This window comes from Pseudomonas sp. 3HC3 (assembly GCF_044904505.1).
In the GTDB taxonomy this organism is placed as follows: domain Bacteria; phylum Pseudomonadota; class Gammaproteobacteria; order Pseudomonadales; family Pseudomonadaceae; genus Aquipseudomonas; species Aquipseudomonas putida_Y.
This window is the reverse complement of sequence record NZ_JADDRH010000013.1, coordinates 57,672-115,342: the sequence shown is the minus strand read 5'-3', so window position 1 is coordinate 115,342 and position 57,671 is coordinate 57,672. Positions and strand designations below refer to the sequence as shown.

Sequence of the window (57,671 nt, the reverse complement as noted above, 5' to 3'; positions counted from 1 at the left end):
TCGATGGAAGGCCGCATGACCATCTGCAACATGTCCATCGAAGCCGGTGCCCGCGTGGGCCTGGTGGCGACCGATGCCACCACCGTTGCCTACGTCGAAGGCCGCCCGTACGCGCCGAAGGGCGAGCAGTGGAAGCAAGCGGTCGAATCGTGGAAAGACCTGGTGTCGGATGACGACGCCGTATTTGACACTGTGGTCGAACTGGATGCCAGCCAGATCAAGCCACAGGTCAGCTGGGGCACTTCGCCCGAAATGGTTCTGGCTGTCGACCAGCGTGTGCCAGACCCGGCAGCCGAAGCCGACCTGGTCAAGCGTGGTTCGATCGAGCGTGCCTTGAAGTACATGGGGCTGACCGCCAACCAGGCGATCACCGATATCAAGCTCGACCGTGTGTTCATCGGCTCGTGCACCAACTCGCGAATCGAGGACCTGCGCGCAGCGGCGGAAATCGCCAAGGGCCGCAAGGTGGCCGCCAGCGTCAAGCAAGCCATCGTCGTGCCGGGCTCGGGGCTGGTCAAAGCCCAGGCCGAGCGTGAAGGCCTGGACAAGATCTTCCTCGAAGCCGGTTTTGAATGGCGTGAGCCAGGCTGCTCGATGTGCCTGGCGATGAACCCGGACCGCCTGGAAAGCGGCGAGCACTGCGCGTCCACCTCCAACCGCAACTTCGAAGGCCGTCAGGGCGCCGGTGGTCGTACCCACCTGGTCAGTCCGGCCATGGCCGCCGCTGCTGCTGTAGCTGGCCACTTCATCGATGTCCGCGAGTTGATCCAAGGGAGCGCAGCATGAAAGCCTTTACCCAGCACACTGGCCTCGTCGCCCCGTTGGACCGTGCCAACGTCGACACCGACCAGATCATCCCCAAGCAGTTCTTGAAGTCGATCAAGCGCACCGGCTTTGGCCCGAACCTGTTCGACGAGTGGCGTTACCTGGATGTGGGGCAGCCCTACCAGGACAATAGCAAGCGCCCGGTCAATGAGGAGTTCGTGCTCAACCACGCGCGCTACCAGGGTGCCAGCGTGTTACTGGCGCGGGAGAACTTTGGTTGCGGCTCCAGCCGTGAGCATGCCCCTTGGGCGCTGGACGAGTACGGCTTCCGCAGCATCATTGCGCCGAGCTTTGCCGACATTTTCTTCAACAACAGCTTCAAGAACGGCTTGCTGCCGATCATTCTGAGCGATGAGGAAGTTGACGAGCTGTTCAAGCAGGTCGAAGCCAACCCGGGCTACCAGCTGACCATCGACCTGCAGGCGCAGGCGGTGACTCGCCCGGATGGCAAGGTGCTGCACTTCGAGATCGATGCGTTCCGCAAGCACTGCCTGCTCAACGGCCTGGACGATATCGGCCTGACCCTGCAGGACAGCGATGCGATCAAGGCCTTCGAAGCCAAGCACCGTGCCAGCCAGCCCTGGCTGTTCCGTGATGCCTGAAGTTCGTAGGTGAAAGTGCCGGCCTCTTCGCGGGTAAACCCGCTCCTACAGAGCGTTACGCGGTCGCTGTAGGAGCGGGTTTACCCGCGAAGAGGCCGGCACAGGCAACAAAACTCTAAAGGAACGAGACATGACCAGCACCCAGCACACCGATGTGGTCCAACGCCAGTTCGGCGAACAGGCCAGCGCCTACCTCAGCAGCACCGTGCACGCCCAAGGCAGTGAATTCGCCCTGCTGCAGGCTGAGCTGGCAGGGCAGGCCCATGCCCGCGTGCTGGACCTGGGCTGCGGTGCCGGTCATGTCAGCTTTCACGTCGCCCCGCTGGTTACCGAAGTGGTCGCCTACGACCTCTCTCAATCCATGCTCGACGTGGTCGCCAGCGCCGCCGCCGAACGCGGCCTGGGCAATATCATTACCGAACGCGGCGCTGCCGAACGCCTGCCGTTCGCCGATGCTTCGTTCGACTTCGTCTTCAGCCGTTATTCGGCCCACCACTGGAGCGACCTGGGCCTGGCCCTGCGCGAAGTGCGCCGGGTCCTCAAGCCAGGTGGTGTGGCGGCGTTCATCGACGTGATGTCGCCGGGCAGCCCGCTGCTCGACACTTACCTGCAAACGGTCGAAGTGCTGCGCGACACCAGCCATGTGCGCGACTATTCCGCCGCCGAGTGGCAGCGGCAGGTCAGCGAGGCCGGCCTGCACGTGCGCAGCCACACCCGCCAACCGCTGCGCCTGGAGTGGAGCACCTGGGTTGAGCGTATGCGCACCCCCGAGCCGATGCGCGCGGCCATCCGCCAGTTGCAGCAAGCCATGGGCGAAGAAGTACGGCAGTATTACCAGATCGAGGCCGACGGCTCATTCAGCACGGATGTGCTGGTGTTGTGGGCCGAGCGTTAAGCACTTTTCGGTGGGGCCCGCTTGGCCGCACCGCGTGAATGGATAGAGGAAAGCATGAGCAAGCAGATTCTGATTCTCCCAGGTGACGGTATCGGCCCGGAAATCATGGCCGAAGCGGTCAAGGTACTGGAGCTGGCCAACGACAAGTTCCAGCTCGGCTTCAGCCTGGCGCACGACGTGATTGGTGGCGCCGCCATCGACAAGCACGGTGTGCCGCTGGCCGATGAAACCCTGGAGCGTGCGCGCAAGGCCGATGCGGTGCTGCTGGGGGCTGTGGGCGGGCCGAAGTGGGACAAGATCGAGCGAGACATTCGCCCGGAGCGCGGCCTGCTGAAGATCCGTTCGCAACTGGGCCTGTTCGCCAACCTGCGCCCTGCCATCCTTTACCCGCAACTGGCCGATGCCTCGTCGCTGAAGCCGGAAATCGTGTCGGGCCTGGACATTCTCATCGTCCGTGAGCTGACCGGCGGCATCTATTTCGGTGCCCCGCGCGGCCAGCGCGAGCTGGAAGGCGGCGAACGCCAGGCCTACGACACCCTGCCGTACAGCGAAAGCGAAGTGCGCCGCATTGCCCGTGTCGGCTTCGACATGGCCCGCGTGCGCGGCAAGAAGCTGTGCTCGGTGGACAAGGCCAACGTTCTGGCCTCCAGCCAGCTGTGGCGTGAAGTGGTCGAAGACGTGGCCAAGGACTACCCGGACGTGGAACTGAGCCACATGTACGTCGACAACGCTGCCATGCAGCTGGTGCGTGCACCCAAGCAGTTCGACGTGATGGTGACCGACAACATGTTCGGTGACATTCTGTCGGATGAAGCTTCCATGTTGACCGGTTCCATCGGCATGCTGCCTTCGGCGTCTCTGGATGCCGACAACAAGGGCATGTACGAGCCGTGCCACGGCTCGGCACCGGACATCGCAGGTCTTGGCATCGCCAACCCATTGGCGACCATTTTGTCGGTGTCGATGATGTTGCGTTACAGCTTCAATCAGTCGGCTGCCGCCGAGGCGATCGAGAAGGCCGTGAGCCTGGTTCTGGACCAGGGTCTGCGCACCGGCGACATCTTCTCGGAAGGCTGCCGCAAAGTTGGTACGCAGGAAATGGGCGACGCAGTAGTCGCAGCGCTGCGGAATCTGTAATCTCTCTGGCCCGCCCCCCAAAATTCCCGGTGGCGGCCCACTTTTAGCAAAGGTGTAGTTGCGATGAAACGTGTAGGTCTGATCGGTTGGCGCGGTATGGTCGGTTCCGTGCTCATGCAGCGGATGCTGGAGGAGCAGGATTTCGACCTTATCGAGCCGGTGTTCTTCACTACCTCCAATGTTGGTGGCCAGGGTCCGAACGTGGGCAAGGATACAGCGCCCCTCAAGGACGCTTATTCGATTGAAGAACTCAAGACCCTCGACGTGATCCTGACCTGCCAGGGCGGCGACTACACCAACGAGGTCTTCCCCAAGCTGCGTGAAGCCGGCTGGCAGGGTTACTGGATCGACGCCGCTTCGTCCCTGCGCATGCAGGATGACGCGGTGATCATCCTTGACCCGGTCAACCGCAAGGTCATCGACCAGCAGCTGGACGCCGGTACCAAGAACTACATCGGTGGCAACTGCACCGTCAGCCTGATGCTGATGGGCCTGGGTGGCCTGTTCGAGGCCGGTCTGGTCGAGTGGATGAGCGCCATGACCTACCAGGCGGCTTCGGGTGCCGGTGCGCAGAACATGCGCGAGCTGATCAAGCAGATGGGCGCTACCCACGCGGCAGTGGCCGATGACCTGGCCAACCCGGCCAGCGCCATCCTCGATATCGACCGCAAGGTTGCCGAGACCATGCGCAGCGAAGCGTTCCCGACCGAGAACTTCGGCGTGCCGCTGGCAGGCAGCCTGATCCCGTGGATCGACAAGGAACTGCCGAACGGTCAGAGCCGCGAAGAGTGGAAGGCCCAGGCCGAAACCAACAAGATCCTTGGCCGCTTCAAGAGCCCGATCCCGGTAGACGGCATCTGCGTGCGCATCGGCGCCATGCGCTGCCACAGCCAGGCGCTGACCATCAAGCTGAACAAGGACGTGCCGATCGCCGACATCGAAGGCATGATCAGCCAGCACAACCCTTGGGTGAAGCTGGTGCCGAACCAGCGTGAAATCAGCATGCAGGAGCTGAGCCCGACCAAGGTCACCGGCACCCTGAACATCCCGGTTGGCCGCCTGCGCAAGCTGAACATGGGTTCGCAGTACCTGGGCGCGTTCACCGTGGGTGACCAGCTACTGTGGGGCGCAGCCGAACCGCTTCGCCGCATGTTGCGGATTCTGCTGGAGCGTTGATCGTTCAGGCTTCACCTGAAAAATACCGCCCTGGTGACAGTGCGGTATTTTTTTATGCCTGAAGGTATGCATTTGGGTCGCGGGCCTAATCGCCGGATAAGTCATGCCGCTGTTTAATGGCGAAATGTCTGCTCTGACAGAGCCGTGCCGTTGCCGTTGCCGTTGCTTTTGCTTTTGCTTCTAAGTGCGCGGTAGTTCAGGCGACGCAGATTGCGACTTCAGGAGGCCGAGCGCAGGGCTTGCGGAGGGAGGTGACGGGCATGGATGCCCGTCAAGCGCTGGGCCCCAGGATGGGGCCTGCAGCGCGGTCCTCCCGGGAGCAAGCCCGGAGCGAGGGGACCCCGGAGCGCAGCGTAGGGGCCGGATGATGGGAGCCGACGGTTTTGGTTACTTTGGCCACGACCAAAGTAACCCGCCGTAAGGGCGGAAAGGTGACGATGCGCCACCTGCGCGAATGAATACCTACTCGGTGTGAGTGCCCACATCCAAGAAGCAATAGTCAACGCCGGGTGGGCACAGACAAAACCCTACAATCCGAGTAAAGTGCCGCCCCCGCCGTCTACAGCAAAAGGATCCCTTCCATGACACACCCTTTGGATATCGCCGTCGTCGGCGCCACCGGCAGCGTCGGTGAAGCCTTGGTGCAGATCCTCGAGGAACTGGCATTCCCGGTTGCCACCCTGCACCTGCTGGCCAGCATGGAATCGGCGGGCAGCAGCGTGATGTTCGCTGGCAAGAAACTGAAGGTGCGTGAAGTCGACAGCTTCGACTTCGCCCAGGTCAAGCTGGCCTTCTTCGCCACCGGCGCCGCCGTCAGCCGCAGCTTTGCCGGTAAGGCGCTACAGGCGGGCTGCACGGTGATCGATCTGTCCGGCGGCCTGGACGATGCCCTGGCCCTGGTGCCGGAAGCCAACGCCGAACGCCTGGCCAGCCTGTCGTTGCCAGCGCGCATCGTCAGCCCATGCTCGGCCGCAGTAGCCCTGGCCGTCGCGCTGGCGCCGCTCAAGAGCCTGCTCGACATCGAGCGGGTACAGGTGATGGCCGCGCTGGCGGTATCTGCGCAGGGCCGTGAAGCGGTCAGCGAACTGGCACGGCAAACCGCCGAACTGCTCAATGCCCGCCCGCTGGAGCCGCGCTTCTTCGACCGTCAGGTGGCGTTCAACCTGCTGGCCCAGGTCGGTGCTGCCGACGAGCAGGGCCATACCGCCCTGGAGCGCCGCCTGGTCAATGAACTGCGCGTGCTGCTGGGCCTGCCTGACATGAAGATTTCCGTGAGCTGTGTTCAAGTCCCGGTGTTTTTCGGCGATAGCTTCAGTGTGGCCGTGCAAAGCCGTCGCCCAGTAGACCTGGCAGCGGTCAACCAGGCTCTGGAGGCAGCTGACAGCGTCGAACGGGTGGAAAACGATGATTATCCGACCCCGGTAGGTGACGCAGTAGGCCAAGACGTGGTCTATGTTGGACGTATACGTCACGGTGTTGATGAAGACCAGCAACTCAACCTCTGGCTGACCACCGACAACGTGCGCAAAGGCGCCGCGCTCAATGCCGTGCAAGTGGCGCAATTGTTGATTAAACACATGCCGTAAAAGATACTGGCGAGCACTTTTGTCCTGCTCCGCATGCAGGTTTCGGGACGATTCATACAAGGGAAGAGGTCATGCTTCGAATTCGCAAACTGGTTCTGGCCATGGCTGCAGCATCCGCGCTGTCGTCTGGCATGGCGAATGCGCTGGGCCTGGGGGAGCTGACCCTGAAGTCGGCACAGAATCAGCCGCTGGACGCCGAGATCGAATTGCTCGACGTGCGCGACCTCAAAGCCACCGAAGTGGCGCCGAGCCTGGCGCCACCGGAAGAGTTCAGCAAGGCCGGGGTGGCGTTTCCGACCTACCTCGAAGACCTGACCTTCACACCGGTGATCAACCCCAACGGCAAAAGTGTGCTGCGCGTGACGTCCAGTCAGCCGCTGCCAGGTCCGGTGGTCAAGTTCCTGGTTCAGGTGATGTGGCCGCAGGGCCGCCTGCTGCGTGACTATAGCGTGCTGCTCGACCAGGCCAAGGCACAGGGCGACAAACCGGCAGCTGGCAATGTCACACCGGCCATGACCGGTGCCAGCAGCTACACCACCCAGCGTCGTGACACCTTGTGGCAGATTGCCGCGCGTAACACCCAGGGTGGTTCGATCCAGCAGACCATGATCGCGATCCAGGCTTTGAACCCGGACGCCTTCATCGGCAACAACATCAACCTGCTGAAGGTTGGCCAGGTACTGCGCTTGCCCGATCAGCAGCAGATCCAGAGCATCGCCCAAGGCGAGGCGAACCGCGAGGTGGCCGAGCAGTATGCCGCCTGGCGTGAAGGCCGTCGCCTGGGTCCACGTGCCCGCCAGCTGGATGCCACCCGTCGTGGCGCCGCCGAGGCTGCACCGTCGCGTATCGCCCAGGGCGACAACCTGCGTCTGGTCAGCCCGGGCAGCCAGGCCGATGCCGGCCAGGCCAAGGCGTTGAGTGACAAGCTGGCCATGGCCCAGGAAAGTCTGGACACCAGCCGTCGCGACAACGAAGAACTGAAAAGCCGCATGGCCGACCTGCAGAGCCAGCTGGACAAGCTGCAGCGCCTGATCGAGTTGAAGAACAGCCAGTTGGCACGCCTGGAAGGCCAGGGCTCAGCCACGTCGGCAGCGGCTGCCGCTACACCGGACCAGCCAGCGGACAAGCCGGCGCCTGCTGCTGCCGATACCGCACCCAAGCCTGTGCCGGCCGCTCAGCCTGCACCCGTCAGCCAGCCGAAGGGTACGCTCGACTCGGTCCTGGGCAACCCGTGGCTTTTGGGGGTGATTGCCGGTTCCAGCATCCTGGTGCTGGCACTGCTGCTGTGGCTGCTGGCGCGCAAGCGCAAAGCCCAGCAAGAAGCTGAGAAGCACCTGCGCATGGCGCGGGCGCTGGAAGAAGAGCAGGGCACAGGTTTCGACAGCGATACCGAGAGCTTCGACGGCGTCGAAGCCCCGGAGCCTGGCGTAACCCTGTCGCCGGCTGTGGTCGCCGCTTCGGCTGCAGCTGCCGTCGCTGCGGAAAAAGTGGCGGAACCGGTCGCCGAGCCCGAGCCTGAACCGCAAGCAGACCCGCACGCCGCGCTGCTGGCGCAAGTCGATCAATGCCTGGCCGAAGGCCGCCTGAATCGTGCCACCGACCTGCTGGAGCCCGCCGTGGCCGCCGCACCGGAGCGTGACGACCTGCGCCTTAAACTGATGGACATATACGCCCGTCAGGGTGATCAGAGCGCGTTTGCCGAACAGGAGCGCCAGTTGCCAGCCAGCGAGCAGAACGTTGCCGAAGTCGCCGGGCTGAAAGAGCGTTATCCAGCCATGCTCGGCCTGGCTGCTGCCGGCCTGGGTGCGGCGGCGCTGGCTGCCGAAATGGATGAGCAGTACGTGCAAGAGTTGCTGCACGATGAGCCCGAAGCGCCGGTGGTTGCCGATGTGGCGCCTGACGAGGTATCTGGGTTTGAGCAGCAAGTGGAGGCTGAGCCAGAGGCTGTCGCGCAAGCAGAGCCTGATGCAGAGCTGGATGCCTTCGATGAAGTGCCAACGCTCGATGCATCCGGCCTGGATGAGCAGGATCTGGACAGCACCTTCGACCTGAGCCTGGGTGAAGACCTGGCCGGTGAAGACCCGCTGGCCGCGTCCGTGCTGGACGAGCCGGTGGCACAGGTGGGGGTACCCGATGAGCTGGTAATCGCTGAACCTGTGCTGGATGAGCCCGGACAGGAAGAGGCTCAGCCAGAAGAGCCACCGTTTGCCGTGGATGCCGAGCTGCAAGCCGACGCCGACGCTGATTTCGAGGCCATGCTGGCGCAAGCCGAGCCTCAGCCTGCCGTGGACCTGTCTGATTTCGACCTCGACATCAGTGAACCTGTGGCTCCAGCCACTCCGGACACGGTGGAGCAGGGCCCGGTCGATGTCGCCGCCGAACTGGCTGCCTTCGACAGCGAGCCTGAGTTTGACCCGGTCTCCGAGTTTGACCTGCCATCGGACTTCGACTTGTCCCTGTCGCTGGACGACGATTCGCCGGCAGCCAAGAGCTTCGCCTCGGAGCTCAGTGACGTCAACGCCGAGCTGGACAAGCTGTCGCAGAGCCTCGAAACGCCTTCGTTGGAGCCGCACTTCACCAGCGAAGACGCGGTTGCGCAGCCAGAGCCCGAGCCCTTGGACGACTTGGACTTCGACTTTTTCTCCGGCAGTGACGAAGTCGCCACCAAGCTCGACCTGGCCCGTGCCTATATCGACATGGGCGATAGCCAGGGCGCGCGCGACATCCTCGATGAAGTGGTCAAGGATGGCGACGATAGCCAGCGTCAGGAAGCCGAGGACATGCTCTCCCGGCTGGTCTGATGCAAGCAGGGCAGGCCTCTTCGCGGGCTTGCCCGCTCCCACGGGATCCCCACAAATTTCGACCTTGTGAGTGACCTGTGTGGGCGGGCGCGCCCGCGAAGAGGCCCGCAAATGCAGTGCGCATCCACCGGCAGCCCTACAAGGCTGCCGTTGTCGTTATAATCCCCGCCATTCCGTACACCCCACAGGTTTCATGCTCTTGGACATCATCGACACCGCTACCGCCGAATCCGCGGCCGAAGGCTACTCCCGCATCGCCCTGGGCGTAGAATACAAAGGTGCGCGCTACCGCGGCTGGCAGCGCCAGGCCAGCGGCGTGCCGAGTGTCCAGCAAGCCCTGGAGCAAGCGCTGTCCAAGGTCGCCAACGAGCCGATTTCGGTGGTTTGCGCCGGGCGTACCGACGCCGGCGTTCACGGCTGCGGGCAGGTCGTGCACTTCGATACCCGTGCCGTGCGTGACGAGCGCGCCTGGACCATGGGCACCAACTTCAACCTGCCGCACGACATCAGCGTGGTCTGGTCGCGGCCAATGCCGGCCGACTTTCATGCCCGCTTCAAGGCCTGCGCGCGGCGCTACCGCTACGTGATCTACAACGACCCGATTCGCCCGGCGCACCTGGCCGAGGAAGTGACCTGGAACCATCGTCCGCTGGACGTCGATCGCATGGCCGAGGCCGCGCAGTTCCTGCTCGGTACCCACGACTTCAGCGCCTTCCGCGCCAGCCAGTGTCAGGCCAAATCACCCATCAAGCACATCTACCACCTGCGTGTTACCCGCCATGGCCAGATGATCGTGCTGGACGTGCGTGCCACCGCCTTCCTGCACCATATGGTGCGTAACATTGCCGGTGTGTTGATGGCCATCGGCGCCGGCGAGCGTCCGGTTACCTGGGCCCGCGAGGTGCTGGAAGGGCGCAACCGCCGTGAAGGTGGGGTAACGGCCCACCCATACGGGCTTTACCTGGTGCAGGTGGAGTACCCCGAAGCGTTTGCGTTGCCCAAGCGTTACATCGGCCCACACTTTTTGAGTGGTTACGAGGCGTTGGCAGACTGACGGGCGAAAAGCCATTTGCTAACATCCGCCCTTTCGCCGCAACAATCAGGGTTCGTGTTCCATGAGCAATGTTCGCAGCAAGATCTGCGGGATTACCCGCATCGAAGACGCACTGGCTGCTGCCGAAGCGGGTGCCGATGCCATCGGCTTCGTCTTCTATGCCAAGAGCCCGCGGGCAGTGGACGTGCGCCAGGCGCGGGCGATCATCGCCGAGTTGCCGCCATTCGTGACCACGGTCGGGTTGTTCGTCAATGCCTCACGTTGCGAGCTGAACGAGATCCTCGAAGTGGTTCCGCTGGACCTGCTACAGTTTCACGGCGATGAAACCCCGCAGGACTGTGAAGGCTACCACCGCCCCTGGATCAAGGCCCTGCGTGTGCGCCCTGGCGACGACCTGGAGGCCGCCTGCCGGCTTTACGCGGGTGCCCGCGGCATTTTGCTGGACACCTATGTGCCGGGCGTACCCGGGGGAACCGGTGAGGCGTTCGACTGGTCATTGGTACCGGCGCGTCTTGGCAAGCCGATCATCCTCGCGGGTGGGCTGTCGGCCGATAACGTTGGCCAGGCCATTGCACAGGTAAAGCCTTACGCGGTGGATGTCAGCGGTGGCGTCGAGCAGGCCAAGGGCATCAAGGATGCGGCGAAGATCGAGGCCTTCATGAAGGCGGTGAAACAGGCTTGATGGCAGATGTGACGGCTGGCTGCGCGCCATCGTCCATAGCTTTCGCAGCCCTGCTGGGCCGCCGCCAGTACCTGTGGCGGCAAGAAAATACATTAGCGGTGGAGTGGCGCGCTGGAAGCCCCGGTGGCCGGTCCACCATCGTTTCATAAAAGATTTTGAGCTCAAGGGCAGGGCAGGGACGGTGACGCTGTCCCCCCGCCTGCCAATACTGGAGAAAGAAAGCATGAGCAACTGGTTAGTCGACAAACTGATCCCTTCGATCATGCGCTCCGAGGTGAAGAAGAGCTCGGTGCCCGAGGGCCTGTGGCACAAGTGCCCGTCCTGCGAGGCCGTGCTGTATCGTCCGGAGCTGGAAAAGTCCCTGGATGTTTGCACCAAGTGCAATCACCACATGCGTATCGGCGCACGTGCGCGCATCGACATTTTCCTTGACGCTGAAGGCCGGGCCGAACTGGGTGCTGACCTGGAGCCGGTTGACCGCCTGAAGTTCCGTGATGGCAAGAAGTACAAGGACCGCCTGACCGCTGCGCAGAAGCAGACCGGCGAAAAGGACGCGCTGATCTCCATGAGCGGCACCCTGATGGGCATGCCGATCGTGGTGAGCGCCTTCGAGTTCTCGTTCATGGGCGGCTCCATGGGTGCCATTGTCGGCGAGCGCTTCGTACGCGCGGCCAACTATGCTCTGGAAAACCGCTGCCCAATGGTTTGCTTCTCCGCTTCGGGCGGTGCGCGCATGCAGGAGGCGCTGATTTCGCTGATGCAGATGGCCAAGACCTCGGCCGTGCTGGCGCGCCTGCGCGAAGAAGGCATCCCGTTCATCTCGGTCCTGACCGACCCGGTGTATGGCGGTGTTTCCGCCAGCCTGGCGATGCTCGGCGACGTCATCGTCGGTGAGCCGAAGGCCCTGATCGGCTTCGCCGGCCCACGCGTGATCGAGCAGACCGTACGCGAGAAGCTGCCTGAAGGCTTCCAGCGCAGCGAGTTCCTGCTGGAGCACGGTGCCATCGACCTGATCATCTCCCGTGGCGAATTGCGCCCGCGTCTGGCCCGCCTGCTGGCGCAGATGACCGGTCAGCAAACCCCGCAAGAAGCGCGTGAGGCGGCTGCCGTCGCGTGATGAAACAACGATCCCTGGGCGAATGGCTCGCCTACCTCGAGCAATTGCACCCCTCGGCCATCGACATGGGCCTGGAGCGGTCGCAGAAGGTGCTTGCCCGCTTGTCGCTGGGCAAGCTGGCGCCGCGCGTGGTGACGGTAACTGGCACCAACGGCAAGGGTTCGACCTGTGCCTTCGTGGCTTCGTTGCTGCGTGCCCAGGGGCTCAAGGTCGGTGTATACAGTTCGCCGCACCTGTTGCGTTACAACGAGCGGGTGATGATCGATGGCCAGGAGGCCAGCGATGAGCGCCTGTGCGAAGCCTTCGCCGCCGTCGAGGCGGCACGGGGCGATATTTCCCTGACCTACTTCGAGATGGGTACGTTGGCCGCGTTCTGGCTGTTCTACCAGTCGCAGCTGGATGCCGTGGTGCTCGAGGTGGGCCTTGGTGGCCGCCTGGATACCGTGAACGTAGTGGATGCCGACTTCGCCCTGGTGACCAGCATCGGTGTCGACCATGTTGATTACCTGGGGGATACCCGCGAACTGGTGGCCTTCGAGAAGGCTGGCATCTTCCGCCCGGGCAAGCCGGCCTTGTGCGGCGACCTGGATCCGCCCTGGCCGTTGCTGGACAAGGCCGCCGAACTGGCTGCGCCACTGTTCCTGCGCGGTCGGGAATTCGACCTGGCCAGCACCGATGGCTGCTGGAGCTGGCGTGGTACTGCGGCTGATGGCGCGCAGGTAGAGCTGCATGACCTGCCTTTGCTTGACCTGCCCATGGAAAACGCCACGCTGGCCTTGCAGGCTTACCTGCTGATGGGGCTGCCGTGGGACGCGGAGCAAGTTCGCCAGGCGCTGCTGGATACCCGTATCACTGGGCGTCTCGACCTCCGTAATTTGAACTGGCAGGGCAAACCGGTAGCGTTGCTGCTGGATGTCGGGCACAACCCGCATGCGGCGCAGTATCTGGCCAGGCGCCTGGCTGCCCGGCCGCTGAAGGGGCGCCGCCTCGCGGTATTTGGCCTGCTCGCCGACAAGGATCTGGAGGGCGTTATCGCGCCGCTGCAGGGCCTCATCGACGACTGGGCGGTGGCGCCACTGGATACCCCGCGCAGTCGCCCGGCCGCTGAGCTGGTCACGTCCTTGGCGAACCTCGGTGCCGCGGTGAAGTCTTATGCCAGCGTCGACGCCGCCCTTGAAGGGCAATGTGCGCAGGCGACGGCGGATGATCAGATCCTGCTGTTCGGTTCGTTTTTCTGTGTCGCCCAGGCGCTGGAATGGCTGGAGCGGCACGCCCAGGAGGGTGGAATAGATGGCTGTGCTGGATAAAGGGATGAAACAGCGCATGGTGGGTGCGCTGGTGCTGGTGGCGCTGGCGGTTATTTTCCTGCCGATGCTGTTTACCCGCGAGGACGAGATGCGCCAGGTGCACGTCGAAGCCCCGCAGGCACCGGCCATGCCCAGCCTGCCGGAAGTGAAGGTGGAGCCGGTTGCCGTGCCGGAGCCGCAGGTTATTCCGGAGGCGCCGCAGCAGGCGCCCGTGGTGATCGACGAGTCGACTGCCCCGGCCAGTACACCGAGCCAGCCAATCACTCCGTCGCCGCAGACCCAGGCGCAGGTCCAGCCGCCCAAGCCGCAGGCGTCCGCGCCCAAGGTAGAGGCCAAAACTGCTGCAACACCAGCGCCTGCCGCGCCATCGAAGATCGACGTCAATGGCCTGCCTGTCAGTTGGTCAATCCAGCTGGCCAGTCTGTCCAACCGCGCCGGTGCCGAGAAGCTGCAGCAAACCTTGCGTAGCCAGGGTTATAACGCCTATATCCGTACGGCGGGTGGCATGAACCGCGTGTACGTGGGGCCGTTGATCGAGCGCGCCGAGGCCGAGCGCGTGCGTGACGCGGTCAACCGTCAGAACAGCCTCAAGGGCTTTGTGGTGCGCTTCCAGCCCGAGCGCAGCTGATTCCCCGGGGCGGCCATGCCGCCCATTTGCGAGTTGGACCCGCTCTTACAGGTACCGCGTCGCTGCAAGGCGCACACAGAACCTGTGGGAGCGGGCTTAGCCGCGAATCGCCCAACACCAATCCAGCTGACATTCCGCTTACTCCCGGCCCGCCGCTCTGGTAAAATGCGCCGCCTCAAACGTCTGCAGGCAGCACCGTGGCATTTACCTTGGTTGATTGGGCGATCATCGCGATCATCGCCGTCTCCACATTGATCAGTCTCAAGCGCGGCTTCGTCAAGGAGGCCTTGTCCTTGCTCATCTGGATCATTGCCGGTGCGGTTGCCTGGATGTTCGGCGGTTCACTCTCGGTGTATCTTGAGAGCTATATCCAGACGCCATCGATGCGCGTCATCGCTGGCTGCGCCATTCTTTTCGTCGCCACCTTGCTGGTGGGGGCCATGGTCAACTTCCTTGTCGGTGAGCTGATCCGCGTGACCGGGCTGTCCGGCACCGATCGTTTCCTGGGCATGGCCTTCGGCGCAGCGCGCGGGGCCTTGCTGGTAGTGGTGGCCATAGGCCTGATCAGCCTGGGGCCGGTTCAACAAGACACCTGGTGGCAGGAATCACGCCTGATACCACAGTTTCTCTTGGTCGCCGACTGGTCGAAAAACCTGATTCTGGGTTTCACCGACCAATGGACGCCCAGTGGCCTGATCAGCACTCCGGCTGATCTTCCGTTCAAGGAACAGTTGCTCGGGCCGTCCAAGCCCTGAGCGCTATTCACTCAAGTTTCATCAAAGTAGGGGTTGCGTCGCATGTGTGGCATCGTCGGTATCGTCGGTAAGTCGAACGTCAATCAGGCGCTGTATGACGCGCTTACGGTCCTCCAGCACCGCGGCCAGGACGCTGCCGGTATCGTGACCAGCCATGACGGCCGGTTGTTCCTGCGCAAGGATAATGGCCTGGTGCGCGACGTGTTCCAGCAGCGCCACATGCAGCGCCTGGTAGGCAACATCGGCATCGGCCACGTGCGCTACCCGACTGCGGGCAGCTCGACCTCGGCCGAGGCCCAGCCGTTCTACGTCAACTCGCCTTACGGCATCACCCTGGCTCACAACGGCAACCTGACCAACGTCGAGCAGTTGGCCAAGGAGATCTACGAGTCCGACCTGCGTCACGTCAACACCAACTCCGACTCGGAAGTGCTGCTGAACGTGTTCGCCCATGAGCTGGCGGTGCGCGGCAAGCTGCAGCCGACCGAAGAAGACGTGTTCGCTGCGGTCTCCCATGTGCACAGCCGCTGCGTTGGCGGTTACGCCGTGGTGGCCATGATCACCGGCTACGGCATCGTCGGTTTCCGCGACCCCCATGGCATTCGCCCGGTGGTGTTCGGTCAGCGTCACACCGACGAAGGCGTGGAATACATGATCGCCTCGGAAAGTGTCGCCCTGGACGTGCTCGGCTTCACCCTGATCCGCGACCTGGCACCGGGCGAAGCGGTGTACATCACCGAAGAAGGCCAGCTGTTCACCAAGCAGTGCGCCGAAGCGCCAACGTTGCAGCCGTGCATCTTCGAGCACGTCTACCTGGCTCGCCCGGACTCGATCATCGATGGGGTTTCGGTGTACAAGGCGCGTCTGCGCATGGGTGAAAAGCTGGCCGACAAGATCATGCGCGAGCGCCCCGATCATGATATCGACGTGGTCATCCCGATCCCGGATACCAGTCGCACTGCCGCGCTGGAACTGGCCAACCGGCTGGGCGTCAAGTTCCGCGAGGGTTTCGTCAAAAACCGTTACATCGGCCGTACCTTCATCATGCCCGGTCAGGCCGCGCGCAAGAAGTCGGTGCGTCAGAAGCTCAACGCCATCGAGCTGGAGTTCCGCGGCAAGAATGTGATGCTGGTGGACGACTCGATCGTGCGCGGCACCACCTGCAAGCAGATCATCCAGATGGCCCGCGAAGCCGGCGCCAAGAATGTCTACTTCTGCTCCGCGGCCCCCGCAGTGCGCTACCCGAACGTCTACGGCATCGACATGCCGAGTGTTCACGAACTGATCGCCCACAACCGCACCACCGAACAGGTGGGTGAGTTGATTGGTGCCGATTGGCTGGTCTATCAGGACCTGCCAGACCTGATCGATTCGGTCGGCGGCGGCAAGATCAAGATCGAGCAGTTCGATTGCGCGGTATTCAACGGTGAGTACGTCACTGGCGATATCGACGAAGCCTACCTCGACCGCATCGAGCAGGCCCGTAATGACCTGGCCAAGGTCAAGAACCAGGCCGTCAGCGCGATCATCGACCTTTACAACAACTGATTTTGGGAGCGACGGCATGACGGATCAATGGGATGCCGGGCGACTGGACAGTGACCTCGAGGGTGTCGGTTTCGACACCCTGGCGGTACGCGCTGGCCAAAACCGTACCCCGGAAGGCGAGCACAGCGAAGCGCTGTTCCTGACCTCCAGCTATGTGTTCCGCACGGCAGCCGATGCTGCTGCGCGCTTTGCCGGTGAAACACCGGGCAACGTCTACTCGCGCTACACCAACCCGTCGGTGCGTGCCTTCGAGGAGCGCCTGGCGGCCATGGAAGGGGCCGAGCAGGCCGTGGGTACGTCCACCGGCATGGCGGCGCTCCTGGCCGTGGTCATGTCGCTGTGCAGCGCCGGTGACCATGTGCTGGTGTCGCAGAGCGTATTCGGCTCCACCATCAGCCTGTTCGAGAAGTACTTCAAACGCTTTGGCGTACAAGTGGACTACGTGCCACTGGTCGACCTCACCGGTTGGGAAAAGGCCATCAAGGCCAACACCAAACTGCTGATCGTCGAGTCGCCATCCAACCCGCTGGCCGAGTTGGTCGATATCACTGCGCTCAGCGAAATCGCCCATGCCCATGGTGCCATGCTGGTGGTGGACAACTGTTTCAGTACCCCGGCGTTGCAGCAGCCGCTGAAGCTGGGTGCCGACATTGTGTTCCACTCGGCCACCAAGTTCATCGACGGCCAGGGCCGCTGCATGGGCGGTGTGGTGGCCGGCCGTACCGAGCAAATGAAAGAAGTGGTCGGTTTCCTGCGTACCGCAGGTCCAACCCTCAGCCCGTTCAACGCCTGGATCTTCACCAAGGGCCTGGAAACGCTGCGCCTGCGTATGCGTGCACACTGCGAAAGCGCTCAGGCCCTGGCCGAATGGCTGGAGCAGCAGGACGGCGTGGAGAAGGTGCATTACGCCGGCCTGCCTAGCCACCCGCAGCACGAACTGGCCAAGCGCCAGATGAGCGGTTTTGGTGCAGTGGTCAGCTTTGAGGTCAAGGGTGGCAAAGAGGGCGCGTGGCGTTTCATCGACGCTACCCGAGTGATTTCCATCACGACCAACCTGGGTGACAGCAAAACCACCATCGCTCATCCGGCGACCACCTCACACGGTCGTCTGTCGCCGCAGGAGCGTGAAGCGGCGGGTATCCGCGATAGCCTGATCCGCGTTGCCGTGGGCCTGGAAGACGTGGCCGACCTGCAGGCTGACCTGGCGCGTGGGCTGGCAGCATTGTGATCGAAATCAGCGGCAGTACCCCGGGCCACAATGGCCGGGTAGCCTTGGTCACAGGTGCCGCTCGCGGCATCGGTCTGGGCATTGCCGCATGGCTGATCTGCGAAGGCTGGCAGGTGGTGCTGAGTGATCTGGACCGCCAGCGTGGCACCAAAGTGGCCAAGGCGCTGGGCGACAACGCCTGGTTCATCACCATGGACGTTGCCGACGAGGCCCAGGTCAGTGCCGGAGTGTCCGAAGTGCTGGGGCAGTTCGGCCGGCTGGACGCGCTGGTGTGCAATGCGGCCATTGCCAACCCGCACAACCAGACGCTGGAAAGCCTGAGCCTGGCACAATGGAACCGGGTGCTGGCGGTCAACCTCAGTGGGCCCATGCTACTGGCCAAGCATTGTGCGCCGTATCTGCGTGCGCACAACGGGGCGATCGTCAACCTGACCTCTACCCGTGCTCGGCAGTCCGAACCGGACACCGAGGCTTACGCGGCAAGCAAGGGCGGCCTGGTGGCTTTGACCCATGCCCTGGCCATGAGCCTGGGCCCGGAGATTCGCGTCAATGCGGTGAGCCCGGGCTGGATCGATGCCCGTGATTCGTCGCAGCGCCGTGCCGAGCCACTGAGCGAAGCTGACCATGCCCAACACCCAACGGGCAGGGTAGGGACTGTGGAAGATGTAGCGGCCATGGTTGCCTGGTTGCTGTCACGCCAGGCGGCATTTGTCACCGGCCAGGAGTTTGTGGTCGATGGCGGCATGACCCGCAAGATGATCTATACCTGAGCACCTTGTTTAATCTGCGTCTGTCTCTTCGCGGGTACAGGCAATCACAGCACGTTGCCTTTTTGAAAAAAATTCAATGGGGCTATTGACTTAGCTTCGCCACCTGCGTAAATTTCGCGGCCTCAGCGAAGCAAACGCAACAAGCAACATCGCGAGGGTGATTAGCTCAGCCGGGAGAGCATCTGCCTTACAAGCAGAGGGTCGGCGGTTCGATCCCGTCATCACCCACCACTTCCTGAGATGTTCCTGGAGCATCGGATTCGCAAGAAGCCGATAGCCAGAGAGGAACGCACTGCGCAGCGGTAGTTCAGTCGGTTAGAATACCGGCCTGTCACGCCGGGGGTCGCGGGTTCGAGTCCCGTCCGCTGCGCCATTTTTCAGTAACAGATGGGTGAATTGCACCGGTCTGAAGCCACAAGGCGAACGCCTTGGGCTGATCCCAGTTTCAATCGGGCGCAAGCCTGAACGATACGCAGCGGTAGTTCAGTCGGTTAGAATACCGGCCTGTCACGCCGGGGGTCGCGGGTTCGAGTCCCGTCCGCTGCGCCATCTTCGTTTCAAGGTCCCTAGAACGCCTTGAAGCAAACACAAAAGAAGCGATCACGTTATCGCTTTTTTTGTGCCTGCCCTGAGGCCATTGCGCCGGAAGGGTAGACCCAGTTTTCAAACGGGCGAAAGCCTGAATGATACGCAGCGGTAGTTCAGTCGGTTAGAATACCGGCCTGTCACGCCGGGGGTCGCGGGTTCGAGTCCCGTCCGCTGCGCCATCTTCGCTTCAAGGCCCCATGAACGCCTTGAAGCAACGTTAAAGCGACCTTCGGGTCGCTTTTTTCGTTGGTGCACCTGGCAAATGCCGGCCTTTGCCAGGCTTTACACCAACCTGACAGATTCTTCACCGACCAGCGGTTCCTGTGCCTGCCTGCTGTGTTGCACAATAGGCACTTTCCATATACCCGGAATTCGCAATGACCAGATCTTCCGTCTTTGGTGCGCTCGGGCTGGCCCTGGTGCTGGCGGGCGTGACCGGTTGTTCCTCGAAAAAAGCGGCCGTCTACGAGCACGAGAACTTCGATGACTCGGGCACCTTCTCGCGCAGCTTCCCGGTGAGCGATGCCGGCTCTTGCGAAGCCGCCCGGCGTGCTTTGCTCAGCCAGGGGTACATCATCACCAGCAGCGGCGCCAACCAGGTGGTGGGTAACAAGAGCTTTCAGCAAAACAGCGAGAACCACCTGCAGATCAGCTTCAATGTCACCTGTGCACCGGACGTGAGCGACGACCAGCACTCGACCATGTTCGCCAACGCCCTGCAGGACCGCTATGCGCTGAAAAAGTCCAACACCTCGGCCAGCCTGGGCGTGGGGGTGCTGGGTTCGGTGTCGATGCCGATCGGCTCCAGTGACGACTCGATGGTCAAGGTAGCCAGTGAGACGGTGACTGCGGCGCAGTTCTATGACCGCTATTTCGCCTTGGTGGAGAGTTACCTGCCCAAGCCGAAAAAAGTGAGCAAGGCCAAAGTTGAAGAGCCAGCGCCGAAGCTTGAAAAACCGGCGGTTGACCTCGGGCTTCCGGAGCAGGCGGCGGCGAACCCGGTGGCCCCGGCCCCGGCAGCTGCACCGTTGGTTGAGGCGACGCCTGCACCTGCGGGGGTAGCCCCGGCCAGCGAGGCGGCAGCGGCGCCGGTGGTGGATGACAGCCAGGGTTCGCAGCCGGTGGCCCCGCCGGCCGAAGCTGCACCCATTCAGGTGCAGCAGGATGCCCAGCCGGCCGAGGCCGCCGCCCCCTCCCTTTGATGGGTCGCCTGAACCGGCCTTTTCGCCGGCAGCCCGCGAAAGGGCCGGTTCAGGCTGTAAACATCCCCTGTTACAGACGCCCCGCGATAACTTCCTGAACACCTGCTACGTTTACCTCTTATAAGCTTGTCATCATCCCTTCATCCCACCTGCTTAGGCTGAAGGCGATACCTACAAAGGCAAAATGAGCAAAGAGGACGCAGGGCAATGGACGAATACCAGGAAGAACTACTCGAAACCCAAGCTTACGAACTGGACACCCCGGAACCGGCCGACGACGCCACCGAACTCTAGCCCGGCTGCCGCTGGCTGCGGCGGAACTCCCCCGGCGTGAGGCCCGTCCAGCGCTTGAATGCGCGCTGGAAGGCCTCGGCCGAAGCAAACCCCAACAGATAGGCAATCTCGCCAAAGGCCAGCGCCGTGTCACGGATGTAGGTCTCGGCCAGGTCGCGCCGGGTTTCGTTGAGCAGGTCGCGAAAACGCGTGCCTTCCTCGGCGAGCTTGCGGCGCAAGGTCCAGCTTGGCAGCTGCAAGTGCAGCGCCACTTCTTCCAGGTTCGGTTCACGGCCGCCATTGAGCAGCGGGCCCAGCAGGTGAGTAATGCGCTCACCCAGGCTGCGCACCCGCGTGCGCTGCAGCAACTCTGCTTCGCACAGCTGCAACAGGTGCTGCCAGGTACTCGGGCAATGCCCGGGGTTGGCCAGTTGCAAGGTGGCGCGGCTCAGGCGCAGCTGATTGCCGTCGGTGGCGAACTGCACAGGTGTGCTGCAGAGCGGTTGATAGCGCGCGGCATAGGAGGGCGCGGCAAACTCGATCTCCAGGCGTTCGGCCTGCACCGGGGTGCCGGCAAGCTCGGCCAATTGGGCCAGCCACCCGGCCAGCAGTGAGTCGACCACAAAGCGGTTGTAGTCGTTATACGGGCTGATGGAGTAGAAACGCAGCCAGGCGCCCTGGTCATCTTCCTGAAAGCTGGAATGGCCACGGTAGTTGGCCGCGTAAAGCGGCTCGAAACGCAGCAGGGTGCGCGCGGCCTCGCCGAGAGTGGGGGCCTGGGCCGCAGTGACCCCGGCCAGACCTGTATGTGCCAACCGGCTCAGGCGCCCTATGCGCAGACCTAAAGCGGCCTCACCGCTCATTTCGATAGCGGCGTGGCCCAGGTGCATGTAGCGGGGGATGGACAGGCGTGCGCCGGCCTCGCTCAGGCGTGTCGTGTCCAGGCCGTAGCGCCGCAGCAATGGTTCAGGGTCGTGGCCCAGTTCGCGCAGGGCTTCGCTCAAAGGCTGGACAAAACCAACCGACAGTTCGCCCAGGCGCACGCGGGGGCGGGCCATGGGCTTACAGCCACACATTCAGCAGGCGGGCACCCGGGCTGGGGGGGGCGGCGAGCAACGCTCCCGACTGGTGAGCAAAGCCTTGGCCATCGCTGCCCTGTTCCCAGAACTGCCCGCGCATGAACACGCTCATGCTGCTGATGCCGGCTCCAGCCACTTCGGTCAGGCGTTGCCAGGCCGCCTGTTCACTGACTTCGCCGCGCTGCAAGGCCAGCCCGGCGCTGGCATCCTGGTGGCGATTTCCCCGCCAGGGTGCTTGCCAGCTGCCCTTGCCACTGAGAAACGCCGGGTTGGCGACCAGTTGTACGGCTTGTTCAGTCAGTTGCTGGTGGTTGTCCGGGTACCAGCTGTCACTGCCCACCAGCACCCCCAGGCGCCCGGCCGGGGTCTGCACGACCTGCAGCGGGTGCTGGCGGCCGTCGTGGATGTAGCGGCGCATTTCACTGTCGGGATATTGCTGACGCTGCGGCTCGCCCAGCAGCGAGCCATCGCCGGCAAACACCACACTGCTGTTGAACAGTGGGCCACGGCCGGCATGCAGCACGCCCTGTTTCACATAGGGTTCGGGCAGCACGATCGAGCCGGCCACCAGGGTGACGCCAAATTCCTTTGCCAGGCTGCCAAACAGTTGCTGGTAGTCTGTGGCCATCTGTTCGGCCTTCATGCGCAAGTGCGCATCGGCACGCCAGTCGTCGCCCTCAGCGCCAAGAACCGCGAGGCCATAGCGAAGCGGGTTGCTCAGTTCCAGCCATTGCAGGGCCTCGCGGCTGTGGCTGACCTGGTACAGCTCGTTCTTCTCACCACGCGCCCACAGCCAGGTACCGATATGCTCCGGCAGTACCACCACGGTGCGCGGCCCCACCAGCCCCTGGGCACGGGCTTGCTCCAGATAAGCGGCGAGCTTGCGGTGCAAGCGCTGCAAGTTCTGATAGTCGCCTGGGAACAGCAGTGGTTCGACACCGAGCAGGTTGCCGTGCTCGCCCGGTACGCCATGGTTAAGCGCCAGTTCGATGCGCAGGTCGGACAGGTAGTGGCCTTCCGGGCGCTGTTGGGTCCAGAAACCGTAGCCGCAGACGGCGGCGATCATCACCAGCGCCAGGGCGCTTGCCAGGAGTTTTCGCATCAAGCGTGGGTATTCGCTAAAAGTGGAGTGGCCATGCGGAGCGATGAAGCCGCAATCTCGCGCCTTTTGATCGGTCTGAGCAGCGCACTGCATTGATCCATGCACAATCGACTTTTGATCATACCAAAGGAATGGCGATGGGCGTGCAACGAACCCCGGGCGTTGAGGCCCGGGGTTGTGTAGGCAAGGTCAGGCGGCCAGCGTCGCCAGGGCGAGGCGTTTGTCCTGGATGCAGAACTTTTCGAGCAACTTGAGCGAGCCACCGAATATCAGCGCACCGGAGTAGGTGATGTCGGTCAGGACAAAGGCATCCGGTTCACTGAATGGCCATTTGACCTGGTTCGCCGCCACTTTGACCATGGGCGCTATGGACGGAATGTTGTTGGTTACCCCACCCGCCACCACGCGCTCGATGATCACGTGGATGACGATGCTGACAATGGCCACCACCAACGCTGCGATGATGCCGACGATCAACGCCATCACCTTGCCGCCCACACCACCAGCCACCGCAGTGGCCACGGCGGCAATCGCGCCTAGAATGGCTTCGGTGACGACCACCCAGGTGGCGATGTCTGTCGTGTTTTGGACATCCGGGTCTCCGACCATGGCATATACCATCACCTGTTCGCCCTTGTCGTTGACGCCCAGTTGTAGCGTCTGCTTGGTGACGATGCGGGTATAGGCCACGATACCGGGTGAGATGTCGGTGCGTACCTTGCATTCGGTACGGATATAAGACTCGTCGAAGTTGATATCGAACTTTTCGGCCACGGGATGATAGGTGATGGCCCCAAACTTGACGCTGTCGAGCTTCAGGTCGTTGGCAGTGATGGATGTGCCCGCCGCATCCAGGGTGAAGTTGGCCTCGGTGGTACCCTCGAAGATGAACGGCAATGCCGCCAGCAACTGGTACTTGACGAAGATCTCCCGGCTGATGAGGAAGTTGGCATTGTTGTCCGCAGCCAGCATCACGGCAGGCAACTGGTTCGGCAACCCCGTGGAGTCACGCTCGTTGGTCATGGCCAGCACCCCGAAGATGCTGCTTTCCTCACTGTTCTTGTCGGTATAGGCATAGCTCATGGAGGTGGCCCGCAGCCATTTGAATTCCTCGCTTTCCTTGCCCATGTTGTTGATCAGTACGGTACTGAACAGGGTGTCGAACTTCTTCAGGTTCTCGGGCTGGTTCAGCCAGTCTTCGAGTACGCCGCGCATCACGCTCTGGTCAATGCCGCTCAAGACGTTGTTCGGGTCCCTCAGGGCAATCACCGCAGCGATCGGGTCATCCGGGTCCGTTGCCTGGGTGTTGACTTGCAGTTCATACGTGCCGTCTGAAGCCGATACTGGATTGGGCGCCGGGAAGTAGCTGAGCTTGACGTAGACATCCGCAGACATCCCCTGGACCTGGTAGGTTTTGCCGTTCAGGCCTTTGTATGTCCCTGAGCCGAAGGGGATGCGTACCTTGACGTTGCGTCCGTCGCCGCCGGTGGTAATCGACCAGGCGTCGAAGTCTGCCTTGAGCGAGAAGCTGTCGACCCCGGCGTCGATGTTGGCGGGGTAGGTTTTTTCCAGGGCGATGCGCTGGTTGAGCGCAGAGACCCGGCAGATGCTCACGGTATCCCAGCCATTGGTCGTGACCGTACTGGCCAGCGTTCCGGCATTGGTCAGTAGCTGCGCGGCGCGCAAGGTGTCTTCGGAACTGTGTACAAGCGCCGCGTTGCGGTACAGCGGCGATTCGCGCAGGGTCTGGCGCGCGGTTTCATTGAGGTGATCGAGGCGTAGCGAGATGGGCTGGGCAAACCCGGCCAGCATGACCTTGCTTTCATTGCTCATGATACGGCTCCTTGTGTTGGTGGGGTCACACGTAGTTGATGACAAGGGCCTCGGCGAGGTAGCTCGACGAAGCGGTATGCGTGTCGTTGCTCCAGGACACGCAATCGATGGTGTCGGCCTTGACCGAGCCGCCACGCGCCGCGATGGCGCTGATCAGGTCATCGGAGATCACAGCAGTGACGATGTGGGTGATCAGGCTGACGATGGGCGAGAGCCAGGCCAGGTACCAGGGAATATGCACTTCCTTTCTGAAGTCGGACGACTGCTTGACGAAGGTGATGGTGTTGCCATCGAGCACCAGCTTCATCCTCAGCCAGCCGTTCCACTTCATGTCGATGCCTGCGTGCAGGTCGCAGTCGCCCTGATAGTCGACGGTGATGAAGTCACCGAGCATTCGTGCAGGGTTGCAGCCGGCGAAGACAACGGGGGTGTACCAGATCGCCCCTGATTTGATGGCCTTCATACGCAAGGTCGGTATGTTGACCATTTGCGTATTGTCGACGCGGTAGTCCTGCGCCGTGGCGCCCTGGTAAAGCTGAAGCAGCCCGGGCAGTACCAGGTGCTCCAGTACCAGGCGTGGAGACAGCACGTAGCTCGACTGCCCACCCTGGCTGATGCCTGACACATCGATATCCAGTGGCAGCTCACTGATGTCGCGCTCGGTACATACGGCCATGATCGCCAGGAAACCCGAATCGAGGTAGGCATAGGTGCATTTGCGTGGTCTGGCCCATTCCGGGGCGGTGGCTTTGCTGAAGTTGATGGTCGCGAAGGTGTGGGTGAACTGTAGGGGATGCTCGACCAGGTAGTTGCAAATACAGTCCAGCACCACGGTGGCTAAAGGGCCTAGCGAGCCGTCGGGGTCTTGCAGGGTGATGCCGCGTAGCCAGCCACCTTCGTTGTTCTGCAGGGGTTGAGTGGCTCCAGCCTTGCGCAGGAAGGCCGACTTCAACTGCATCTGGCCGTCGCCTTGTGGCAACAGCGACAGGGTGACCTCGATGATGGCAACCGCGCCGGCCAGCGAGCGGCTGGTGCCACTGGCCTCGAAAAAGCCTGAGCGTATAGGCATGCGCAGGCGCAGCAAGCGACCGCCGCCACCGTTGACGACCGACCAGCAGTCGAACACCCCGTGGCAGGCGTAGCCTTCATCCGAGGTATAGGAAAATTCGTGGTCGAGGCTGTTCCAGCTGGCTGCCAGGTCACTGTTCACGCTGTCCTGGCGAACGATGCTGATGGTGTCCCATCCTTTTGTCAGCATGAGCGAACCCTCCGGGCGCACTGATAGACGCCGCGTTCCATGGGTGGATGATCAAACGTGCTTGAAGAGTCTGGCAGAGCCGCGTTGTCTGGCAAATGCGCGGGGAGACTGTTTGGCGATCAAGCCAGGCGAACCTTATAGCGCTGAAGATCTGGAACCTTCCCGACAGGTGCTGACTCTGCTGTTCATCATGATCATTAACTTGTCAGTTTTGATCATTGAGGCAATTCAAACGGCTGTTTAATGTCGCAAGCAGACAAACGACGGGGCCCGCCACCCAGTGAGGTGCCCGCATTCCGTGATCACGCCATCAGGGGACCTTTCCATGGCCGCCGACCGCTACCCGCACCTGCTTGCCCCGCTGGACCTGGGCTTTACCACCTTGCGCAACCGCACCCTGATGGGCTCGATGCACACCGGCCTCGAAGAACGCCCCGGCGGCTTCGAGCGCATGGCTGCATACTTTGCCGAGCGCGCCCTCGGTGGCGTTGGCCTGATGGTCACTGGCGGCATTGCGCCCAATGATGAAGGTGGGGTGTATTCCGGTGCGGCAAAGCTCAGCACCGAGGAAGAGGCCGACAAGCACCGCATCGTCACCGAGGCGGTGCACGCCGCCGGTGGCAAGATCTGCCTGCAGATCCTGCATGCCGGGCGCTACGCCTACAGCCCACGCCAGGTGGCACCTAGCGCGATCCAGGCGCCGATCAACCCGTTCAAGCCCAAGGCGCTGGACGAGGAGGGAATCGAGAAGCAAATTGCCGATTTCGTCAATTGTGCCGTGCTGGCCCAGCGTGCCGGTTACGACGGTGTCGAGATCATGGGGTCGGAAGGTTACTTCATCAACCAGTTCCTCGCCGCGCACACCAACCATCGCACCGACCGCTGGGGTGGCAGTTATGAAAACCGCATGCGCCTGGCAGTGGAAATCGTCAGCCGGGTGCGTGGCGCGGTAGGGCCGAACTTCATCATCATCTTCCGCCTGTCGATGCTCGACCTGGTCGAGGGGGGCAGCACCTGGGACGAGATCGAGCTGCTGGCCAAGGCCATCGAGCAGGCCGGCGCTACCTTGATCAACACCGGAATCGGTTGGCACGAGGCGCGCATCCCGACCATCGCCACCAAAGTGCCGCGTGCGGCCTTCAGCAAAGTCACCGCCAAGTTGCGCGGCGTGGTGAGCATTCCGCTGATCACCACCAATCGCATCAACACCCCGGAAGTGGCCGAGGCGGTGCTGGCCGAGGGCGATGCCGACATGGTCTCGATGGCCCGACCGTTCCTCGCCGACCCAGACTTCGTCAACAAGGCCGCTGCCGGTCGCGCGGATGAAATCAACACCTGCATCGGCTGCAACCAGGCCTGCCTGGACCACACCTTCGGCGGCAAACTGACCAGTTGCCTGGTCAACCCGCGTGCCTGCCACGAGACCGAACTCAACTACCTGCCTGTACGCACGGTGAAGCGCATTGCCGTGGTAGGCGCCGGCCCGGCTGGCCTGGCGGCGGCCACCGTGGCGGCCGAGCGGGGCCACGCGGTGACCCTGTTTGACGCCGCCAGTGAGATCGGTGGCCAGTTCAACGTGGCCAAGCGGGTGCCGGGCAAGGAAGAATTCTTTGAAACGCTGCGTTACTTCCGCAACAAGGTCAGAAGCACGGGCGTCGACCTACGCCTGAATACCCGCGTCGATGTGCAGGCACTGGTGGATGGCGGCTTTGATGAAATCATCCTGGCTACCGGCATCGCCCCGCGTACCCCGGCCATTGCGGGCGTGGAGCATGCCAAGGTGCTCAGCTACCTGGACGTGCTGCTCGAGCGCAAGCCGGTGGGCAAGTCGGTGGCCGTGATTGGCGCGGGAGGTATCGGCTTCGATGTGTCCGAGTACCTGGTGCATCAGGGCGTGGCCACCAGTCAGGATCGAGGGGCATTCTGGAAAGAGTGGGGCATCGATACCCAGCTTCAGGCGCGAGGTGGCGTGGCCGGGATCAAGGCCGAGCCGCACGCCCCGGCACGGCAGGTGTACCTGCTGCAGCGCAAGAAATCCAAGGTGGGTGACGGGCTCGGCAAAACGACTGGCTGGATTCACCGCACCGGGTTGAAAAACAAAGGGGTGCAGATGCTCAACAGCGTCGAGTACATGGGTATCGACGATGCTGGCTTGCACATTCGTGTGGACGGCGGCGAGCCGCAGGTGCTGGCGGTGGATAACGTGGTGATCTGTGCCGGGCAAGATCCGCTGCGCGAGCTGCAGGAAGGGCTGGCGGCGGCGGGGCAGTCGGTGCACCTGATCGGCGGCGCGGATGTGGCGGCCGAGCTGGATGCCAAACGGGCGATCAACCAAGGCTCGCGGTTGGCGGCCGAACTCTGAGGGCGTCGGGGCTGCGTGAGCCCGATACCTGCACGGTAACCGGTGGGAGCGGGCATGCCCGCGAATTCGATGGCGGTGGCAACGGTGAACGGCGGGTGGAGATTGACCAGCAGGCCCGGCCCTTTCGCGGGTGAACCCGCTCCTGCGACGGTCTGTACCGGGCCGTCGATGCCTGTGTCGAACCACTGATGCGCGTCCACCCTGGCACTGTAATGCCCTGGCGGGGCGAGTTCATCGATTACAAGCGCTTGCGGGATTACCCTGTAAACTGCGATCCATGCATGTATTCGACCTCCCCCAAGCCCCGCTGCAATTTCTGGACTTACCCTGGCTGAATCAAGCCCAGGTCCAGGCCGCCATTCTGCGCCTGGACCTGATCGACCCGCTGATCAGCGGCAACAAGTGGTTCAAACTACGCCACCACCTGCAACAGGCTGGCGCCAGCAATGCCCCAGGCCTGATCAGCCTCGGCGGCAACCATTCCAACCACCTGCACGCCTTGGCCGCTGCCGGCAAGCGTTTCGGCTTCGCCACCGTCGGCCTGTTACGCGGCCATGCCCAGGACACGCCAACCGTGCGTGACCTGCAGGCGCTGGGCATGGAACTGCATTGGCTAGGCTACGGCGGCTACCGTGCACGCAACGAACCCGGCTTCTGGGAACCTTGGCAAGCGCGCTATCCAGGCTGGCACTGCATCCCCGAAGGGGGCGGCGGGCTGGCCGGTGCGCAGGGCTGCGCACTGATCATGCAGCAGGCGCGCGCGCAGATCGCGGGATTGGGCTGGTCAGACCATGATGCCTGGTGGCTGGCTGCTGGAACGGGGACTACCTTGGCCGGCCTTGTACTGGCCGAGGCGGGTGCACATGCCGTACATGGTGCGCTGGCAGTGCCCAGGGATCATGGGTTGCCAGAGACGGTGGCAGCACTGGCCGGCACGCACGGCTACCAGCTACACGACGCCTGCCGTGGCGGTTTCGGAAAATTCGACGATGAGCTACTGACTTTCATCGCTGACTGCGAGCAGCGCACTGGCGTGCCGCTCGAAGCCCTCTATACCGGCAAGGCTCTGCTGGCCTTGCGTGATCAGGTTGCTGCCGGGTTGTTCAAGCCCGGCAGCCGCCTGATCTTCGTGCACACGGGTGGCCTGCAGGGCCGACGCGGTTACTTGTAGGGCAGCATGCGCAACAGCGTGTTGTCGCGCTGCACATAGTGGTGGTAAAGCCCGGCCAGTGCATGCAGGCCGATCAGCCAGTAGCCCCAGCTGCCAATACGCTCATGCCACCCTTTGATGAACTTGGCCTGGTCCGGGTTCGGGCCGATCAGATGTGGCAGCTCCAGGCCGAAGAATGGCACCGGTTTGTCGGCGGCGCTGAGGATCAACCAACCGGCCAGCGGCAGACCGATCATCATCAGGTACAGCGCCAGGTGCATCAGGTGCCCAAGGCCGGTCTGCCAGGCCGGCGGTTTTGGCACGATGGGCGGAGTCGGGCGGCTCAGGCGCATGGCCAGGCGCAGCCAGACCAGCACGAACACGCTGAGCCCCAGCATGAAGTGCAGGTCCTTCATCAGGTTGCGTTCGGCGCTGTCCTTGGGGAACAGGCCACGCAGTTCGATAAGGGCATAGACAGCAGCCAGCAGCACCAGCATCAGCCAATGCAGGGCGATGGACAGGCGCGCGTAATGGGTCGCGGGGTTGGATGAAACCATGATCGGTCCTCGTCATCAGGTCGGGAAGGCGCTCTTGCTGGCGCTCAGGTGCCATTGTAATGGTTACCAGAAACGAATCTTTGCGCTGGGTCTGTGAAAATTGTGTTGCCAGCCACCGGCCCCTTCGCGGGCACGCCCGCTCCCACAGGTATGGACTGCCCCAAGAAGTTGGACACCAATCCACCCCTTGGGGGGCAGTCCAGGTACTGCACAGGCTTCAAAGACTGTGCAGTACCTGTGGGAGCGGGCGTGCCCGCGAAGGCGCCGGAACAGGTGACATCAGTTACCGGGCAGATACGGCCAGTCATCAGCCACAAGAAACACCCGCTCCACCTCCTGCCAGGCGCCATCGGACTCCTGCTCCAGTCGCACCAGCAACTGCGCCGGTGCCTGCTGCTCCAGCATATGCAACCAGGCTGCAAACTGTTCCGCCAGCCAGCATTCGCCTGCCTCGAACCGCGCAGGTGCCAGCCAGGCATGCCGTTGCAGCGGCTGCCACCGTTCACCTTCAGCCAGCACCCAGTCCTGCCGTCGCACCCAGCGCCCGTGCAAATGCTGCGGGTTGGCGCCGGTGGGTGGCTTGGCATGGCCCGGCCACGGGTAGAAAAGATAGCCGCCCAGCCACACATGTGCCTGTACCTGCTCAATCCCCAGCTTGGCCAGCATCTCGCGGCTGTGCGCGCCCTTGGACATGGGCAACTGGTGCCCTGCCAGGTGTGCAAGCTTGGTCCCCAGCCGATCATGGCAACCAGGCCCCAGCCAGGCATGCGGGTCGTGCCCGGCGTCTTCCGGGCCCAGATACAGCTTGATCGCCAGTTCCAGGTGGTGCACGCCGTCGCGGTCGCGCAGCACCACGTCGAGCTCGCCCAACGTGCGCCCGCCGTCGCGAATCGCCAGGTTGGCGGCCAGCAGTTCGATGCCTGGCGCCTGGCTCAGGGCAAATTGCCACAGGCGTTCGTAGTAATGCCCCAGGCGCCGGCTGCCCAATTGCGCCAGCCACTCGCGCAACGGTCGGTCATCGGCATCCAGGGCCCGCAACCACCGTTCAAGGCGTTGCGGCTCCTGCGCCCACAGGCTGCCCGCCAGCGGGTGTCGCTGGGGGCAGGGCGGGGCGCTGAGCAGGGGCGGCGACAACAGGGCCCATGCCAGGTCACGCACGGTGGAGTGCTGCAATTGTCGGGGCAGGTCGTGGAGCTGGGCGAATGGCGTCATCCTGCGAGCATAGCCGGTTTGCCGCTGCCCGGTGGTTTCGCCCATAATCGGCGCATCGTCACCCGCCGCAGAGCCTCGCAGGAGCCCCATGGAGCAATTTCGCAATATCGGTATCATCGGTCGCCTTGGCAGCTCGCAGGTGCTCGACACCATTCGCCGACTGAAAAAATTCCTCCTCGATCGCCACCTGCACGTGATCCTCGAGGACACCATTGCCGAAGTGCTACCCGGCCATGGCTTGCAAACGTCCACCCGCAAGCTGCTGGGCGAGGTCTGCGACCTGGTCATCGTGGTTGGCGGCGACGGCAGCCTGCTGGGCGCTGCCCGCGCGCTGGCCCGGCACAACATTCCGGTGCTGGGTATCAACCGTGGCAACCTGGGTTTTCTCACCGACATCCGCCCCGACGAGCTGGAACAGAAGGTCGCCGAAGTGCTCGACGGCCACTACCTGGTGGAAAACCGCTTCCTGCTGCAGGCCGAGGTGCGCCGCCACCACGAGGCCATCGGCCAGGGCGATGCGCTGAACGACGTGGTGCTGCACCCTGGCAAGTCCACGCGCATGATCGAGTTCGAGATCTACATCGACGGCCAGTTCGTCTGCAGCCAGAAGGCCGATGGCCTGATCGTCGCCACCCCCACCGGCTCCACCGCCTATGCGCTGTCGGCCGGTGGCCCGATCATGCACCCCAAGCTCGATGCCATCGTCATAGTGCCGATGTACCCGCACACCTTGTCGGGCCGGCCGATCGTGGTCGACGGCAACAGCGAGCTGAAGATCGTGGTGTCCAAGGACCTGCAGATCTACCCGCAGGTGTCCTGTGACGGCCAGAACCACTTCACCTGTGCCCCCGGCGACACCATCACGGTCAGCAAGAAGCCGCAGAAACTGCGCCTGATCCACCCGCTGGACCACAATTACTACGAGGTCTGCCGCACCAAGCTGGGTTGGGGCAGCCGCCTGGGGAGCAGTGACGACTGATGCTCGATCCGGCGCGAAGTTTTGACATCATCGGCGACGTGCACGGCTGTGCGCTGACCCTTGAACGCCTGCTCGACGCCCTCGGATACAAGCGCGTGGCCGGCGTGTGGCGCCACCCGCGACGTCAGGCGTTGTTCCTTGGCGATATCGTCGACCGCGGGCCACGCATTCGTGAGGCGCTGCACATCGTCCACGACATGGTCGAAGCCGGCCAGGCGTTCTGCATCATGGGCAACCACGAATACAACGCCCTGGGCTGGGTCACCCCGGCGCTGCCTGGCAGCGGCAAGGCCTATGTACGCGAACATACGCCGCGGCATGCCCGGCTGATTGACGAAACCCTCACCCAGTTTGCCCAGCACCCTGGCGACTGGCACGATTTCGTCAACTGGTTCTACCAGTTGCCGCTGTTCGTCGACGCTGGCCGCTTCCGTCTGGTGCACGCCTGCTGGGACCCGCGGCTGATCGAGCCGCTGCGCCAGCAATACCCCAACGGACGCATCGATGAACATTTCATCCAGGCCTCGGCCGTGAGTGGCAGTTTTGCCGACACGGTGTGCAACCGCCTGTTGCGCGGTACCGACATGCGCCTGCCGGACGGGCTGACGCTGACCGGCGGCGACGGCCTGACCCGCGCGTTCTTCCGCACCAAGTTCTGGGAAGAAGACCCGAAAACCTACGGTGACATCGTGTTCCAGCCCGATGCCTTGCCCGAAGACGTGGCCAGCACCCCGCTCAGCCACAGCCAGAAGAACGCCTTGCTGCGTTATGACGAAGACCAGCCGATGCTGTTCGTCGGGCATTACTGGCGCAGCGGTCGCCCGGCACCGATCCGCGCCAACCTGGCCTGCCTGGACTATAGCGCCGTGCTCTACGGCAAGCTGGTCGCTTACCGGCTGGATGATGAAACCCGTATCGACCCACACAAGTTCGTTTGGGTCGACGTCGACCGCCCACAGGCCAACCAATGAACATTATCGAAGTGATGCGCCTGCCGCTGTCGGTCGACCTCAGCGGCTTCGTCCACCTGTTGCAACGCCTGCAGGTGCCGCACCGGGTCAGCGAGGAGGGTGATGCCCAGGTCCTCTGGGCCCCCGACACCTTGGCCGAAGATGTGCTGCAGCTCTACCAGCGCTACCCGGACGGCAACGCCGACCTGCCGGCCAGCGCCGACCCTGTAGGGGCGGGTTCACCCGCGAATGCCCCCGCACAGCCTTCCCTGGCAGCCCAGGCCAAGGCCTGCAAAATCACCACCCTCACCCTGCTGCTGTGCTTCATCGTCGCCGGCCTTACGGGGCTTGGTGACAACTTCACCACCATCAGCTGGTTCACCTTCCTCGACTTCCGTGTCCAGGGCGACTACCTGTACTTCACCTCGCTGGCGCAAACCCTCGACCAAGGCCAGTGGTGGCGACTGGTGTCGCCCATGCTGCTGCATTTCGGCGTGCTGCACCTGGCCATGAACAGCCTGTGGTACTGGGAACTGGGCAAACGCATCGAACTGCGCCAGGGCCCGTGGGCGTTGCTGGGCCTGACCCTGCTGTTCAGCCTGGTGTCCAACCTGGCCCAGCACTACACCAGCGGGCCAAGCCTGTTTGGTGGCCTCTCCGGCGTGCTGTATGGCCTGCTCGGGCACATCTGGCTGTACCAGTGGCTGGCGCCCGACCGTTACTTCAACCTGCCCAAGGGCGTGCTGGTGATGATGCTGATCTGGCTGGTGGTGTGCCTGACCGGTGTGGTCGGCACCCTCGGTCTTGGCCAGATCGCCAATGCCGCCCACGTCGGCGGGCTGCTCATCGGATGCCTGACCGGGCTCTTGGGTGGGGCGCTGGCCCGGCGTAAACTGTCGGCTTGAATCAGGAGACACTATGTCCACTTTCGCGCAAATGATTGAAAACATCACCCCGGAAATCTACCAGAGCCTGAAACTGGCAGTGGAAATCGGCAAATGGTCGGATGGCCGCAAGCTCACGGCCGAGCAGAAAGAACTGTCGCTGCAGGCGGTCATCGCCTGGGAGATGAAGAACCTGCCCGAAGACCAGCGCACCGGCTACATGGGCCCACAGGAATGTGCGTCGAAGTCCGCGCCCATCGCCAACATTCTGTTCAAGTCGGACTCGGTACATTGATCGAACTCGCTCGTGGCTCGCTGAGCAAAATGGCCGTCAGCCTGCAGGCACCGGTGGTGCAGTACAGCTTCCGCCTGGATGACACGCAGGTGCCGGTCAACCCCATGATCGGCCAGCGCCTGCGCCTGGAATACCTCGGCGCCATTCATTGCAGCCATTGCGGCAAGCGCACCAAGACCAGCTTCAGCCAGGGTTACTGCTACCCGTGCATGACCAAGCTGGCCCAGTGCGATGTGTGCATCATGGCCCCGGAAAAATGCCACTACGACGCCGGCACCTGCCGGGAGCCGTCGTGGGGCGAACAGTTCTGCATGACCGACCACATCGTGTACCTGGCCAATTCGTCTGGGATCAAGGTCGGCATCACCCGTGCCACCCAGCTGCCCACCCGCTGGCTCGACCAGGGCGCCAGTCAGGCATTGCCGATCATGCGCGTGGCCACCCGGCAGCAATCGGGCCTGGTCGAAGACGTGTTGCGCAGCCAGGTGCCGGACCGTACCAACTGGCGCGCGCTGCTCAAGGGCGATGCCGAGGTGCTCGACCTGCCGGCCATCCGCGAGCAGGTCTTCGAAGCCTGCGCCGACGGCCTGCGCGAGCTGCAGGGGCGCTTCGGCCTGCAGGCGATCCAGCCGCTGCCGGACGCCGAAGTGGTGCAGATGAACTACCCGGTCGAGGCGTACCCCAAGAAGATTGTCAGCTTCAACCTCGACAAGGACCCGGTGGCCGAGGGCACGCTGCTGGGCATCAAGGGCCAGTACCTGATCTTCGACACCGGTGTGATCAATATTCGCAAGTACACGGCCTACCAGTTGGCCGTGCTCCAGTAAAAAGGACCTGCACATGCGTACCGAACAACCGCAAGTGATCTACCTCAAGGATTACCAGGCGCCCGAGTACCTGATCGACGAGACGCACCTGACCTTCGAGCTGTTCGAGGACCACACGCTGGTTCACGCGCAACTGGTCATGCGCCGCAATCCGGCACGCGGTGCCGGCCTGCCGCCACTGGAACTCGATGGCCAGCAGTTGGAACTGCTGCGCGCCTCGCTGGATGACCAGGAACTGCAGCCAGGCGACTACCAGCTCGGCGCCGACAGCCTGACCGTACAGCCCAAGGCCGAGCGCTTCACCCTGGACACCAGCGTGAAAATCCACCCGGAAAGCAACACCGCCCTGGAAGGCCTGTACAAGTCGGGCAAGATGTTCTGCACCCAGTGCGAGGCCGAGGGCTTCCGCAAGATCACCTACTACCTCGACCGCCCGGACGTGATGAGCACCTTCACCACCACGGTCATCGCCGAGCAGCATCGCTACCCGGTATTGCTGTCGAACGGCAACCCGATCGGCAGCGGGCCGGCCGAAGACGGCCGCCACTGGGCGACCTGGGAAGACCCGTTCATGAAGCCGGCCTACCTGTTCGCCCTGGTGGCCGGTGACCTGTGGTGCGTTGAAGACAGCTTCACCCGTCAGTCCGGCCGTGATGTGACCCTGCGCATCTACGTCGAACCCGAGAACATCGACAAGTGCGACCACGCCATGGTCAGCCTGAAAAAGTCCATGCGCTGGGACGAAGAAGTCTATGGCCGTGAGTACGACCTGGACATCTTCATGATTGTTGCGGTCAACGACTTCAACATGGGCGCCATGGAAAACAAGGGCCTGAACATCTTCAACTCCAGCTGTGTACTGGCCCGTGCCGAAACCGCCACCGATGCTGCGCACCAGCGCGTCGAAGGCGTGGTCGCCCACGAGTACTTCCACAACTGGTCGGGTAACCGTGTCACCTGCCGTGACTGGTTCCAGCTGTCGCTGAAGGAAGGCTTCACGGTGTTCCGCGATGCCGAGTTCAGTGCCGACATGAACTCGCGCACGGTCAAGCGCATCGAGGACGTCGCCTACCTGCGCACCCACCAGTTCGCCGAAGACGCCGGCCCCATGGCCCACCCGGTGCGCCCGGACAGCTTCATCGAAATATCCAACTTCTACACCCTGACCGTCTACGAGAAGGGCGCCGAAGTGGTGCGCATGGTCCGTACCCTGCTGGGTAGCGAAGGCTTCCGCAAAGGCAGCGACCTGTACTTTGAACGTCATGACGGCCAGGCGGTAACCACCGACGACTTCATCAAGGCCATGGAGGACGCCAACGGCGTCGATTTCACCCAGTTCAAGCGCTGGTACAGCCAGGCTGGCACTCCGCGCCTGGAGGTCAGCGAGGCGTATGACGACGCCGCGCAGACCTACAGCCTGACGTTCCGCCAGAGCTGCCCGCAGACCCCGGACAAGACCGAGAAACTGCCGTTCGTGATCCCGGTGGAGCTGGGCCTGCTGGATGCCGCCGGCAACGACCTGCCGCTGCAACTGGTCGGTGAAGCGGCTGGGCAAGGGACCAGCCGCGTGCTGTCGGTGACCGAGGCCGAGCAAACCTTCACCTTCCAGGGTATCCAGGCCAAGCCGCTGCCGTCGCTGCTGCGTGGCTTCAGCGCCCCGGTGAAGCTGAGCTTCCCGTATGACCGCGACCAGCTGATGTTCCTGATGCAGCACGACAGCGATGGCTTCAACCGCTGGGAAGCGGGCCAGCAGCTGTCGGTGCAGGTACTGCAGGAGCTGATCGGCCAGCATCAACGCGGCGAAGCCCTGAAGCTCGACCAGCGCCTGATTACTGCCCTGGGGACTGTGCTGGGCAATGCATCGCTGGACCCGGCCATGGTGGCCGAAATGCTCTCGCTGCCAGGTGAGGCGTACCTTACCGAGATCAGCCAGGTGGCCGACGTCGACGCCATCCACGCCGCCCGCGAGTTCGCACGCCAGCAGATCGCCGAACACCTGTTCGACGCCCTGTGGGCGCGTTACCAGGCCAACCGTGAGGTGTCGCGCAGCACTGCCTATGCGGCCGAGGCCAAGCACTTTGCCCGCCGCAGCCTGCAGAACATTGCCCTGTCGTACTTGATGCAGAGTGGCAAGCAACAGGTGCTGGAGGCGACCCTGGAGCAGTTCGAGCACTGCGACAACATGACCGAGCGCCTTACCGCGCTGGCGGTACTGGTCAACTCGCCGTTCGAGGCCGAGCGCGCGAAAGCGCTGGAGGCGTTTGCCGAGCACTTCAAGGACAACCCGTTGGTCATGGATCAATGGTTCAGCGTGCAGGCTGCCAGCACGCTGCCGGGCGGGCTGGCGCGGGTCAAGGCATTGATGCAGCACCCGGCCTTCACCCTGAAGAACCCGAACAAGGTGCGTGCGCTGATCGGTGCCTTTGCCGGGCAGAACCTGGTCAACTTCCATGCTGCCGATGGCTCCGGGTATCGTTTCCTGGCGGACCTGGTGATCGAGCTGAATGCACTGAATCCGCAGATTGCATCGCGGCAACTGGCGCCGCTGACCCGCTGGCGCAAGTATGACGATGCGCGTCAGGCCCTCATGAAGGGCGAACTGGAGCGGATTCTGGCGTCTGGCGAGCTGTCCAGTGATGTGTATGAAGTTGTGAGCAAGAGTCTGGCGTAATTCTTGTGAATTGGGGCCGCCCAGCGGCCCCGGCTTTCCCCGGCCGACAACAAAACATAACACCCCGCCCGTTGTACTCCCGCAAACATCCCCGCTACGATCTCCTCAAGCTATTGCAGGCCTCTAGATCAGGCTTTTTGCAAAGCCTGCAATGCATTGACCCACCAAAAAGAACACAACAAGGGGGCAGTCATGAGGGAACAGTTACGTACGCCAGCCAGGCGTGGTGCCTGGCCATGGGCAGCCAGCGCGATGCTGGCACTGGCATTGGGGGTGTGGGCCGACAGCGCCCAGGCCGCGGCAGCCGACGAATACTCCACCGAATCGGCCAAGGCCAGTGAAAGCCTGTTGATCGACACCACCCATGCCGGCAAGCGCCTGGTGGTGGTCGGTGATCGCGGCCACATTCTGTTCTCCGACGACCAGGGCAGCACCTGGACCCAGGCCCGGGTACCCACCCGGCAATTGCTCACTGCCGTGTTTTTCCTCGACGACAAGCGTGGCTGGGCCGTCGGCCATGACGCGCAGATCCTCACCAGCAGCGACGGCGGCGCTACCTGGAGCAAGCAGTTCGAAGACCTCGCCCGTGAAGCGCCCTTGCTCGATGTGACCTTCCTCGACGCCCAGCACGGCTTTGCCGTGGGGGCCTATGGCGCCTTGCTGGAAACCACCGATGGCGGGCAGCACTGGCAGGACGTGGCCGAGCGGCTGGACAACCCGGACCAGCTGCACCTCAACGGTATCGCCCAAGTGCGCGATGCCGGCCTGTTCATCGTGGGTGAACAGGGCGGCATGTACCGCTCCACCGACAAGGGCCAGACCTGGGCCAAGGTCCAGGGCCCCTACGAGGGCTCGCTGTTCGGCGTGATCGGCACCGCCAGGCCGCATACCCTGCTGGCCTACGGCCTTCGCGGCAACCTGTTCCGCTCCAGCGACTTCGGTGACAGCTGGCAGCCGATCGAACTCAAGGCCGCGCGCGGTACGCTGGAGTTCGGCCTGGCAGGCGCTACGCTTGTCGATGATGGCACCCTGGTGCTGGTCGGCAATGGTGGCAGCGTGCTGCGCAGCACGGACGACGGCCAGACCTTCAGCGTGTACAACCGCGCCGACCGCCTGGCCCTGGCCGGCGTCAGTGGCTTGGCCAACGGCGGCCTGCTGCTGGTGGGGCAGGGTGGTGTGCACCTGGCCAGCGCCGAAGGGGCTGATCAGGCTGCCCGGGAGGTGCGTCCATGACCAGCAGGGAGAGCATTGCCATGCACCCGCATCACCAGGACAAGGCCACGCTGCTGGAACGCCTGATCTTCAACAACCGCCCAGTGGTCATCGCCCTGTGCGTGCTGGTCAGCATTTTCCTGTTCTGGCAGGCCACGCAGATTCGCCCGTCCACCAGCTTCGAGAAGATGATCCCGCTGCAGCACCCGTTCATCGAGCAGATGATGGAGCACCGCAACGACCTGGCCAACCTTGGCAACACCGTGCGCATTTCGGTGGAGGCGGTGAACGGTGACATCTTCGACAAGGACTACATGGAGACCCTGCGTCAGATCCATGACGAGGTGTTCTACATCCCAGGTGTCGACCGGGCCGGGTTGAAGTCATTGTGGAGCCCCAGCGTGCGCTGGAGCGAGGTCACCGAGGAGGGCTTTTCCGGTGGCGAGGTAATCCCCAACACCTACAACGGGTCGCAGGACAGCCTCGATACCCTGCGCGACAACGTGCTCAAGTCAGGCCAGGTGGGGCGCCTGGTAGGCAACAACTTCAAGTCCAGCATCGTCGACGTGCCGCTGCTGGAGAGCTACCCGGACCCGCAGGACCCTGGCAAACAGGTGAAGCTGGACTACCAGCAGTTCTCTCACCTGCTGGAAGAGAAGATCCGCGACAAGTTCCAGGCGCAGAACCCCAATGTAAAAATCCACATCGTCGGCTTTGCCAAGAAGGTCGGCGACCTCATCGACGGCCTGGTGATGGTGGCGATGTTCTTCGGCGTCGCCCTGGCGATCACCTTGGTGTTGTTGTACTGGTTCACCTGGTGCATCCGCAGCACTGTCGCCGTGCTCATTACCACGCTGGTGGCGGTGGTCTGGCAGTTGGGGCTGATGCATGCAGTGGGCTTTGGCCTGGACCCGTACTCGATGCTGGTGCCGTTCCTGATCTTCGCCATCGGCATTTCCCACGGGGTGCAGAAGATCAACGGCATCGCGCTGCAGTCGAGTGATGCCGAGAATGCCCTTACCGCTGCCCGGCGCACGTTTCGTCAATTGTTCCTGCCGGGAATGATCGCCATCCTTGCCGACGCAGTGGGCTTCATTACCCTGTTGATCATCGACATCGGGGTGATTCGCGAACTGGCCATCGGCGCCTCCATCGGTGTGGCGGTGATCGTGTTCACCAACCTGATCATGTTGCCGGTGGCCATCTCCTACGTCGGCATCAGCAAGAAGGCCATCGAGCGCAGCAAGAAAGACGCGACCCGCGAGCACCCGTTCTGGCGTCTGTTGTCGAACTTCGCCAGTGCCAAGGTGGCGCCGGTGTCAGTGGTGCTGGCGCTGCTCGCCTTCGCTGGCGGCCTGTGGTACAGCCAGAACCTGAAGATCGGCGACCTCGACCAAGGGGCACCGGAGCTGCGCCCCGACTCGCGCTACAACCAGGACAACAACTTCATCATCAGCAACTACTCGACCAGTTCCGATGTGCTGGTGATCATGGTCAAGACGCCGTCGGAGAAGTGCTCGGTCCACTCGACCATGGCGCCGATCGACGAGCTGATGTGGACCATGGAAAACACCCCTGGCGTGCAGTCGGCGATTTCCCTGGTCACCGTTTCCAAACAGGTGATCAAGGGCATGAACGAGGGCAGCCTGAAATGGGAAACCCTGTCGCGCAACCCGGACATCCTCAACAACTCCATCGCCCGGGCCGACGGCCTTTACAACGGCGACTGCTCATTGGCGCCCGTGCTGGTGTTCCTCAATGACCACAAGGCTGAAACGCTGGAGCGCGTCACCGCCGTGGCCAAGGCGTTTGCCGACAGCCATGACAAGGAAGGCCTGCAGTTCCTGCTGGCGGCGGGCAACGCGGGCATCGAGGCCGCGACCAACGAGGTGATCAAGTCGGCCGAGCTGACCATCCTGATCCTGGTGTACATCTGCGTGGCCGTGATGTGCCTGATCACCTTCCGCTCGTTCGCCGCCACGCTGTGCATCGTGCTGCCCCTGGTGCTGACCTCGGTGCTGGGCAACGCGTTGATGGCCTACATGGGCATCGGGGTGAAAGTGGCGACCTTGCCGGTGGTGGCGCTGGGTGTGGGCATTGGCGTGGACTATGGCATCTATATCTACAGCCGCCTGGAAAGCTTCCTGCGTGCCGGGTTGCCATTGCAGGAGGCGTATTACCAGACCCTGCGCTCGACCGGCAAGGCGGTGCTGTTCACCGGGCTGTGCCTGGCCATTGGGGTATGCACCTGGATTTTCTCGGCGATCAAGTTCCAGGCGGACATGGGCCTGATGCTGACCTTCATGCTGCTTTGGAACATGTTTGGTGCGTTGTGGCTGCTACCGGCATTGGCGCGGTTCCTGATCAAGCCTGAGAAGATGGTGGGCAAGGAGGGTGGGTCGATCTTTGCCCATTGATTGAAGGGGCCGCATTGCGGCCCCCAAGGTTATACTGCCAACCCATTTCAGATTGGTACCCCTATGTCCCCCCTCGCAACCGCCCTGCAGGCCTGCGATATGCTTCTGATCGACGGCCTGCACGCCTTCGACTTCACCGCCGATGAAGCCGGTCTCACTGTCGAATGCATGGACGGCCGCCAATTGCGCCGCTGGTCGTTCACCCCCGAGCAAATCGCTGCCGCCATCGCCACCGGAGACGAGTGGCAACTCGACGATGCCAACGGCGCGCATCGACTAGTCTGTATGAGTGCCTTTCGCGCCCCGGATGATGAGCAAGATGAACCGCACCTGGACTAACCTGCTGACCGCTAGCCTGATGAGCCTGACTATCCACGCCCACGCCTCGACGTTGCTGGTGGGCAGCTATACCGATGGCGCCAGCCAGGGTGTCTACCGCTACCACTTCGACGACAAGGCTGGCCGCATCGACCCCACGCCGCGACAAGTGGTCAAGAACGTCAACCCTTCCTGGCTTGTGCTGTCGGCCGACCAGCGCCAGCTGTTTGTGGTCAATGAAACCCCGGGTGGCCAGGCCAGCAGTTTCAGCGTCAGCACCAAGGGCGAGATCAAGCCGCTCAACCAGGTGGTCACCCAAGGTGACGAACCGACTCACGCCAGCCTCAGTCGTGACCAGCGTTATCTGTTCGTGGCCAACTACGCGGTCAAGCCTGACCCTGGCGGCAGCCTGGTGGTTATTCCGGTGGCCAGGGACGGCAAGCTCAAAGCCGTGGTGCAACAGGCTCGGCACAAGGCGAGTGGCGTCAATCCCGAACGCCAGGCCGGTGCCCATGTGCACGCACTGGTGCTGTCGCCCGATGGCCAGCATGTCTATGCCTGCGACCTGGGCGCGGACAAGGTATTCATCTACCGCTATGACGGCGCCAGTGTGGACAAACCGTTGAGCCCGGCAATCCCGGCCTCGGTGGCCTTGCCGCCAGGCAGTGGGCCCCGTCACCTGCTGTTCGACGCCAAGGGCCAGCATGCCTACCTGACGCTGGAAATGAGTGGCGAAGTGGTGATGTTCGATGTCGAGGACGCTGCTTTGCTTGAGCGCCAACGCCTGCCACTGACCGAGCAGCAGGACCCTGCAGCCAAGGCGGCAGGAGGCTTGCACCTGTCGGCGGACGGCCGTTTTCTGTACGTGAGCAACCGTGGCACGGCGAATGAAATTCTGGTGTTTGCTGTCGGCAAGAATGACGGCCAGTTGACGTTCGTGCAGCGCCGCTCCGTGGAAGGCGACCACCCCCGCGAATTTGCCCTGGACCCTAGCGGCAATTTCCTGCTGGTAGCCAACCAGAAGAGCAACCAGATCGTGGTTATGCGCCGTGATCTCTTGACTGGCAAGTTGGGGGAGACCGTGCAGACCATGGCGCAGGACGCGCCTTCGGACCTGAAGTTCATCGATTAAGGGGTTGGGAGGGTTCGTTCATAGGCGAACTGGCCAGACACACCCTGCAAGAAGTGGATTTACCCGCGAAAGGGCCGGTCCTGCTGGCCAATTTCCACCCGCCGTTCACTGTTGCCGCCGCCACCGTATTCGCGGGTAAACCCGCTCCTACACGCGTATCGGTGGTGGACACAGGCCGTCGTAGGAGCGGGTTCACCCGCGAAAGGGCCGGCCCTGCTGGCCAATTTTCACCCGCCGTTCACTGTTGCCGCCACCACCGTATTCGCGGGTAAACCCGCTCCTACACGCGCTCGGTGGTTGAACACAGGCCGTCGTAGGAGCGGGTTTACCCGCGAAAGGGCCGGCCCTGCTGGCCAATTTCCACCCGCCGTTCACTGTTGCCGCCGCCACCGTATTCGCGGGTAAACCCGCTCCTACACACAGATCGGTGGTGGACACAGGCCGTCGTAGGAGCGGGTTTACCCGCGAAGCAGGCGACGCGTTGCATGGCACCGGCTGCGCCGGTGTTCGCGGGTGAACCCGCGCCTACGGGACTCCAAGTGTCTGTTCAGCGAACCATGATCGCTTTGAACAGCTCCGAAGCCAGCCACCCCTCCAGCCAGCTCCGCACACGCGGATAAGCCGCCTCGGCGAACCACTGCGGTTCGACCCCGGCAAACTGGCGCATCAGGGGCAGCAACGCGGCATCGGCCAAGCTTGGGTGGTTGGCCAGCAGGTAGGGCTGGCCCGCCAGCAGGCCTTCGAGCTCCGCCAGCCAGGCCTCGGCCTGCTGGCGGTAATGCTCGCGGGAATGCTCCGGGTAACGTTCAGCATACTTGTACAGGTTCACGTGCGCCTTGAACGTGGTGTCATTGCGCGCAATCAGCGTTTCAGCCTGCTGCGCAGCCGCAGGGTTGGCCTGTAGCCGCCAGTCCTGCGGGTCGTGTTGCGTCAGCGCCCAGCGCATGATGTCCAGGCTCTCTTCCAGTACCCCGGTACCGGTATCCAGCACCGGTACCGTGCCCTTGGGCGACAAGGCCAGCAGCTCCGCCGGCTTGTTCTTCATCGCCACTTCGCAGATCTCCACCTCGCAGCCGGCATAGCGCAGGGCCAGGCGCGCGCGCATGGCCCACGGGCAGCGGCGGAACGAGTAGAGGATCACCCGCACACCTCCACGTCACTCAGGCCATTACCCTGGCGCCGTACCTGGATCTGTACCGGAATGCGCTCGTGCATTTCCTGTACGTGGGAAATCACCGCCACTTTGCGGCCCTGGGCTTGCAAGCCGTCGAGGGCGTCCATTGCCAACTGCAGTGACTCGGGGTCGAGGCTGCCGAAGCCTTCGTCAATGAACAACGATTCGATACGCAGGGTACTGGAAGCCATCGACGCCAGGCCCAAGGCCAGGGCCAGCGACACCAGGAAGGTTTCCCCGCCCGACAACGAGTGCACCGAACGCAGTTCGTCGCCCATCTCGGTGTCCAGCACCAGCAGGCCAAGGGCGCTGCCGCCGCGCTTCAGGCGGTAGCGACGGGCCAGCTGACGTAGCTGGGCGTTGGCGTGGTGCAGCAGCAGATCAAGGTTGTAGCCTTGGGCGATCTTGCGGAACACATCACCGGAGGCCGAACCGATCAGGGCATTGAGGCGGGCCCAGCGTTGCCACTGCTGGTGGGCTTGTTCGATTTCTGCCGCCAGCGCTTGGTGGGCCTGCTGGCGGCGCTGGTCGTCGGCCTGCTGCGCGCGCAGTTCGGCGCACTGCTGCTCATGGTTGACCAGGCGACCGCGCAGCTCGGTCAGGGCATGTTCCAAGGCTTCGGCCGAGGTGTCCACGGTCATTTGTGCGGCGTGTTGTTGCAGGCGCTGCTCACGTTCCTGCAGCAGCACGCGGCCTTGTTCAACGGCCTTCTCGGCGCCTTGCACGCGCTGACGCAGTTCGTTCACCTGGGCGTCATCCATGGCCAGCAGGCGATCCAGCCCTGCGTCGTCCAGTTCCGGATGCTGGCTGCGCCATTGTGCGATCTGGCCTTGCAGTTGCTGACACTCGCTGTCCAGCGCTTGTTGCTGCTGAGCATTGGCCTTAAGTTCGCTGGCCAGTTGTACGCCCTGGGTGCGAAGCGCCTGCAGGCGCTGGGCGGTGTCGGCGTCAAGGGCGCGGGCGTGTTCCAGCGCGGTGTCCATGTGCTGTTGCCAGGCTTCGGCACTGGCATGTTCGCCGAGCAGTTCGCCGAGTGAGGCCAGGGCTTGCTGGCGTTGCTCGTCGAGGGTGGCCAGTTTCTGCTGCAACTGCTGCAGGCCTTCCACGCGCGCCTGTTGTTGGTCACGCAGCTTGTCCAGCTGGGTTTGGCGGGCTTGCTGTTCTTCCAGTTCGTCCTTGCGCTGTTCCAGTTGCTGCAGGCGCTGGGCAATCTGCTGGTCGAGGGCGAGGAAGGCATTGGCCGGGTCTTCGTTCAGGGCCTTGAGGGCTTCCTTGGGCAAGACGCCGGCCAGGTCGTCAAGGCCTTGCTGCAACTGTTGCTCATCGTTGGCCAGGGCCTGGTGCTGTTGCTCCAGATGGCGCTGGGCCTGTTGCTGGGCGTCGTGGGCCGCCTGCAATTGCTGGTTCAGGCGGGCGGCGTCTTTTTGCAGGGCCAGCAGAGCGCTCTGGCGTTTCTCGTCCTGGCTGATTTCTTCATCCAGGCGACGCAGCTGGCTGTCGAGCCAGGCGCGACGGGCCTTGTCGTCCTGCGGGGCGAGGGCTGGCCACAGGCTGTGTGCCTGTACCTGAGCCACCAGCGGTTGCAACTGTTCGCCCAGTTGCTGCTGTTGCTGCTGGAAGTCCTTGAGCTGGGCATTGACCACACCCAGTTGGGTACGCAGTTCCACCAGCTTGCTGTTGAGCGTTTCGACCTGCTTCTGCGCGGCGTGCTCTTCGGCCTGGTCATGGCGACCCAGGCTCTGCAGCAGCGCTTCTGGCTGATGGAACGGGTGTTCGGCGCTGCCGCAGACCGGGCAGGGCTCGCCGTCACGCAGTTGGCCACGCAGTTCTTCGACGCTGGTGTTGCGTGCCAGACGTTGCCGTTCCAGCAGTTGACGGGTGAGCGTCAACGCCTGTTCGGCGGCCTCCAGCTCGGCCTTGGCGGCGGTGCCTTCGGTAATCAGTTGCTGGCGTTGCAGCATGGCCTGCTGCTGCCGTTCACGCAGGGCATCCAGCTGCTGGCGCAGCTCCTGTTCACGGCCGTGCAGGCGTGACATTTCCTCTACGGCGCGCTGCTGTTTGCGGTTGTCCTGCAGCATACCGCCGAGCAGGTCGATCTGCTCGGCAAGGGCCTGGGGTTCGGCCTTGGCTTCACGGAACAACAGGTCGTAGGCGTCGCGCTCGGCCTGCAGGTGCGCATTGGCCTGGCTGGCCTGGGCCTGCAGGCCGGGTAACTCTTCTCGGCCTTTGGTCAGGCGGCCACCGATCAGCATTACCTGCTTCAGTTGCGGCAGGTAGGCGTGCCAGGCATTGGCCAGGCCCGCCAGGTGCTGGCTGTCGGCAAGCGCGGTGTCGATCTGTGCCAGTTGCTGCTGGCTGCGTTGCTGGTTGTCTTCCAGCTGCTGCAGTTGCTGCTGGCCGTCAGCGAGCTGCTGTTGCGCCTGCTGGCTGATGTTGCGCTGGGCGGCCAGCTCCTGGTCCAGGCGTGCCAGACTGTCCTGCGCGGCAAAAGCCTGGCGCAGGCGCGGCGTGTTCTCGCCGTGCTGGGCCTGGCGGTCGGCAAGCGTTTGGCGCGCATGGTCCAGCGCCTGCTCGAGCTCGCAGGTACGCTCCTGCAGTTCGGCTTGTTGCTGTTGCTGCTCGGCAATTTTCGCCGCCACTGGCGCCAGCTGTGCGCTCAGTGCCTGTCGGCGGTGGAACTGGTGACGCTGTGGGGCCAGGCGCTCCAGGCGTGCCAGGTCCAGGCGTGGTTCGGCCAGTTGTTGCCAGTCCAGTTCGGCGGCCTGCAGCGTGGTGCTGGCTTCGGTGTGTTGGGCCTGTAGCTGGCGTTGCTCATTCAGCCAGTTGCGTTGCTGCTCCAGCTGGCGCTCACCGGCCTGGTCGGCCTTGAACTGCTGCTGCGCCTGCTCCAGGCGCTGGTCGAGTTCGGCACGGGCCTCGGCAGCCATCGGCAGCAGGTGGCTGGCGCGTTCTTTCAGGGCGTTGTGTGCCTCGCCGGCTTCGCGTGCCTTGCTGAAGGCACGCTGGCCCAGGCGGGTGTAGATGGCAGTGTTGGTGAGCTTTTCCAGCAGCTCGCTGCGGTCTTTGTCGTCAGCCTTGAGGAACGCGCCGAACTCGCTCTGGGCCAGCATCACCGCACGGGTGAACTGTTCGAAGTTCAGGCCCAGGCGGGCTTCGACCAGCTGCTTGTATTCGTTCTTGCCACTGCCGAGCACCTGCTCGCTGTCGAGGTCGTAGAAGCTTTGACGGCTGTGCTGCAGTTTGCCGTTGGCCTTGTCGCGTGCGCGGTTGGCTTCCCAGCGGGCGCGGTAGCGGCGGCCGTCGATGCCGACGAAATCGACCTCGGCAAAACCGCTACCGGTGCCACGGCGCAGCAGGTTGCGCGGGTCGGAAGTGGGGATGTCGCCGTCGGCATCTGGCACCTTGGCCTCACGGCCAATGTCATTGAGGCGCGGCACGGTGCCAAACAGCGCCAGGCACAGGGCGTCAAGCAGGGTGCTCTTGCCGGCGCCGGTAGGCCCGGTGATGGCGAACAGGCCAGCGCTGGCCAACGGTTCTGCGGTGAAATCGATGTCGATCGGGCCGGCCAGCGATGCCAGGTTCTTCAGGCGGATGGCGAGAATCTTCATGGCTGTTCCTCTTCCTGCTGCACGTCCTGCAACAGCAGGGCGAAGTCGGCCAGCGCCTGCTCGTCGGCGGGGTTGCCGTAGGCTTGCTCCCAAGCGCGGCTGAACAGGTCTTGCGGGGTCATCTGGGCCAGCTCGACAAAGGCCAGGCCATCGTCTTCGGCGTTGTGGCGGCCAGCGTATTCGGCGCTGATGCGGATCAACCGTACCGCCTTGCCTTCAAGCGCGGTTTCGATCTGCTGGCGCAGGTCGGGTTGCGGCTCGTCGAGCATCACCCGCACCTCCAGCCAGGGCTGGCGGTTGGGATCTTCAAGCAGGTCGATCACTGGCAGGTCGGCCAGTTGCTGCAACAGCTCGCCCAGCGGTGCCGGGCCCACCCGTTGCAGGGCCACGGCGCGTGGTACCGGGCGTGGCTCGACGCTGACCAGGCCGTTGCCGTCCAACTCCACTTCCAGGATCTGGTGCGGGTAGTTGATTTCGGCGAACGACAGCGGGATTGGCGAGCCGCTGTAGCGGATGCGTTCTTCGCGGTTGACCTTCTGCGGCTTGTGCAGATGGCCCAGGGCGACGTAGCTGATAGCCTTGTCGAACAGCTTGGCCGGCAGCGCCTCGGCGTTGCCGATGATCAGGCTGCGTTCGGAGTCTTCCGACACCGCGCCACCTGCCATGTGAGCATGGCTGATGGCAATCAGCGCCTGGTCTTTCTTGCGCTTCTTCTGCGCGGCGGCGATCAGTTGCTGGTGCACCTGGGTGATGCCTTGCAGGTAGTCGTCACCCAACTGCGGGCCGGTCACTTCGGCCGGGCGCAGGAACGGCAGGGCCAGGCACCAGGCGGCCACCTTGCCACGGCCGTTGGTCAGCGGGATCAACAGGCGCTCGGCATCCAGTTGGCCCTCGTCCAGCCAGTGCACACGGCCCAGGGCATGGGTGCGCAGGCGGCGCATGAGCGCGGCGGGCAGCTCGATGCGCGAACCGGAGTCGTGGTTGCCGGCGATCATCACGATGTCCAGCTTGGGCTGCTGCTCGTGGGCCTGGACGATGAAGTCGTAGAGGCGTTCCTGGGCTTTGACGGGCGGGTTGACGGTGTCGAAGATGTCGCCCGCAATCAGCAGCGCATCCGGCTGGCGCAGGTGTAGCTGGCCGAGCAGCCAGTCGAGGAAGCAGGCGTGTTCGAAATCGCGTTCCTGGCCGTGCAGGCTTTGGCCCAGGTGCCAGTCGGAGGTATGAAACAGACGCATGGATGACCTGTTGGTGTCGAGTCGGGCAAGCGGGGAAAGGGCGGTATGGTAACCCAAGCGGGGTTCGGGGGGCAGGGCGAGGGATTGGAGGAGGGATTGGGGGGCACCAGGTGTTCGCCATGAAAATTTCAGCGCCTGTGAGATCGAGCGCCGCGCGGGCGGCGCTCGATCTCACAGGCGCTGAAAACCCTATGGCGAACACCTGCTGGCTTACTTGGGATAAAGCGGCGGCAGGCTGCCGTTTTCGCCCGTCGGCAGCAATACCTGCTCAGCCGGCGGAATCGTACCGATCGCCCGCCACAAATCCTCCCCCTGCCAATACTGCCCGCTCTCGCTGTACAACGCCCCGTTCAAACCATCCAGCGCATCCGACAACGGCACGAAGCGCGCCGCCATCTCGGCCAGGGTTTCCGGTTGTTGCCGGGCCCAGGCATCCAGCGCCTGGCGCGTAGCCTGGGGGTCGTTGGCCTGGCACGCGCGCTTGAGGTCGTCCAGCAAGGTGCGTGGGCTTGGCCCGTTCTGCGCGGTGCGCAGTACCGCTGGTCGTGAGCGGGCGCGCCACCACAGGGCAAAGCCCAGCACAGTGGTCAGGGCGAACACCAGTGTGGACAACTGCCACGGCCACAGCAGGGTGCTGGCGCTGTTGCTGTCGCCCACCGGGGTGTCGGCGCTCAGTGCCGGGTTGTCCTGCACGTTCAGCGTGCGCGCCGGCAGGCTGCTGTGCTCCAGGTGGTCTTCGCGGGTGTTCCACCAGGCCACTTCCAGCGCCGGCAAGGCCAGCGTGCCGCTGTGGGTCGGCACCAGGGCCTCGCGCTCTTCGCGGTTGGCGGTCATGCCCCGTTCGCTGATTTCGTTGCGCAACAGCGGTTGGTCAGGGTAGCGGCGCAGGCCGATGATCTCTGTGGCCGGTAGCGGCGGCAGTTGGGTGCTGGACAAGCCTTCGGCACGCAAGGTGATGTTGCGCGTCAGCGAGTCGCCAATCTGTACCTGTTGGCTGCCGGGGTCGGGGCTCCAGTGCTCTTCCAGGGTCAGGCTGCTGGCTGGCAACCACGGCAAGCCAGCCGGCCAGGCTGCCGGAATCGGCCGTACGTCAAGGCGCAAGGGCAGCGAGCTGACCTGTACCTGGTGGCCGGCGCGGGCCGTGCCATTGGCCTGCGCTGCTTCGTCGTTGCTGGCGGCTGCCGTGGCGGTGAATGTCAGCGGCGGGATGTCGAGGGTACCGCTTTGCTGGGCATACACCGCATAGCGGGTTTCGATCACGCCATGACGCACGCCGTTGATTTCCTTTTCATACGTGCGCGACTCGCCCAGCGGCTCGACCTTGGCGTTCTCCAGTTGCAGGGGGCTGAGGCTGCTGTCGTCGTACAGCGCGACCGAGTGGTAGATGCGGACGGTCAGCACGGCTTGGGCCTGGACATAGGCGTCGTGGTTGTCGAGGGTCGCTTCGATGAATACCTGAGCGTTTTCCTGGCGGCTGGCATCGGCCTGCAGCACTTGCAGTTCGATGGCCTGGCTGTGCGACTGGCCCAGTTGCAGCTCGGGGATGCGCAGGCTACCGCTGCGCCGTGGCAGCAGGGTAATGATCCAGCGGGTGCTGGCGCGAGTTTCGCCGTCGAGGGTGTGCAGGCTGTTCAGCTGGCGCGTGCCGCGCACTTCGAAGTCACCTTCCAGGGCGCGCAGGTCGGGCTTGCCGAACTGGGTGACGTCCTGGCTTTCCAGGGTCAGTTCCAGGCTTTCGCCCGCTTCCAGGCGGGTGCGGTCGACGCTGGCCTGCAGCAGCGGTTCGGCGTGGGCCAGCATGGCCCACAGCAGGGTGAGGAGCAAGACGCCGAAGCGACTCATCGTGATTTTTCCTGATGCAATTGCTGTTCATACCAGAATTTGCGTCGCAGCAGCTCTGCCGGGTTGTCCGGGATCTCCCGTAGCCATTGTTCCAGGGCTTGGCGCTGTTCGCCGTCGAGGCTGGTCGATACCGGGCGCTGGGGCGGCTGGATGACGCTGTCGTCGCCCCCGGCCTGGTTGCCGGGGGCGGCCTGGCTGTTGCTGCTGCTTTCGCCGGGTTGTTCGGTGTTGGCCTGTTGGTCGTTGCCGGGTGTGCCTTGGGCCTGGCTGCTGGCCGAACTGCTGTTGCCTTCGGTTTCGCTACCGGGCGTGTCTTGGGCATCGCTGCCGGGTGGCTGTTCCTCGGCCTTGGCTTCACGTTGCTGCAGCAGTTGCTGCACCAGCGCCTGGTTGTCCAGCGCGGCTTGCAGGTCGGGCTGGCGCTCCAGGGCTTGTTCGTAGGCATCCAGGGCGGCTTCCAGCTCGCCACCATGGGCCAGGGCATTGCCTCGATTGTAGTGCGCTGCTGCTGTGTCGCCTTGGGAAAATGCCTGGGCGGCACCGGCATAGTCGCCGGCCTGGTACAGGGCCATGCCGCGCCATTGCGGGTTCTGGAAGTGACGCGCAGCGCTGGCCGGGCGGTTTTGTTCCAGCAGCTGCTGGCCTTGCTGGTCGGGGCGCAGCCACAGGTCGTTGAACTCGAAAGCCTGGCCAGGCTGCGGCAAGGCCAGCAGCAGCGGCAGGCAGAACAGCCAGCCGCGCCGGCCGGCGCAGGCGGCCAGCAGCAACAACGGAATCAGCAGCCAGTAACCTTGGTCGGCCCAGCTGTCCAGTTGCAGGGTCTGGCCGTCGTTGCGCCCGCTCCGCGGGTTGTCGAACAGGCCCAGGCCACGCAGGTCGAGGTCGTCGATGCGGGCGTGCCGGTAGCGACCGCCCGTGCCGCTGATAAAACCTTTCAGGCTGGCGCTGTCCAGGCGAGGCAAGAGGATGCCGCCCTGGTCGTCTTTAAGGTATTCGCCATTGGCCTGGCGCACCGGGGCGCCTTCGCGGCTGCCGATGCCCAGCATCAGCAGGCTTGGGCCCTGGCGGCCTAGGGCCTGGACGATGCCCTGGCGCTCGGCGGCGCTGAGCGCCGAGCCTACCAGCAGCAGGCGGCCTTGGCCGAGGCCGCTCTGGGCCAGCAGCGCCAGGCCTTTTTGCACGGCCAGGTCGGCACGCTGGCCGGGTTTTGGCATGATCGACGGGTCGATGGCCTCGAGCAAATTGCGGGTGGTGGCGAGGTCGTCAGACAGCGGCACGACGGTGTGCGCGGAGCCGGCATACACCACCAGCGCCGTCTGGCTGTCGCGGCGGTGTTCAAGCAGGTCGAGGATCTTGCGCCGCGCCTGTTCCAGGCGGTTGGGCGGGCTGTCCTCGGCGAGCATCTGCGGGGTCAGTTCGAGCAGGATCACCAGTGGGTCGGCCGGGCGCTGATGGCTTTCTTCCAGCCGCTGCCAGCTGGGCCCGAGCAGTGCCAGGATCACCAGTAACCAGGCAAGGCCCAATGCCACCCACGGTAGTTTGCTGGTGCTACCGCTGCCGCCACCCAGCAGTACGCCATGGAAGGCTGGCGGCAGAATCATCTGCCAGCGCCCGGCGCGTTTGCGCCGGTGCCACAGCTTGTACAGCAGCCAGCCGAGCACCGGCACCGCCAGCAGCCAGAGCGGACGCAGCCATTGGGGCCATAAGTCGATCATCGCCGCCTCCTTAAACGCAGGCGTTTCAAGCGTTGGCGCCATTCCGGGTGCGGCTGCAGGAAGCGCGGCTTGCGCAGCACGCGCTGCAATAGGTTGTCGGGCCACTGCACGGCCACCACCAGCAGCACGCTGAGCAGCAGTGCCAGCGCCAGGGGCCAGGCGTACAGGGCCTGGGCTGTGCGTGCCTGGGTCGGTTGCTGGGCCACGGGCTCCAGTTGGTCGAGGGTATCGCCGATAGCGTCCAGTTCGGCGCCGTCATGGGCGCGGAAGTAGGCGCCATGGGTGATGTCGGCAATTTCCTTGAGTGCGGCTTCATCCAGGTCCAGGCTCGGGTTGAGGCCGAGCAGGCCAGGGGTGCCACTGGCTTCGGGGTTGGCGCCGATACCGATGGTGTAGATGCGCACGCCTTCCTGGGCCGCCAGGCGGGCGGCTGTCAGCGGGTGAATCTGCCCGCCGTTGTTGGCGCCGTCCGTGATCAGCACCAGCACCCGGCTTTGTGCCGGGCGTTCGCGCAGGCGTTTGACCGCCAGGCCAATGGCGTCGCCGATGGCGGTGTTCTTGCCGGCGATACCGATCTGCGCCTCGATGAGGAAGGTGCGCACGGTACGCCGGTCAAAGGTGAGCGGCGCCTGCAGGTAGGCCTGGCTGCCGAACAGGATCAGGCCCACGCGGTCGCCTTCACGGTCTTGCAGGAAGTCGCCCATCAGCGCCTTGACCAGGTCGAGGCGGCTGATGTCCTCGTTCTTCCACTGCATGTCGGGGAAGTCCATCGACCCGGACACATCCACCGCCACCAGCAGGTCGCGGCCGCTGGCGGCGATCGGCACCGGTTCGCCCAGCCATTGCGGGCGAGCGGCGGCGCACAGCAGCAACAGCCAGATGACGACGAACGGTGCCTGCTGGCGCAAGGTGGGCAGGTTGAGCCGTGCGCGGCGCCCGGCCAGGCCTTCCAGCTCGTTGAGGAAACCCACCTTGAGCACCGGTTCACCGCTGTCGGCTGCGGGCAGCAGCAGGCGCGCCAGCCATGGCAGCGGCAACAGGGCGAAGACCCACGGCCAGGCCAGTTCAAACATGCTTGCGGATCCAGGTTTCGACGGCTTGGCTGAGCCCGGCGATGGCCTTGTCATCGAGCTTGCACTCGGGTTTATAGGCGCCTTCGACCAGTACCATCCAGCGGGTCAGGCCGGCGGCCGGGCAGCGGTTGTCGAGAAAGGCCAGCCACTGGCGGCCGTTGAGGGTGTGGCTGTTGGCGCCTGGGTAGTGGTTGCGGCACAGGCGTTTGAGCAGGGCGTTGATCTGTTGCAGCCAGGCGCCAGCCGGGGCGCCGTCATACGGGCGTGGCAGGCGGGCCAGCTCGGCCAAGGCCTCCAGGCGCACCGGGTCCAGGGGTTGTTCGGCGCGCACGATGCGGCGTTTGCCCGGGCGCCAGCGGCGCAGCCGCCACAGGCCCCAGCCCAGTAGCGGCAGGACGGCCAGCAGCAGCCACCAGCCCGGTGCGGGTGGCCACAGGCTGACCGGTGCCGGGGCGATCAGTGGGTGCAACTGGTCGAGCGGGTTCATGACGCGCTCCGTGGCCGCTGGGCGCTCAGGTACTCGCGCAGTTGTTCGACCATTTCGCTTTGCGTGCTCAGTGGCATCAGTACCACCCTCAGCTTTTGCGCCATCAGCTCCCAGCGCTCGATACGGGCTTCAGCCTGCTGGCGGTACGCCTGGCGCAGGTTGGCGTCGAGGGTGTCTAGCTCCAGCTGGGCGCTGCGCTGAGCGAAGCGCAGCAGGCCGGCGGCGGGCAACGCGTGGTCGAGCGGGTCGGATACTGGCAGCAACAGCAGGTCGCAATGCCGTGAGAGCATGGCCAGGTGCTGTTCCACCTGGGCGCTGAGCGAGCGTTCATCGCAGATCACGATGGCCAGGCTGCCGGGGCGCAGCACTTCGCGGGCGCGGCGCAGGGCCAGGCCGAGGCTATCGGCCCCCGGTACGGCTTCGGTGTGCAGTGACTGGTTGACCTTTGCCAAGCGGTTGAGCAGTTGCAGCAGGCTCTGTTTGCTGCGCCGGGGTTTGACTTCGTGGTGTTCGTTGTCGCCGAACACCAGGCCACCGATGCGGTCGTTGTGGCCCAGCGCTGCCCAGCCGAACAGCGCCGCCGCCTGGGCCGCCAGCACGGACTTGAACATCAGCCCTGAGCCGAAGAAAAGCCGTTGGCTTTGTTCGACGAGGATGAAGATCGGCCGCTCGCGTTCTTCGTGGAACAGCTTGGTGTGCGGCTCCTGGGTACGCGCAGTGACACGCCAGTCGATGTTGCGTACATCATCGCCGGCCTGGTAAACGCGCACCTGGTCGAAGTCCACGCCGCGCCCACGCAGCCTGGAATGATGCAGGCCGACCAGCGGGCTGCGCTGGCCAGGCTTGGAAAACAGCTGGATTTCGCGCACACGGTGGCGCATGTCGATCAGCTCGGCAAGGCCAATGCGGATGCCATGTTCGGCCAGCTGCGCAGTGGGCATGGGCTCAGGCAACGGCGACGACGTCGAGGATCCGCTGGATCACGCGGTCCTGGTCGATCCCTGCCGCCTCGGCCTCGAAGGAGAGGATGATACGGTGGCGCAGTACGTCGAACAGCACGGCCTGGATGTCTTCGGGGCTGACGAAGTCGCGCCCGGCCAGCCAGGCATGGGCACGCGCGCAGCGGTCCAGCGAGATGGAACCACGCGGGCTGGCACCGTAGGCAATCCAGTCGGCCAGCTCGGTGTCGAACTTGGCCGGGGTGCGGGTGGCCATGACCAGCTGCACCAGGTATTCCTCCACTGCGTCGGCCATGTACAGGCCAAGGATTTCCTTGCGCGCGGCGAAGATGGCCTGCTGGCTGACCCGGCGCTCAGGCTTGGTCTCGCCGCCCAGGGCTTCACCCCGGGCCTGCGCCAGGATACGCCGCTCTACCGCGGCGTCGGGGAAGCCGATTTTTACATGCATCAGGAAGCGGTCGAGCTGGGCTTCGGGCAGCGGGTAGGTGCCTTCCTGCTCGATCGGGTTCTGCGTGGCCATGACCAGAAACAGCGGCGACAGGTCGTAGGTGCTGCGGCCCACGCTGACCTGGCGCTCGGCCATGGCTTCGAGCAGCGCCGACTGCACCTTGGCCGGCGCGCGGTTGATTTCGTCGGCCAGTACCAGGTTATGGAAGATAGGCCCCTGCTGGAACACGAAGCTGCCGGTTTCCGGGCGGTAAATCTCCGTGCCGGTGATGTCGGCCGGGAGCAGGTCGGGGGTGAACTGGATGCGATGGAACTGCGCTTCGATGCCTTCTGCGAGTTCTTTGATGGCTTTGGTCTTGGCCAGGCCCGGTGCCCCTTCGACCAGCATGTGGCCGTCGGCCAGCAGCACGATCAACAGCCGTTCGACCAGTTTTTCCTGGCCTAGGATCTGGGTAGAAAGAAAAGTGCGCAGCGCGATCAGCGCTTCACGGTGTTCCATCGGCGACGGTTCCTGGTAGGGGGCCTGAGGCGGCGCGAGGCAGCAGCCTTGGCAAGGGGGGATACTTTAATCTATCCGGGGGGGCGGCGACCAATGGCGGCGGGTAAATTTATCGTTGCAGTCGGGCATACGGGCAAAGAAATGTCCCACGTATGGCTGGCCATTGCCTGATGTTCCGTGAGGGCGTGCTGGCGCCTGCTTGTGCTTTTTGGACAAGCAGTAGGCACGATGATGAAAATGAGCAGCGGCAGCACGCCAAACCTTACGCCGGTCACCCTGCGTTTTGGCGTGTTCTTCGATGGCACCGGTAACAACCTGCACAATGCCACGACGGTGGGTGAGCAGGGAAACAAAGGCGGCAGCTATGGCAACGCCTTGAGCAATGTGGCCCTGTTACATGCGTTGTACCCGGCTGATGCGGTCAGTGCCGACGGGGCCCAGGCGTTCTTGAGGCGCTATGTGGAAGGCGTGGGCACGTTGGCGGGTGAAGCCGACCATGTCTACGCTTCGGCCACCGGGCATGGGCGCACGGGGGCCGAGGCGCGGGTCGCCGAGGCGTTGCAGGGGATGGCCGAGCAACTGCAGGCGTGGCGCCGGGCACATCCGCAGGCAACGCTGGAACGGGTCGAGTTCGATCTTTTCGGTTTCAGCCGGGGCGCTGCGGCGGTGCGGCATCTGGCCAACCTGCTGCACGATGGCGCGGGCGGGCTGTTGTCGGTAGCGTGCGAAACCTCGGTCAACTTTATCGGCCTGTTCGACACCGTGGCAGCGATTATCGCGCCATTAAAGGGTGACTTCGACCCTGCAGACGGCCGCCACGGCGGCCTGCGCCTGGGCCTGGGTGCGGGTATTGCCCGGCAGGTGGTGCAACTGGTGGCCAAGGATGAGCGGCGGCATAACTTCCCGCTGGTACGCAGTGGCCACGATATCGCGCTGCCGGGTGTGCACTCGAATATCGGTGGTGGTTACCCGGAGACCCTCCTGGAGCAGGTGTTGCTGTGCAAGCCTCAGTCCCAGCGTGTGCCGGCAGGCATGCGTGTCGAGCAGTGCCGCGTACATGCCAAGGTGAGCGCCTTGCTGGCTTCCGCATTTGCCGACATGGGCGAACCCAGGCCGCGCGTGATGACCTGGGAGGAGCCGATTGCCGGCGGGCGGCGGGACGAGGCGCAAAAGCAGGTCTATGCGGCGGTGTACCGGGAGCGGCAAGTGGCGGGGCACCTGTCCCGGGTGTACTTGAGCGTGATGCGGGCGTTGGCGGTGCGCGCTGGCGTGCCGTTTGCGCCGTTGGGGGCGCAGGCTGAGCATCGGCTGCCGGAAGAGTTGTCGGGCATCAGCCGAAAACTGCATGCCTTCGCCTTGGGGGAAACTGGCCAGGTGGGGTTGAGCGAGGAAGAACAGCGGCTGTTGCGCGACAGATACGTGCATGCGTCAGCGAACTGGAATGCACTGAAGGGCTTGCGCAACAGTGTGCTGGATGTGCTGTTTGTCAATCGGCCGGGGGCAGGCGGGCGATTGACGCATGCCAACCCGGCGCAATGAATGATTGTTCGTGGCCTGGCAATGTTGCACCGGGTCCTACTGGGCGCGCGCCAACTGTTCTGTCGCGCGTCTCCTGGCTGAATACGTCTCCTGTGCCAGGGTCAACAGCACCGTCAACAGCATGAACACCACCGATGCGATGAAAATCCCGTTGGGCAGGCGCTGATCGAGCATCCAGCCGAACGCCACAGGCCCGATGGCACCGCCAACGTTGAACCCGGTCGACACCAGGCCGAAGGTTTTGCCCTCGGCCCCGGGTGGCGCCGCCGCCTTGACCATCATGTCCCGTGATGGGGCGATGACCCCGGTGAGCAAGCCGATGGCACCCAGTACGGCCACCAACGCCCAGCCCTGCAGCAGCCCCAGCGCCACCAGTGCGGTGAGTGCAGCCGCCAGTGCGAAGGCCAGTGCCGCCACCAGTCCATGGCGCCGGGTACGGTCGGCCAAAGCGCCCCCGCACAGCACGCCGGCTGCGCTGCTCAGCAGGAAAGCGGTGAGCGCGGCGTTGGCCCAGGCCAGTGTCAGGCCTTGGCCCTGGACCAGGGCCGCTACGGAGAACTTCTCGATGGCACTGGTGCTCAGGTTGAGCAGGATGAACAGCACCGTCAGCACGCCGATCATGGGGGTGAACAAGCGTACGCGGCCTGTAGCTGCGGCCGGGCCTGCGCCTTGTTGGTTGGC

46 protein-coding genes and 4 tRNA genes (2 of these 50 cut by a window edge) are annotated in these 57,671 nt (G+C 63.8%); 34 read left to right on the top strand and 16 right to left on the bottom strand.

Going from position 1 to position 57,671, the window contains the following annotated elements:
- The 21 genes from leuC to INQ47_RS17600 all read left to right on the top strand — a co-directional run.
- On the top strand, positions 1-786 hold the 3' portion of the coding sequence (gene leuC / locus INQ47_RS17700) for a 3-isopropylmalate dehydratase large subunit (RefSeq protein WP_003247191.1). It extends 648 nt beyond the left edge of the window; only the last 786 of its 1,434 coding nucleotides appear in the window; its start codon lies beyond the left edge, outside the window; it ends in the stop codon at positions 784-786.
- The gene (gene leuD / locus INQ47_RS17695; protein ID WP_003247192.1) at positions 783-1,427 is read left to right on the top strand and encodes a 3-isopropylmalate dehydratase small subunit; all 645 of its coding nucleotides are present in this window, start codon (positions 783-785) and stop codon (positions 1,425-1,427) included. The genes leuC and leuD overlap by 4 nt, the downstream gene beginning before the upstream one ends.
- A gap of 130 nt (positions 1,428-1,557) precedes the next feature.
- Complete coding sequence (locus INQ47_RS17690; RefSeq protein WP_252458478.1) at positions 1,558-2,322, top strand: class I SAM-dependent methyltransferase; 765 nt, start codon at positions 1,558-1,560, stop codon at positions 2,320-2,322.
- 54 nt (positions 2,323-2,376) lie between these two features.
- Positions 2,377-3,459, top strand: coding sequence for a 3-isopropylmalate dehydrogenase (leuB, locus tag INQ47_RS17685; RefSeq protein ID WP_003247194.1), 1,083 nt, complete (start codon positions 2,377-2,379; stop codon positions 3,457-3,459).
- Between the two features lie 63 nt (positions 3,460-3,522).
- Positions 3,523-4,635: an aspartate-semialdehyde dehydrogenase gene (gene asd / locus INQ47_RS17680; RefSeq protein ID WP_021784927.1), complete on the top strand. Its 1,113-nt coding sequence runs from the start codon at positions 3,523-3,525 to the stop codon at positions 4,633-4,635.
- Between the two features lie 581 nt (positions 4,636-5,216).
- On the top strand, positions 5,217-6,221 hold the full coding sequence (locus INQ47_RS17675; RefSeq protein WP_404702224.1) for an aspartate-semialdehyde dehydrogenase: 1,005 nt from the start codon (positions 5,217-5,219) through the stop codon (positions 6,219-6,221).
- Between the two features lie 71 nt (positions 6,222-6,292).
- Positions 6,293-9,022 (top strand): FimV/HubP family polar landmark protein, encoded by a 2,730-nt coding sequence (locus INQ47_RS17670; protein WP_404702223.1) that lies wholly within the window; start codon positions 6,293-6,295, stop codon positions 9,020-9,022.
- Positions 9,023-9,215: 193 nt separating this feature from the next.
- On the top strand, positions 9,216-10,076 hold the full coding sequence (truA, locus tag INQ47_RS17665; protein WP_404702222.1) for a tRNA pseudouridine(38-40) synthase TruA: 861 nt from the start codon (positions 9,216-9,218) through the stop codon (positions 10,074-10,076).
- Between the two features lie 61 nt (positions 10,077-10,137).
- Positions 10,138-10,758, top strand: coding sequence for a phosphoribosylanthranilate isomerase (locus tag INQ47_RS17660; RefSeq protein ID WP_021784488.1), 621 nt, complete (start codon positions 10,138-10,140; stop codon positions 10,756-10,758).
- 223 nt (positions 10,759-10,981) lie between these two features.
- Complete coding sequence (gene accD, locus INQ47_RS17655) at positions 10,982-11,875, top strand: acetyl-CoA carboxylase, carboxyltransferase subunit beta (protein WP_404702221.1); 894 nt, start codon at positions 10,982-10,984, stop codon at positions 11,873-11,875.
- On the top strand, positions 11,875-13,182 hold the full coding sequence (gene folC / locus INQ47_RS17650; protein ID WP_404702220.1) for a bifunctional tetrahydrofolate synthase/dihydrofolate synthase: 1,308 nt from the start codon (positions 11,875-11,877) through the stop codon (positions 13,180-13,182). The genes accD and folC overlap by 1 nt, the downstream gene beginning before the upstream one ends.
- Positions 13,166-13,810, top strand: a complete 645-nt coding sequence (locus INQ47_RS17645; RefSeq protein ID WP_404702219.1) for an SPOR domain-containing protein — start codon at positions 13,166-13,168, stop codon at positions 13,808-13,810. The genes folC and INQ47_RS17645 overlap by 17 nt, the downstream gene beginning before the upstream one ends.
- A gap of 197 nt (positions 13,811-14,007) precedes the next feature.
- A complete protein-coding gene (locus INQ47_RS17640) occupies positions 14,008-14,565 on the top strand; it encodes a CvpA family protein (RefSeq protein WP_021784492.1) in 558 nt (185 codons plus the stop codon).
- A gap of 42 nt (positions 14,566-14,607) precedes the next feature.
- Positions 14,608-16,113, top strand: a complete 1,506-nt coding sequence (purF, locus tag INQ47_RS17635; protein ID WP_209964472.1) for an amidophosphoribosyltransferase — start codon at positions 14,608-14,610, stop codon at positions 16,111-16,113.
- A 16-nt stretch (positions 16,114-16,129) separates the two neighbouring features.
- Positions 16,130-17,341 carry an O-succinylhomoserine sulfhydrylase gene (locus INQ47_RS17630; RefSeq protein WP_021784493.1) on the top strand — a complete coding sequence of 404 codons (1,212 nt, stop codon included), beginning with the start codon at positions 16,130-16,132 and terminating at the stop codon, positions 17,339-17,341.
- On the top strand, positions 17,338-18,111 hold the full coding sequence (locus INQ47_RS17625) for an SDR family oxidoreductase (protein WP_252458552.1): 774 nt from the start codon (positions 17,338-17,340) through the stop codon (positions 18,109-18,111). The genes INQ47_RS17630 and INQ47_RS17625 overlap by 4 nt, the downstream gene beginning before the upstream one ends.
- A 155-nt stretch (positions 18,112-18,266) precedes the next feature.
- A tRNA-Val gene (locus INQ47_RS17620) sits at positions 18,267-18,342 on the top strand.
- Between the two features lie 65 nt (positions 18,343-18,407).
- Positions 18,408-18,484 (top strand) — tRNA-Asp (locus INQ47_RS17615).
- Between the two features lie 99 nt (positions 18,485-18,583).
- A tRNA-Asp gene (locus tag INQ47_RS17610) sits at positions 18,584-18,660 on the top strand.
- Positions 18,661-18,801: 141 nt separating this feature from the next.
- Positions 18,802-18,878 (top strand) — tRNA-Asp (locus INQ47_RS17605).
- Positions 18,879-19,076: 198 nt separating this feature from the next.
- Positions 19,077-19,901, top strand: coding sequence for a DUF2242 domain-containing protein (locus INQ47_RS17600; RefSeq protein ID WP_404702218.1), 825 nt, complete (start codon positions 19,077-19,079; stop codon positions 19,899-19,901).
- A 290-nt stretch (positions 19,902-20,191) separates the two neighbouring features.
- Here INQ47_RS17600 and INQ47_RS17595 read toward each other — a convergent pair whose 3' ends face one another.
- From INQ47_RS17595 to INQ47_RS17580, 4 genes are all read right to left on the bottom strand, one after another.
- Positions 20,192-21,232, bottom strand: a complete 1,041-nt coding sequence (locus INQ47_RS17595) for an AraC family transcriptional regulator (RefSeq protein WP_404702217.1) — start codon at positions 21,230-21,232, stop codon at positions 20,192-20,194.
- 4 nt (positions 21,233-21,236) lie between these two features.
- Positions 21,237-22,355, bottom strand: coding sequence for a nitrilase-related carbon-nitrogen hydrolase (locus INQ47_RS17590; RefSeq protein WP_209969741.1), 1,119 nt, complete (start codon positions 22,353-22,355; stop codon positions 21,237-21,239).
- Positions 22,356-22,544: 189 nt separating this feature from the next.
- Entirely contained in the window at positions 22,545-24,188 is a 1,644-nt protein-coding gene (locus INQ47_RS17585; RefSeq protein WP_103443912.1) for a TULIP family P47-like protein, read from the bottom strand.
- Between the two features lie 25 nt (positions 24,189-24,213).
- Positions 24,214-25,446 (bottom strand): TULIP family P47-like protein, encoded by a 1,233-nt coding sequence (locus INQ47_RS17580; protein ID WP_404702216.1) that lies wholly within the window; start codon positions 25,444-25,446, stop codon positions 24,214-24,216.
- A 325-nt stretch (positions 25,447-25,771) separates the two neighbouring features.
- On the opposite strand from INQ47_RS17580, the gene INQ47_RS17575 reads away from it, so the two are divergent.
- Both INQ47_RS17575 and INQ47_RS17570 read left to right on the top strand, forming a co-directional pair.
- Entirely contained in the window at positions 25,772-27,808 is a 2,037-nt protein-coding gene (locus tag INQ47_RS17575; RefSeq protein ID WP_404702215.1) for an FAD-dependent oxidoreductase, read from the top strand.
- A 277-nt stretch (positions 27,809-28,085) separates the two neighbouring features.
- Positions 28,086-28,979, top strand: coding sequence for a 1-aminocyclopropane-1-carboxylate deaminase/D-cysteine desulfhydrase (locus INQ47_RS17570; protein WP_404702214.1), 894 nt, complete (start codon positions 28,086-28,088; stop codon positions 28,977-28,979).
- Here the strand turns inward: INQ47_RS17570 and INQ47_RS17565 are convergent.
- Positions 28,970-29,515 (bottom strand): cytochrome b, encoded by a 546-nt coding sequence (locus tag INQ47_RS17565; protein WP_135192510.1) that lies wholly within the window; start codon positions 29,513-29,515, stop codon positions 28,970-28,972. The genes INQ47_RS17570 and INQ47_RS17565 overlap by 10 nt on opposite strands.
- Positions 29,516-29,794: 279 nt before the next feature.
- Complete coding sequence (locus tag INQ47_RS17560) at positions 29,795-30,817, bottom strand: DUF1853 family protein (protein WP_404702213.1); 1,023 nt, start codon at positions 30,815-30,817, stop codon at positions 29,795-29,797.
- Between INQ47_RS17560 and INQ47_RS17555 the strand changes: the two genes are divergently transcribed.
- The 10 genes from INQ47_RS17555 to INQ47_RS17510 all read left to right on the top strand — a co-directional run bounded on the left by INQ47_RS17555 (position 30,816) and on the right by INQ47_RS17510 (position 42,412).
- Positions 30,816-31,706, top strand: a complete 891-nt coding sequence (locus tag INQ47_RS17555; RefSeq protein ID WP_003247220.1) for an NAD(+) kinase — start codon at positions 30,816-30,818, stop codon at positions 31,704-31,706. The two genes, INQ47_RS17560 and INQ47_RS17555, sit on opposite strands and share 2 nt — an antisense overlap.
- A complete protein-coding gene (locus INQ47_RS17550; protein WP_209964497.1) occupies positions 31,706-32,677 on the top strand; it encodes a metallophosphoesterase in 972 nt (323 codons plus the stop codon). Before INQ47_RS17555 ends, INQ47_RS17550 begins: the two co-directional genes overlap by 1 nt.
- A complete protein-coding gene (locus tag INQ47_RS17545) occupies positions 32,674-33,561 on the top strand; it encodes a rhomboid family intramembrane serine protease (protein ID WP_252459672.1) in 888 nt (295 codons plus the stop codon). The genes INQ47_RS17550 and INQ47_RS17545 overlap by 4 nt, the downstream gene beginning before the upstream one ends.
- Positions 33,562-33,574: 13 nt before the next feature.
- Positions 33,575-33,835, top strand: a complete 261-nt coding sequence (locus INQ47_RS17540; RefSeq protein ID WP_003247224.1) for a YeaC family protein — start codon at positions 33,575-33,577, stop codon at positions 33,833-33,835.
- On the top strand, positions 33,832-34,662 hold the full coding sequence (locus tag INQ47_RS17535; protein ID WP_339444509.1) for a DUF2797 domain-containing protein: 831 nt from the start codon (positions 33,832-33,834) through the stop codon (positions 34,660-34,662). Before INQ47_RS17540 ends, INQ47_RS17535 begins: the two co-directional genes overlap by 4 nt.
- A gap of 13 nt (positions 34,663-34,675) precedes the next feature.
- Complete coding sequence (gene pepN, locus INQ47_RS17530; RefSeq protein WP_252459674.1) at positions 34,676-37,333, top strand: aminopeptidase N; 2,658 nt, start codon at positions 34,676-34,678, stop codon at positions 37,331-37,333.
- Positions 37,334-37,525: 192 nt separating this feature from the next.
- The gene (locus tag INQ47_RS17525) at positions 37,526-38,566 is read left to right on the top strand and encodes a YCF48-related protein (protein WP_252459675.1); all 1,041 of its coding nucleotides are present in this window, start codon (positions 37,526-37,528) and stop codon (positions 38,564-38,566) included.
- Positions 38,563-40,962: an RND family transporter gene (locus INQ47_RS17520; protein ID WP_404702212.1), complete on the top strand. Its 2,400-nt coding sequence runs from the start codon at positions 38,563-38,565 to the stop codon at positions 40,960-40,962. Before INQ47_RS17525 ends, INQ47_RS17520 begins: the two co-directional genes overlap by 4 nt.
- 63 nt (positions 40,963-41,025) lie before the next feature.
- Entirely contained in the window at positions 41,026-41,301 is a 276-nt protein-coding gene (locus tag INQ47_RS17515; protein ID WP_176684484.1) for a DUF5629 family protein, read from the top strand.
- Positions 41,282-42,412: a lactonase family protein gene (locus INQ47_RS17510; RefSeq protein ID WP_404702211.1), complete on the top strand. Its 1,131-nt coding sequence runs from the start codon at positions 41,282-41,284 to the stop codon at positions 42,410-42,412. The genes INQ47_RS17515 and INQ47_RS17510 overlap by 20 nt, the downstream gene beginning before the upstream one ends.
- A 547-nt stretch (positions 42,413-42,959) precedes the next feature.
- Here the strand turns inward: INQ47_RS17510 and INQ47_RS17505 are convergent.
- The 9 genes from INQ47_RS17505 to INQ47_RS17465 form a co-directional block, all read right to left on the bottom strand.
- A complete protein-coding gene (locus INQ47_RS17505; RefSeq protein WP_404702210.1) occupies positions 42,960-43,553 on the bottom strand; it encodes a glutathione S-transferase in 594 nt (197 codons plus the stop codon).
- Positions 43,550-47,194: an AAA family ATPase gene (locus INQ47_RS17500; protein ID WP_404702209.1), complete on the bottom strand. Its 3,645-nt coding sequence runs from the start codon at positions 47,192-47,194 to the stop codon at positions 43,550-43,552. Before INQ47_RS17500 ends, INQ47_RS17505 begins: the two co-directional genes overlap by 4 nt.
- On the bottom strand, positions 47,191-48,429 hold the full coding sequence (locus tag INQ47_RS17495) for an exonuclease SbcCD subunit D C-terminal domain-containing protein (RefSeq protein WP_404702208.1): 1,239 nt from the start codon (positions 48,427-48,429) through the stop codon (positions 47,191-47,193). The genes INQ47_RS17500 and INQ47_RS17495 overlap by 4 nt, the downstream gene beginning before the upstream one ends.
- 210 nt (positions 48,430-48,639) lie before the next feature.
- Positions 48,640-50,271, bottom strand: a complete 1,632-nt coding sequence (locus INQ47_RS17490; protein WP_404702207.1) for a BatD family protein — start codon at positions 50,269-50,271, stop codon at positions 48,640-48,642.
- Positions 50,268-51,986 (bottom strand): tetratricopeptide repeat protein, encoded by a 1,719-nt coding sequence (locus INQ47_RS17485; protein WP_404702206.1) that lies wholly within the window; start codon positions 51,984-51,986, stop codon positions 50,268-50,270. The genes INQ47_RS17490 and INQ47_RS17485 overlap by 4 nt, the downstream gene beginning before the upstream one ends.
- Complete coding sequence (locus INQ47_RS17480; RefSeq protein ID WP_404702205.1) at positions 51,983-53,059, bottom strand: vWA domain-containing protein; 1,077 nt, start codon at positions 53,057-53,059, stop codon at positions 51,983-51,985. The genes INQ47_RS17485 and INQ47_RS17480 overlap by 4 nt, the downstream gene beginning before the upstream one ends.
- Complete coding sequence (locus tag INQ47_RS17475; RefSeq protein WP_003247240.1) at positions 53,052-53,546, bottom strand: DUF4381 domain-containing protein; 495 nt, start codon at positions 53,544-53,546, stop codon at positions 53,052-53,054. Before INQ47_RS17475 ends, INQ47_RS17480 begins: the two co-directional genes overlap by 8 nt.
- Positions 53,543-54,487 carry a DUF58 domain-containing protein gene (locus INQ47_RS17470; protein ID WP_028698037.1) on the bottom strand — a complete coding sequence of 315 codons (945 nt, stop codon included), beginning with the start codon at positions 54,485-54,487 and terminating at the stop codon, positions 53,543-53,545. The genes INQ47_RS17475 and INQ47_RS17470 overlap by 4 nt, the downstream gene beginning before the upstream one ends.
- A gap of 4 nt (positions 54,488-54,491) precedes the next feature.
- Positions 54,492-55,451 carry a MoxR family ATPase gene (locus INQ47_RS17465; protein WP_176684475.1) on the bottom strand — a complete coding sequence of 320 codons (960 nt, stop codon included), beginning with the start codon at positions 55,449-55,451 and terminating at the stop codon, positions 54,492-54,494.
- A gap of 228 nt (positions 55,452-55,679) precedes the next feature.
- Here INQ47_RS17465 and INQ47_RS17460 point away from each other — a divergent pair, with 228 nt between their 5' ends.
- A complete protein-coding gene (locus INQ47_RS17460; protein ID WP_404702204.1) occupies positions 55,680-56,990 on the top strand; it encodes a T6SS phospholipase effector Tle1-like catalytic domain-containing protein in 1,311 nt (436 codons plus the stop codon).
- Positions 56,991-57,026: 36 nt separating this feature from the next.
- Here the strand turns inward: INQ47_RS17460 and INQ47_RS17455 are convergent, their stop codons facing one another.
- Positions 57,027-57,671, bottom strand: partial view of an MFS transporter gene (locus tag INQ47_RS17455; RefSeq protein WP_404702203.1) — the 3' portion only. It continues 573 nt past the right edge of the window; only the last 645 of its 1,218 coding nucleotides appear in the window; its start codon lies beyond the right edge, outside the window; its stop codon occupies positions 57,027-57,029.

What these genes read in the sequence shown, in the direction of transcription:
- folC (WP_404702220.1), top strand. Translation starts at nt 11,875, where the DNA reads ATGAAACAACGATCCCTGGGCGAATGGCTCGCCTACCTCGAGCAATTG.
- INQ47_RS17465 (WP_176684475.1), bottom strand. Translation starts at nt 55,451, where the DNA reads ATGGAACACCGTGAAGCGCTGATCGCGCTGCGCACTTTTCTTTCTACC.
- INQ47_RS17580 (WP_404702216.1), bottom strand. Translation starts at nt 25,446, where the DNA reads ATGCTGACAAAAGGATGGGACACCATCAGCATCGTTCGCCAGGACAGC.
- INQ47_RS17690 (WP_252458478.1), top strand. Translation starts at nt 1,558, where the DNA reads ATGACCAGCACCCAGCACACCGATGTGGTCCAACGCCAGTTCGGCGAA.
- INQ47_RS17675 (WP_404702224.1), top strand. Translation starts at nt 5,217, where the DNA reads ATGACACACCCTTTGGATATCGCCGTCGTCGGCGCCACCGGCAGCGTC.
- truA (WP_404702222.1), top strand. Translation starts at nt 9,216, where the DNA reads ATGCTCTTGGACATCATCGACACCGCTACCGCCGAATCCGCGGCCGAA.
- INQ47_RS17585 (WP_103443912.1), bottom strand. Translation starts at nt 24,188, where the DNA reads ATGAGCAATGAAAGCAAGGTCATGCTGGCCGGGTTTGCCCAGCCCATC.
- INQ47_RS17670 (WP_404702223.1), top strand. Translation starts at nt 6,293, where the DNA reads ATGCTTCGAATTCGCAAACTGGTTCTGGCCATGGCTGCAGCATCCGCG.
- INQ47_RS17460 (WP_404702204.1), top strand. Translation starts at nt 55,680, where the DNA reads ATGATGAAAATGAGCAGCGGCAGCACGCCAAACCTTACGCCGGTCACC.
- INQ47_RS17555 (WP_003247220.1), top strand. Translation starts at nt 30,816, where the DNA reads ATGGAGCAATTTCGCAATATCGGTATCATCGGTCGCCTTGGCAGCTCG.
- INQ47_RS17480 (WP_404702205.1), bottom strand. Translation starts at nt 53,059, where the DNA reads ATGTTTGAACTGGCCTGGCCGTGGGTCTTCGCCCTGTTGCCGCTGCCA.
- INQ47_RS17560 (WP_404702213.1), bottom strand. Translation starts at nt 30,817, where the DNA reads ATGGGGCTCCTGCGAGGCTCTGCGGCGGGTGACGATGCGCCGATTATG.
- asd (WP_021784927.1), top strand. Translation starts at nt 3,523, where the DNA reads ATGAAACGTGTAGGTCTGATCGGTTGGCGCGGTATGGTCGGTTCCGTG.
- INQ47_RS17540 (WP_003247224.1), top strand. Translation starts at nt 33,575, where the DNA reads ATGTCCACTTTCGCGCAAATGATTGAAAACATCACCCCGGAAATCTAC.
- INQ47_RS17645 (WP_404702219.1), top strand. Translation starts at nt 13,166, where the DNA reads ATGGCTGTGCTGGATAAAGGGATGAAACAGCGCATGGTGGGTGCGCTG.
- INQ47_RS17660 (WP_021784488.1), top strand. Translation starts at nt 10,138, where the DNA reads ATGAGCAATGTTCGCAGCAAGATCTGCGGGATTACCCGCATCGAAGAC.
- INQ47_RS17570 (WP_404702214.1), top strand. Translation starts at nt 28,086, where the DNA reads ATGCATGTATTCGACCTCCCCCAAGCCCCGCTGCAATTTCTGGACTTA.
- INQ47_RS17525 (WP_252459675.1), top strand. Translation starts at nt 37,526, where the DNA reads ATGAGGGAACAGTTACGTACGCCAGCCAGGCGTGGTGCCTGGCCATGG.
- INQ47_RS17470 (WP_028698037.1), bottom strand. Translation starts at nt 54,487, where the DNA reads ATGCCCACTGCGCAGCTGGCCGAACATGGCATCCGCATTGGCCTTGCC.
- INQ47_RS17495 (WP_404702208.1), bottom strand. Translation starts at nt 48,429, where the DNA reads ATGCGTCTGTTTCATACCTCCGACTGGCACCTGGGCCAAAGCCTGCAC.
- INQ47_RS17550 (WP_209964497.1), top strand. Translation starts at nt 31,706, where the DNA reads ATGCTCGATCCGGCGCGAAGTTTTGACATCATCGGCGACGTGCACGGC.
- INQ47_RS17490 (WP_404702207.1), bottom strand. Translation starts at nt 50,271, where the DNA reads ATGAGTCGCTTCGGCGTCTTGCTCCTCACCCTGCTGTGGGCCATGCTG.
- INQ47_RS17545 (WP_252459672.1), top strand. Translation starts at nt 32,674, where the DNA reads ATGAACATTATCGAAGTGATGCGCCTGCCGCTGTCGGTCGACCTCAGC.
- INQ47_RS17475 (WP_003247240.1), bottom strand. Translation starts at nt 53,546, where the DNA reads ATGAACCCGCTCGACCAGTTGCACCCACTGATCGCCCCGGCACCGGTC.
- INQ47_RS17515 (WP_176684484.1), top strand. Translation starts at nt 41,026, where the DNA reads ATGTCCCCCCTCGCAACCGCCCTGCAGGCCTGCGATATGCTTCTGATC.
- leuD (WP_003247192.1), top strand. Translation starts at nt 783, where the DNA reads ATGAAAGCCTTTACCCAGCACACTGGCCTCGTCGCCCCGTTGGACCGT.
- INQ47_RS17600 (WP_404702218.1), top strand. Translation starts at nt 19,077, where the DNA reads ATGACCAGATCTTCCGTCTTTGGTGCGCTCGGGCTGGCCCTGGTGCTG.
- purF (WP_209964472.1), top strand. Translation starts at nt 14,608, where the DNA reads ATGTGTGGCATCGTCGGTATCGTCGGTAAGTCGAACGTCAATCAGGCG.
- leuB (WP_003247194.1), top strand. Translation starts at nt 2,377, where the DNA reads ATGAGCAAGCAGATTCTGATTCTCCCAGGTGACGGTATCGGCCCGGAA.
- INQ47_RS17520 (WP_404702212.1), top strand. Translation starts at nt 38,563, where the DNA reads ATGACCAGCAGGGAGAGCATTGCCATGCACCCGCATCACCAGGACAAG.
- INQ47_RS17485 (WP_404702206.1), bottom strand. Translation starts at nt 51,986, where the DNA reads ATGATCGACTTATGGCCCCAATGGCTGCGTCCGCTCTGGCTGCTGGCG.
- accD (WP_404702221.1), top strand. Translation starts at nt 10,982, where the DNA reads ATGAGCAACTGGTTAGTCGACAAACTGATCCCTTCGATCATGCGCTCC.
- INQ47_RS17565 (WP_135192510.1), bottom strand. Translation starts at nt 29,515, where the DNA reads ATGGTTTCATCCAACCCCGCGACCCATTACGCGCGCCTGTCCATCGCC.
- pepN (WP_252459674.1), top strand. Translation starts at nt 34,676, where the DNA reads ATGCGTACCGAACAACCGCAAGTGATCTACCTCAAGGATTACCAGGCG.
- INQ47_RS17595 (WP_404702217.1), bottom strand. Translation starts at nt 21,232, where the DNA reads ATGGCCCGCCCCCGCGTGCGCCTGGGCGAACTGTCGGTTGGTTTTGTC.
- INQ47_RS17630 (WP_021784493.1), top strand. Translation starts at nt 16,130, where the DNA reads ATGACGGATCAATGGGATGCCGGGCGACTGGACAGTGACCTCGAGGGT.
- INQ47_RS17500 (WP_404702209.1), bottom strand. Translation starts at nt 47,194, where the DNA reads ATGAAGATTCTCGCCATCCGCCTGAAGAACCTGGCATCGCTGGCCGGC.
- INQ47_RS17510 (WP_404702211.1), top strand. Translation starts at nt 41,282, where the DNA reads ATGAACCGCACCTGGACTAACCTGCTGACCGCTAGCCTGATGAGCCTG.
- INQ47_RS17590 (WP_209969741.1), bottom strand. Translation starts at nt 22,355, where the DNA reads ATGCGAAAACTCCTGGCAAGCGCCCTGGCGCTGGTGATGATCGCCGCC.
- INQ47_RS17575 (WP_404702215.1), top strand. Translation starts at nt 25,772, where the DNA reads ATGGCCGCCGACCGCTACCCGCACCTGCTTGCCCCGCTGGACCTGGGC.